Origin of the sequence: Streptomyces novaecaesareae, assembly GCF_000716875.1 — a bacterium.
Classification (GTDB): domain Bacteria; phylum Actinomycetota; class Actinomycetes; order Streptomycetales; family Streptomycetaceae; genus Kitasatospora; species Kitasatospora novaecaesareae.
Genome location: NZ_JNWQ01000028.1, coordinates 1 through 57,671 on the forward strand (window position 1 = coordinate 1; position 57,671 = coordinate 57,671).

The 57,671-nt window shown below is 72.8% G+C and carries 44 protein-coding genes and 1 other RNA gene (1 of these 45 running past the window's edge); 29 read left to right on the top strand and 16 right to left on the bottom strand.

Going from position 1 to position 57,671, the window contains the following annotated elements:
- Positions 1 to 220 precede the first annotated feature (220 nt).
- Together OP86_RS12935 and OP86_RS12940 are read left to right on the top strand one after the other, a co-directional pair.
- Positions 221 to 628: a YciI family protein gene (locus OP86_RS12935; RefSeq protein ID WP_030257338.1), complete on the top strand. Its 408-nt coding sequence runs from the start codon at positions 221 to 223 to the stop codon at positions 626 to 628.
- A 7-nt stretch (positions 629 to 635) separates the two neighbouring features.
- Positions 636 to 1,793 (top strand): RNA polymerase sigma factor, encoded by a 1,158-nt coding sequence (locus OP86_RS12940; RefSeq protein WP_030061799.1) that lies wholly within the window; start codon positions 636 to 638, stop codon positions 1,791 to 1,793.
- Between the two features lie 13 nt (positions 1,794 to 1,806).
- On the opposite strand, the gene OP86_RS12945 is transcribed toward OP86_RS12940, so the two are convergent.
- The 5 genes from OP86_RS12945 to OP86_RS12965 all read right to left on the bottom strand — a co-directional run bounded on the left by OP86_RS12945 (position 1,807) and on the right by OP86_RS12965 (position 7,397).
- A complete protein-coding gene (locus tag OP86_RS12945; RefSeq protein WP_030061800.1) occupies positions 1,807 to 3,117 on the bottom strand; it encodes a DUF58 domain-containing protein in 1,311 nt (436 codons plus the stop codon).
- Between the two features lie 122 nt (positions 3,118 to 3,239).
- Positions 3,240 to 4,253, bottom strand: coding sequence for an AAA family ATPase (locus OP86_RS12950; RefSeq protein ID WP_030061801.1), 1,014 nt, complete (start codon positions 4,251 to 4,253; stop codon positions 3,240 to 3,242).
- Positions 4,250 to 5,470, bottom strand: a complete 1,221-nt coding sequence (locus tag OP86_RS12955; RefSeq protein ID WP_051830031.1) for a DUF4350 domain-containing protein — start codon at positions 5,468 to 5,470, stop codon at positions 4,250 to 4,252. The genes OP86_RS12950 and OP86_RS12955 overlap by 4 nt, the downstream gene beginning before the upstream one ends.
- Positions 5,467 to 6,228, bottom strand: a complete 762-nt coding sequence (locus OP86_RS12960) for a DUF4129 domain-containing protein (RefSeq protein ID WP_063832366.1) — start codon at positions 6,226 to 6,228, stop codon at positions 5,467 to 5,469. The genes OP86_RS12955 and OP86_RS12960 overlap by 4 nt, the downstream gene beginning before the upstream one ends.
- A gap of 5 nt (positions 6,229 to 6,233) precedes the next feature.
- Positions 6,234 to 7,397: a DUF7847 domain-containing protein gene (locus OP86_RS12965; RefSeq protein WP_051830032.1), complete on the bottom strand. Its 1,164-nt coding sequence runs from the start codon at positions 7,395 to 7,397 to the stop codon at positions 6,234 to 6,236.
- Between the two features lie 288 nt (positions 7,398 to 7,685).
- Here OP86_RS12965 and mtrA point away from each other — a divergent pair, with 288 nt between their 5' ends.
- The 3 genes from mtrA to OP86_RS12980 all read left to right on the top strand — a co-directional run bounded on the left by mtrA (position 7,686) and on the right by OP86_RS12980 (position 12,340).
- Positions 7,686 to 8,363, top strand: a complete 678-nt coding sequence (mtrA, locus tag OP86_RS12970) for an MtrAB system response regulator MtrA (protein ID WP_030061806.1) — start codon at positions 7,686 to 7,688, stop codon at positions 8,361 to 8,363.
- 70 nt (positions 8,364 to 8,433) lie between these two features.
- Entirely contained in the window at positions 8,434 to 10,470 is a 2,037-nt protein-coding gene (mtrB, locus tag OP86_RS12975) for an MtrAB system histidine kinase MtrB (protein ID WP_078588724.1), read from the top strand.
- Positions 10,445 to 12,340, top strand: coding sequence for an LpqB family beta-propeller domain-containing protein (locus tag OP86_RS12980; protein ID WP_157849733.1), 1,896 nt, complete (start codon positions 10,445 to 10,447; stop codon positions 12,338 to 12,340). The genes mtrB and OP86_RS12980 overlap by 26 nt, the downstream gene beginning before the upstream one ends.
- An 82-nt stretch (positions 12,341 to 12,422) precedes the next feature.
- On the opposite strand, the gene OP86_RS12985 is transcribed toward OP86_RS12980, so the two are convergent.
- Positions 12,423 to 13,145: a ComF family protein gene (locus OP86_RS12985; RefSeq protein ID WP_234434927.1), complete on the bottom strand. Its 723-nt coding sequence runs from the start codon at positions 13,143 to 13,145 to the stop codon at positions 12,423 to 12,425.
- Between the two features lie 367 nt (positions 13,146 to 13,512).
- On the opposite strand from OP86_RS12985, the gene hpf reads away from it, so the two are divergent.
- Both hpf and OP86_RS12995 read left to right on the top strand, forming a co-directional pair.
- The gene (gene hpf / locus OP86_RS12990; protein WP_030061811.1) at positions 13,513 to 14,208 is read left to right on the top strand and encodes a ribosome hibernation-promoting factor, HPF/YfiA family; all 696 of its coding nucleotides are present in this window, start codon (positions 13,513 to 13,515) and stop codon (positions 14,206 to 14,208) included.
- A 204-nt stretch (positions 14,209 to 14,412) separates the two neighbouring features.
- Positions 14,413 to 15,168 (top strand): response regulator, encoded by a 756-nt coding sequence (locus OP86_RS12995; protein WP_030061812.1) that lies wholly within the window; start codon positions 14,413 to 14,415, stop codon positions 15,166 to 15,168.
- A gap of 12 nt (positions 15,169 to 15,180) precedes the next feature.
- Here the strand turns inward: OP86_RS12995 and OP86_RS13000 are convergent, their stop codons facing one another.
- Both OP86_RS13000 and OP86_RS13005 read right to left on the bottom strand, forming a co-directional pair.
- Entirely contained in the window at positions 15,181 to 16,392 is a 1,212-nt protein-coding gene (locus OP86_RS13000) for a winged helix-turn-helix domain-containing protein (RefSeq protein ID WP_030257354.1), read from the bottom strand.
- A gap of 111 nt (positions 16,393 to 16,503) precedes the next feature.
- On the bottom strand, positions 16,504 to 17,073 hold the full coding sequence (locus OP86_RS13005; RefSeq protein ID WP_030061815.1) for a GNAT family N-acetyltransferase: 570 nt from the start codon (positions 17,071 to 17,073) through the stop codon (positions 16,504 to 16,506).
- 242 nt (positions 17,074 to 17,315) lie between these two features.
- Between OP86_RS13005 and secA the strand changes: the two genes are divergently transcribed.
- On the top strand, positions 17,316 to 20,078 hold the full coding sequence (gene secA, locus OP86_RS13010; RefSeq protein WP_030061816.1) for a preprotein translocase subunit SecA: 2,763 nt from the start codon (positions 17,316 to 17,318) through the stop codon (positions 20,076 to 20,078).
- 89 nt (positions 20,079 to 20,167) lie between these two features.
- On the opposite strand, the gene OP86_RS13015 is transcribed toward secA, so the two are convergent.
- On the bottom strand, positions 20,168 to 20,620 hold the full coding sequence (locus OP86_RS13015; RefSeq protein WP_051830033.1) for an Rv3235 family protein: 453 nt from the start codon (positions 20,618 to 20,620) through the stop codon (positions 20,168 to 20,170).
- Positions 20,621 to 20,962: 342 nt separating this feature from the next.
- Between OP86_RS13015 and OP86_RS13020 the strand changes: the two genes are divergently transcribed.
- The 6 genes from OP86_RS13020 to OP86_RS13045 all read left to right on the top strand — a co-directional run bounded on the left by OP86_RS13020 (position 20,963) and on the right by OP86_RS13045 (position 31,512).
- Positions 20,963 to 22,147 carry a patatin-like phospholipase family protein gene (locus OP86_RS13020; RefSeq protein WP_078588705.1) on the top strand — a complete coding sequence of 395 codons (1,185 nt, stop codon included), beginning with the start codon at positions 20,963 to 20,965 and terminating at the stop codon, positions 22,145 to 22,147.
- A 133-nt stretch (positions 22,148 to 22,280) separates the two neighbouring features.
- Positions 22,281 to 22,790 carry a DUF6912 family protein gene (locus OP86_RS13025; protein ID WP_030061820.1) on the top strand — a complete coding sequence of 170 codons (510 nt, stop codon included), beginning with the start codon at positions 22,281 to 22,283 and terminating at the stop codon, positions 22,788 to 22,790.
- A gap of 77 nt (positions 22,791 to 22,867) precedes the next feature.
- Positions 22,868 to 23,524, top strand: a complete 657-nt coding sequence (locus OP86_RS13030) for an HAD family hydrolase (protein WP_267883109.1) — start codon at positions 22,868 to 22,870, stop codon at positions 23,522 to 23,524.
- Between the two features lie 154 nt (positions 23,525 to 23,678).
- A complete protein-coding gene (gene pruA / locus OP86_RS13035) occupies positions 23,679 to 25,304 on the top strand; it encodes an L-glutamate gamma-semialdehyde dehydrogenase (RefSeq protein ID WP_030257359.1) in 1,626 nt (541 codons plus the stop codon).
- A 286-nt stretch (positions 25,305 to 25,590) separates the two neighbouring features.
- A complete protein-coding gene (locus tag OP86_RS13040) occupies positions 25,591 to 30,537 on the top strand; it encodes an NAD-glutamate dehydrogenase (RefSeq protein ID WP_030059713.1) in 4,947 nt (1,648 codons plus the stop codon).
- Positions 30,538 to 30,666: 129 nt separating this feature from the next.
- Entirely contained in the window at positions 30,667 to 31,512 is an 846-nt protein-coding gene (locus OP86_RS13045) for a hypothetical protein (protein WP_106973402.1), read from the top strand.
- 4 nt (positions 31,513 to 31,516) lie between these two features.
- On the opposite strand, the gene OP86_RS13050 is transcribed toward OP86_RS13045, so the two are convergent.
- From OP86_RS13050 to OP86_RS13065, 4 genes are all read right to left on the bottom strand, one after another.
- Positions 31,517 to 32,371, bottom strand: a complete 855-nt coding sequence (locus OP86_RS13050) for a hypothetical protein (protein WP_030059715.1) — start codon at positions 32,369 to 32,371, stop codon at positions 31,517 to 31,519.
- Positions 32,372 to 32,576: 205 nt separating this feature from the next.
- A complete protein-coding gene (locus OP86_RS13055) occupies positions 32,577 to 33,128 on the bottom strand; it encodes a GNAT family N-acetyltransferase (protein ID WP_030257362.1) in 552 nt (183 codons plus the stop codon).
- Positions 33,067 to 33,762: a lasso peptide biosynthesis B2 protein gene (locus tag OP86_RS34735; RefSeq protein WP_078588708.1), complete on the bottom strand. Its 696-nt coding sequence runs from the start codon at positions 33,760 to 33,762 to the stop codon at positions 33,067 to 33,069. Before OP86_RS34735 ends, OP86_RS13055 begins: the two co-directional genes overlap by 62 nt.
- Positions 33,759 to 34,355, bottom strand: coding sequence for an asparagine synthase-related protein (locus tag OP86_RS13065; protein ID WP_078588711.1), 597 nt, complete (start codon positions 34,353 to 34,355; stop codon positions 33,759 to 33,761). Before OP86_RS13065 ends, OP86_RS34735 begins: the two co-directional genes overlap by 4 nt.
- 440 nt (positions 34,356 to 34,795) lie before the next feature.
- Here OP86_RS13065 and OP86_RS13070 point away from each other — a divergent pair, with 440 nt between their 5' ends.
- The 3 genes from OP86_RS13070 to OP86_RS13080 all read left to right on the top strand — a co-directional run bounded on the left by OP86_RS13070 (position 34,796) and on the right by OP86_RS13080 (position 37,080).
- Entirely contained in the window at positions 34,796 to 35,821 is a 1,026-nt protein-coding gene (locus tag OP86_RS13070; RefSeq protein ID WP_483414669.1) for an NsdA family TPR-like regulatory protein, read from the top strand.
- Entirely contained in the window at positions 35,818 to 36,120 is a 303-nt protein-coding gene (locus OP86_RS13075; RefSeq protein ID WP_030059719.1) for a hypothetical protein, read from the top strand. The genes OP86_RS13070 and OP86_RS13075 overlap by 4 nt, the downstream gene beginning before the upstream one ends.
- A gap of 141 nt (positions 36,121 to 36,261) precedes the next feature.
- A complete protein-coding gene (locus tag OP86_RS13080) occupies positions 36,262 to 37,080 on the top strand; it encodes a class I SAM-dependent methyltransferase (protein ID WP_030059720.1) in 819 nt (272 codons plus the stop codon).
- A 558-nt stretch (positions 37,081 to 37,638) separates the two neighbouring features.
- Here OP86_RS13080 and OP86_RS13085 read toward each other — a convergent pair.
- Positions 37,639 to 40,494, bottom strand: a complete 2,856-nt coding sequence (locus tag OP86_RS13085; protein ID WP_030257366.1) for an FtsK/SpoIIIE domain-containing protein — start codon at positions 40,492 to 40,494, stop codon at positions 37,639 to 37,641.
- Between the two features lie 416 nt (positions 40,495 to 40,910).
- Here OP86_RS13085 and OP86_RS13090 point away from each other — a divergent pair, with 416 nt between their 5' ends.
- The 4 genes from OP86_RS13090 (at position 40,911) to prfB (ending at position 46,673) form a co-directional block, all read left to right on the top strand.
- The gene (locus OP86_RS13090; RefSeq protein WP_030257367.1) at positions 40,911 to 42,797 is read left to right on the top strand and encodes a serine/threonine-protein kinase; all 1,887 of its coding nucleotides are present in this window, start codon (positions 40,911 to 40,913) and stop codon (positions 42,795 to 42,797) included.
- A gap of 25 nt (positions 42,798 to 42,822) precedes the next feature.
- A complete protein-coding gene (locus OP86_RS38000; protein ID WP_078588713.1) occupies positions 42,823 to 43,992 on the top strand; it encodes a GH12 family glycosyl hydrolase domain-containing protein in 1,170 nt (389 codons plus the stop codon).
- Between the two features lie 196 nt (positions 43,993 to 44,188).
- Positions 44,189 to 45,442: a serine/threonine-protein kinase gene (locus tag OP86_RS13100; protein WP_030257370.1), complete on the top strand. Its 1,254-nt coding sequence runs from the start codon at positions 44,189 to 44,191 to the stop codon at positions 45,440 to 45,442.
- A 118-nt stretch (positions 45,443 to 45,560) separates the two neighbouring features.
- Positions 45,561 to 46,673 carry a peptide chain release factor 2 gene (gene prfB, locus OP86_RS13105; RefSeq protein ID WP_030059728.1) on the top strand — a complete coding sequence of 371 codons (1,113 nt, stop codon included), beginning with the start codon at positions 45,561 to 45,563 and terminating at the stop codon, positions 46,671 to 46,673.
- A gap of 86 nt (positions 46,674 to 46,759) precedes the next feature.
- Here the strand turns inward: prfB and OP86_RS13110 are convergent, their stop codons facing one another.
- Positions 46,760 to 46,954, bottom strand: a complete 195-nt coding sequence (locus tag OP86_RS13110) for a hypothetical protein (RefSeq protein ID WP_030059729.1) — start codon at positions 46,952 to 46,954, stop codon at positions 46,760 to 46,762.
- A gap of 349 nt (positions 46,955 to 47,303) precedes the next feature.
- On the opposite strand from OP86_RS13110, the gene ftsE reads away from it, so the two are divergent.
- From ftsE to OP86_RS13145, 8 genes are all read left to right on the top strand, one after another.
- Complete coding sequence (gene ftsE, locus OP86_RS13115) at positions 47,304 to 47,993, top strand: cell division ATP-binding protein FtsE (protein ID WP_030059730.1); 690 nt, start codon at positions 47,304 to 47,306, stop codon at positions 47,991 to 47,993.
- Between the two features lie 78 nt (positions 47,994 to 48,071).
- Positions 48,072 to 48,983: a permease-like cell division protein FtsX gene (gene ftsX / locus OP86_RS13120; protein ID WP_030059731.1), complete on the top strand. Its 912-nt coding sequence runs from the start codon at positions 48,072 to 48,074 to the stop codon at positions 48,981 to 48,983.
- A 113-nt stretch (positions 48,984 to 49,096) separates the two neighbouring features.
- On the top strand, positions 49,097 to 50,236 hold the full coding sequence (locus tag OP86_RS13125) for a S41 family peptidase (protein ID WP_030257374.1): 1,140 nt from the start codon (positions 49,097 to 49,099) through the stop codon (positions 50,234 to 50,236).
- Between the two features lie 44 nt (positions 50,237 to 50,280).
- On the top strand, positions 50,281 to 50,757 hold the full coding sequence (smpB, locus tag OP86_RS13130) for an SsrA-binding protein SmpB (protein WP_030059734.1): 477 nt from the start codon (positions 50,281 to 50,283) through the stop codon (positions 50,755 to 50,757).
- Between the two features lie 86 nt (positions 50,758 to 50,843).
- Positions 50,844 to 51,225: a transfer-messenger RNA gene (gene ssrA, locus OP86_RS34295) on the top strand.
- A 151-nt stretch (positions 51,226 to 51,376) separates the two neighbouring features.
- Positions 51,377 to 53,680: a HelD family protein gene (locus OP86_RS13135; RefSeq protein ID WP_030059735.1), complete on the top strand. Its 2,304-nt coding sequence runs from the start codon at positions 51,377 to 51,379 to the stop codon at positions 53,678 to 53,680.
- A 350-nt stretch (positions 53,681 to 54,030) separates the two neighbouring features.
- Positions 54,031 to 55,503, top strand: coding sequence for an NAD-dependent malic enzyme (locus OP86_RS13140; RefSeq protein WP_030059736.1), 1,473 nt, complete (start codon positions 54,031 to 54,033; stop codon positions 55,501 to 55,503).
- A gap of 508 nt (positions 55,504 to 56,011) precedes the next feature.
- Positions 56,012 to 56,293 carry an HU family DNA-binding protein gene (locus tag OP86_RS13145; RefSeq protein ID WP_030059737.1) on the top strand — a complete coding sequence of 94 codons (282 nt, stop codon included), beginning with the start codon at positions 56,012 to 56,014 and terminating at the stop codon, positions 56,291 to 56,293.
- Between the two features lie 75 nt (positions 56,294 to 56,368).
- Here the strand turns inward: OP86_RS13145 and murA are convergent, their stop codons facing one another.
- Positions 56,369 to 57,671: the 3' portion of a UDP-N-acetylglucosamine 1-carboxyvinyltransferase gene (gene murA / locus OP86_RS13150; protein ID WP_030059738.1), read on the bottom strand. The gene runs 38 nt beyond the window's last position; only the last 1,303 of its 1,341 coding nucleotides appear in the window; its start codon lies beyond the right edge, outside the window — the gene reads right to left on this strand; the stop codon is at positions 56,369 to 56,371.

Below are 57,671 nucleotides of genomic sequence, written 5' to 3' on the forward strand. Positions count from 1 at the left end.
GCCGATGGTACTGCAGGGGGGACCCTGTGGGAGAGTAGGACGCCGCCGAACAATTCTTCTGAAGAACCCCCATCCGGATCCCGGATGGGGGTTCTTCGCGTTTCCGGCCGAGAAATCCTGCAAAAAATCTCGGCCGGCGGTGTCGAGAACCCGTGGCCGGCTTCGTCCCCGGGGTGAACGCGGCCACAATGGGTCGCACCAGCACCGAGGGAGAAGCACCATGGCCAAGTACCTGCTGCTCAAGCACTACCGAGGCGCCCCGGACGCGGTCAACTGCGTGCCGATGGACCAGTGGACGCCGGAGGAGATCTCCGCGCACATCCGGTACATGCAGGACTTCGCGGCCCGGCTGGAGCAGACCGGCGAGTTCGTCGACGCTCAGGCGCTCGCTCCGGAGGGGACGTGGGTGCGGTCCGACGGCGAGGGCCGCCCGCCGGTCACCGACGGTCCGTTCGCCGAGACCAAGGACCTGATCGCCGGCTGGATGGTGATCGACGTCGACAGTCACGAGCGGGCCGTCGAGCTGGCCGGGGAGCTGTCGGCGGCGCCCGGGGCCGGTGGGAAGCCGATCCACGAGTGGCTGGAGCTGCGGCCGTTCCTGGCCGCGCCGCCGACCATCACGGAGTGACCTCCCGATGAACGAGGCCCTGATCCGGAGCCTCACACCGGGCGTGCTCGGGATCCTCGTCCGCCGCGGAGCAGACTTCGCGGCGGCCGAGGACGCCGTGCAGGACGCCCTGGTGGAGGCGGTTCGGCTTTGGCCGGCCGACCCTCCGCGGGACCCGAAGGGCTGGCTGGTCACCGTGGCGTGGCGCAAGTTCCTCGACGCGGCCCGGTCGGACAGCGCCCGCCGTCGGCGTGAGGACCTCGTCGACCAGGAGCCGGAGGCGGGGCCCGCGGCCGGGGTGGACGACACGCTCCGGCTCTACTTCCTGTGCGCCCACCCGTCGTTGACGCCCTCGTCCGCGGTCGCGCTCACCCTGCGGGCGGTGGGCGGACTGACCACCCGCCAGATCGCCCAGGCGTACCTGGTGCCCGAGACGACCATGGCCCAGCGGATCAGCCGGGCCAAGCGGACCGTCTCCGGTGTGCGGTTCGACCAGCCGGGCGACATCGCGACCGTGCTGCGCGTCTTCTACCTGGTCTTCAACGAGGGGTACTCCGGGGACGTCGATCTCGCCGCCGAGGCCATCCGGCTCACCCGGCAGCTGGCGGCCGCCGTCGACCACCCCGAGGTGGCCGGGCTGCTCGCGCTCATGCTGTTGCACCACGCCCGACGGGCCGGCCGGACCGCTGCCGACGGCAGCCTGGTGCCGCTGGCCGAGCAGGACCGCAGCAGGTGGGACACCGGGCTGATCGCCGAGGGCGTCGGGATCCTGCAGGCGGCCCTCGCCCGGGACCGGCTCGGCGAGTTCCAGGCCCAGGCCGCCGTCGCGGCGCTGCACGCCGACGCGCCGACCGCCGAGGAGACGGACTGGGTGCAGATCGTCGAGTGGTACGACGAACTCGTCCGCCTGACCGGCAGCCCGGTCGTCCGGCTCAACCGTGCGGTGGCCGTCGGGGAGGCGGACGGGCCGCGCGCCGGGCTGGCGGCGCTCGCCGAGCTGGACGACTCGCTGCCGCGTCGTACCGCGGTGGCGGCGTACCTGCACGAGCGTGACGGCGACCCGGAGACGGCGGCGCGGCTGTACGCCGAGGCGGCACACCGCGCGCCCAACCTCGCCGAGCGTGACTACCTGACGCGTCAGGCGGCCAGGCTCAACGCCGAGTTGAAGGCCCGTCGGCGGTTCTGAGGGGGCGTGCCCGTCAGAGGCGGCCGGCCGCCTTCAGCGCGAGGTAGGTGTCGGCCAGGGCCGGCGCGATCTGCGCGGGCGGGGCGTCGAGGACGGTGACGCCGTGGCGGGTGAGGCGGTCGGCGGTGGCGCGGCGGTCGGCGCGGGTCTGTTCGGCGGCCGCGGCGCCGTAGACGGCCTCCAGGGTGCCGCGGCCGGCGGCGAGGGCGTCCAGCCGCGGGTCGGCGACGGAGGCGAGGACGACCTCGTGGCGCTTGGTGAGCAACGGCAGCAGCGGGCGCAGGCCGTCCTCGACGGGTGCCGCGTCGAGGCCGGTGAGCAGGACGATCAGCGAGCGGTGCGGCGCCATCTTGAGGGCCGTGGAGACCAGCGAGCGCATGTCGGTCTCGTGCAGCGCGGGCTCCAGGTCGGCCATCGCGTCGGTGAAGGCGGGCAGCACCTCGTGGGCCGAGCAGCCGGCCACGGCGGTGCGCTTGCGGGCGTCGTGGGCGAGCAGGTCGACGCGGTCGCCGGCCCGGGTGGCGAGGGCGGTCAGCAGCAGGGCGGCGTCGAGGGAGGCGTCCAGGCGGGGGGCGTCGCCGACGCGGCCGGCCGAGGTGCGGCCGGTGTCGAGGACGACGAGGATGTGCCGGTCGCGTTCGGGGCGCCAGGTGCGGACGGCGACGGTGGTGCGGCGGGCGCTGGCGCGCCAGTCGATGGAGCGGACGTCGTCGCCCGGCAGGTACTCGCGCAGCGAGTCGAACTCGGTGCCCTGGCCGCGGGTCAACACCGAGGTGCGGCCGTCGAGTTCGCGCAGCCGGGCGAGCCGGGAGGGCAGGTGCTTGCGGCTGGCGAACGGGGGCAGTGCGCGGACCGTCCACGGGACCAGGTGGGAGCCCTGGCGGGCGGCCAGGCCGAGCGGGCCGAGCGAGCGGACCGTCACCCGGTGGGACCGGTGGTCGCCGCGGCGGGTCGGGGTGAGCACGGTGACCGCTCGGCGTCGTTCGCCGCCGGGGACGGTCAGGGTGTGCCGGGAAGCGGCCTCGGCGGTGCCGGGGCGCCAGGCGGACGGGGCCCAGGCGTCGCGGACCAGGGCCCGGAGAGGGCGCCCGGAGGGGTTGGTGACGGTCAGTTCGACCGTCGCGGGCTCGCCGAGCCGGACGGTGGTGTCACCGCCCCGCCCGAACCGCAGGCTGCGGACGGGCGCGGCGAGCACCAGGTCGGCCACGACGGCGAGCAGGACCGCGCCGGTGACCAGCCAGATCCCGGCCGCCGACGGCAGCAGCAGGCCCACGACGAGCGCGCCGAGTGCGGCGAGCAGGGCGGTTCGCCCGGTGAGGGCCATGCGGTGCGCTCCTTCGGAGACTCGTCGACCGGAAGACGTGGGACGCCGACGGGCGGTGGATCAACTGGCAGTGGATCAGTGGATCAGTGGATCAGTGGATCAGTGGATCGGTGGGCGGTGGATCAGCGGGGTGCGGGCGTCTGGGCGAGGACGGCCTGGATGACGGAGTCGGCGGTGACGCCCTCCATCTCGGCCTCGGCGCGCAGCGCGACCCGGTGCCGCAGGGTGGGCAGGGCCAGCGCCTTGACGTCGTCCGGGGTGACGTAGTCGCGGCCGGCCAGCCAGGCCCAGGCGCGCGAGGCGACGAGCAGGGCGGTGGCACCGCGCGGGGAGACGCCGATGGACAGCGACGGGGACTGCCGGGTCGCCCGGCAGAGGTCGACGATGTAGGCGAGCACCTCGGGGGAGACGGTCAGCTTGGCGATCTGGGCGCGGGCGGCGGCGAGGTGCTCTGGCCCGGCGACCGGGCGGACGCCGGCCGCGGCGAGGTCTCGGGGGTCGAAGCCGGCGGCGTGCCGGGAGAGGACCTGGAACTCCTGGTCGCGGTCGGGCAGCGGCAGGATCAGCTTGAGCAGGAAGCGGTCCAGCTGGGCCTCGGGCAGCGGGTAGGTGCCCTCGTACTCGACCGGGTTCTGTGTTGCGGCGACCAGGAACGGCACGGGCAGCGCGCGCGGCTCGCCGTCCACCGTGACCTGGTGCTCCTCCATGGCCTCCAGGAGGGCGGCCTGGGTCTTCGGCGGGGTGCGGTTGATCTCGTCGGCGAGCAGCAGGTTGGTGAAGACCGGGCCGGGCTGGAAGGAGAACTCGGCGGTGCGGGCGTCGTAGACGAGCGAGCCGGTGACGTCGCCGGGCATCAGGTCGGGGGTGAACTGGATGCGCTTGGTCTCCAGGCTGAGCGCGGTGGACAGGGTGCGGATCAGCAGGGTCTTGGCGACGCCGGGGACGCCCTCCAGCAGGACGTGGCCGCCGCAGAGGAGCGCGACCACCAGGCCGGTGACGGCGGCGTCCTGGCCGACCACGGCCTTGCCGATCTCGGCGCGCAGTGCGGTCAGCGCCGCCCGCGGGTCGGCGGTGCCGGGGGTGGCGGCGGCCGTGCCGGGGACGGAGCGGAGCTGGGCGGTTGCCTGGTCGGTCACGGGTTCCGTACCTGCCTTTCGAGGGCGTCGAGGTCGTCGGCGAGCCGCAGCAGCGCGGCGTCGTCGGTCGGGGGCGGGCCGTACAGCAGGGCCCGGACGTCCCCTGCGGGCTGGTCGGGGAGGCGGTCGGCGGCGGCCGCGCACAGGGCGTCCGGGTCCGGCGCGCCGGACCGGAGCGGGACACCGAGGGCGGGGGCGAGCCGGTGGGCGGCGGCACGCCGCAGGGCCTCGGCGGCGCGGCCGCGGGCCTTGGCGCGCCGGTAGAGGCGGGCCCGTCCTTCGGTGGTCTCGGAGGCGCGGACCACCACCGGCAGGTCCTCGGCGACCACCGGGCCGAGCCGGCGGCCGCGCCAGAGGGCGGCGAGCACGGCGGCGACGGCGAGCTGGTAGCCGGCCCAGTGCCAGTCGCTCGGAATGAAGTCGGTGAAGGTCCTGGGGCGGGCGTTCTCGGCGAGCGGGGCGGAGTAGTCGGGCAGGTGCCAGGTGAGGCGGGGCTGCGAGCCGAGCAGGCCGAGCGCGAGCGAGGCGTCGCCGTCCTGGGTGAGCTGCTCGTTGCGGAGGAAGGTGCCACTGCCCAGCACGATGACGTCGCCGTCGCCGACGGGGATGCGGACCAGCGGGTAGCCGTGGCTGCGCGGGTAGCAGCCGTCGCCGCGGCTGCCGCTGGTGTAGAGCGTGCCGCCCAGGTGGGCGCTGCCGGCTCGGACGGCCTCGGGGAGCGAGCAGTCCGCGGGGGTGCTGCGGACGGAGGCGTACGGCAGGCCGCCGTCGTCCTCGGACAGCCGGATGCCGGGCGCCAGTGCCGTGAGGGCGGCCGGGCCGGGGGCGATCAGGACCAGCCGCCGGTGCCGGGCGGCGGCGACGGCGCGCAGCTGGGCGGGGCTGAGCAGGTCGGGCTCGGGCAGCACGAGGGTGTCGGGGGCGGCCGGGCTGCGGGTCGGGTCGGTGGTGAACTCGCTCTTGAGGCCCTGGCGTTCGAGCAGTGCGACGACGGCGTGGGCTCCGTCGCGGTCGTACGAGCGAGGGTCGAGCGGCGGGTAGCTGTGGTCCTGGCCGAGGGCGGCCACGGCAGTGGCGCCGATCAGGACGGCGGCGAGGAAGGCCAGGTACCAGCGGGCCCGGCGCCACAGGCCGCGGCCGGTGGGGGTGAGGCTGGTCGGGGCGGCGCCGGCGGGCGCCTCGGCCACGGGCGGTGGCACGGGGACGGTGCTCGTCATGCCGCTCCTCCCGAAGCCGAACCGGAAGCCGAACCGGAAGCAGGACCGGAAGTGGAACCAGGGACAGGGCCGGAAGCCGAGGCCGCGGCGGCGCCCACGCCCGCGGGCGGCGCGAGGACCGGGCGGGTCCGCTCCAGCGTCCGGTCGAGCTCGTGCAGCAGCCGGTACGAGGCCTCGTCGGCGGTGCGCTCGCCGAACGCGATGTCGTCGAAGGTGCGGGCGGCCGCGGACAGCGCGGCGGCGTGCTCGGGCAGCGCCCGGCCGGCCTCGGCGGCGGCCTCGTCGGCGGTGCGGCCGGGGCGGGCGTCGAGCAGGGTGCGCTCCTCCAGGCCCCGGACCAGGGCGCGCATCTGCTCGCGGACGGCCTCGGCCCAGCGCCCGGCGGCGGCGTGCTCGGCGGCGTCCGCCCGGTACCGCGCGGCGCTGCGCGCGCCCTCGGCCCCGTACACGTCGAGGGTGGTGCGGGCGGTGCGCCGGGGCGCGCCGAGGCGCCACCAGAGCGCGGCGGCGATCAGCACCGCGACGATCAGGAAGAGCACCAGGCCGGTGGTGCCGTCGGCGCCCTCGCCGGAGATGCTGCCGAGGGCGTCGGAGATGCGGTCGTAGAACCAGTCCGTGACCCGCTGCAGGATCGACGGGTCGTGCTTGTGGTACTCGGCGTTGAGCAGCTCGTCGCGGGCGGCGTCACGCGCCGGGTCACGCGGGACGGTGACCGGGGCGCCGCCCGCGGCGAGGAGCCTGTCCCCCCAGATAGGCATCCGGCTCAGCGCCTCGCCGGGGTCTGGTCGGTCTGTTCGCCCCAGCCGGCGTCGCCGTACTCGGGCAGGCCGGCGGCGCGGGCCAGCTCGATGTCCAGGGCCTCGCGGCGGATCCGCTGGTCGACGTAGACCAGCACGCCGACGGCGGCCATGAAGGGGGTGGTCAGGGTGCCGGCGATGATCCCGGCGATCGCCATGACGACCACCATTCCGGCGACCTGCTGGGTGGAGTCGGTCAGGCCGTGGCGGTCGAGGCTGTCGAAGCCCAGCAGCAGGCCGATGAAGCGGAACGGGACCGCGATGACCACCGCGACGACCAGCCCGAGCAGCTTGCTCAGCAGCGTGATGCCGAAGACCCGCCACCAGGAGCCGCGGACCAGGCGCCGCGAGCGGGACAGGGCCGTCGTCACGCCCTGCTTCTCCAGCATCAGGGCGGGGGCGGCCAGGCAGTAGCGGACCCACAGCCAGGCGGCGACCGGCAGGGTCAGCAGGCCGACGAGGAACAGCAGCGCCGCGGTCGCGGGCTCGTGGGAGCCGCTGATGCGGTAGCCGACGAGCGGGGCGAAGCCGAGCAGTGCCACCCCGGGGCCCATCAGGACGGTGAGCACGGTGAGCCCGAGCAGCTGCAGCAGTCGCGGCCGGGCGTCCCGCCAGGCCTCCCCGGCGCTCGCGGACCGGCCGAGGACGGCGCGGCTGACCACGATGGTGAGCAGCGCGGCGGCGAGCACGTCGAGCAGCAGTTGCAGCGGCAGGGCGGCCACCAGCCGCAGGGTCTGGGTGGCGGCGCCGGTCTTGCCCCTGACCAGGAGGTCCACCACGACGGCCCCGGCCTGGGCGACCACGGCGATGCCGAGCGAGAGTGCGAGCACCGTCCGCCAGTGCCGGCGGACGGTGGTGACGGCGCCGTCGAGCAGTTCGCCGATGCCGAGCGGGCGCAGCGGGATGACACCGGGCGTGGGGCTCTGCGGGGCGCCCCAGCCGTACGGGCGCTGGCCTCCGGGGGGCTGCTGCCCCCACTGCGGCCGGCCGTACTGGGCGTTCCAGCCGGGGGTGCTCTGCGGTGGTGCCGACGGCCCGGGCACGGCGGCGGGCGCGTCGGCCGGAGGCCGGACGCCGTCGCGGGGCGGCTCGGACGAGCCGGGCGAGGCCCAGCCCGGAGTGTCGGTCATCACTGCTCCTCGGAGGGGCGTCGTGGGCGCGGCTCCGGACGGATCTTCCGCCCGCGCGCAGCGCCCATCGTGCCATGGGGCAGGAGGAGGCCCCAGGGCGATGCGGTCGCTGATCGACAACGTGGGGTCACGGAGGGTGGGGCGGCGGGTTCCGGACGGTTCGGCGGCGCTTCGGCGGGGGTCATTCGCCCGGTATGGCCGGAATTCACCGGCGGCGGGAGTTGGCCGTTCTGGAGCATTGGCACTGCTGTGCGGCAGGTCACAATCCGGTAATGAGAGGATGGACGCATGAAGGGACGCGTCCTCGTCGTTGATGACGACTCCGCACTGGCCGAGATGCTCGGCATCGTGTTGCGTGGTGAGGGTTTTGAGCCGTTTTTCGTCGCGGATGGGGACAAGGCGCTAGCAGCCTTCCGGGAGACCAAGCCCGACCTGGTCCTGCTCGACCTGATGCTGCCCGGCCGGGACGGCATCGACGTCTGCCGGCAGATCCGGGCGGAGTCCGGGATCCCGATCGTCATGCTGACCGCGAAGACCGACACGGTCGACGTCGTGGTGGGCCTGGAGTCGGGGGCCGACGACTACGTCACCAAGCCGTTCAAGCCCAAGGAGCTGGTGGCCCGGGTGCGTGCCCGGCTGCGCCGCGCCGAGGAGCCGACGCCCGAGCAGCTGACCATCGGCGACCTGGTGATCGACGTGGCCGGCCACTCGGTGAAGCGGGACGGCCGGGGCATCCCGCTGACCCCGCTGGAGTTCGACCTGCTGGTCGCGCTGGCCCGCAAGCCCTGGCAGGTGTTCACCCGCGAGGTGCTGCTGGAGCAGGTCTGGGGCTACCGCCACGCGGCGGACACCCGTCTGGTCAACGTCCACGTGCAGCGCCTCCGCTCCAAGATCGAGAAGGACCCGGAGCGCCCCGAGATCGTGGTGACCGTCCGCGGCGTCGGCTACAAGGCCGGACCCAGCTGACGTGACGGAGCGGGCTGACGACACCCCGTCGGGTTCCTCGACCGACGGGGCCGGGGCCGTGCGCGGGGACGTGCTGAGTTCGACCACCCGCCGCCGGCGCGTCTCCTCCGGCGTGGCCGCGCTGGTGAAGCGTCAGCTGCGCCGGCCCACGCACCGGGTGGCCGCGCTGTACCGCCGGTCGATCCAGCTGCGCGTGGTCGCGGTGTCGCTGCTGGCGTCCGTCGCGGTGGTCCTGGTGCTGGGCGTGGTCGTGGTGGCGCAGGTGCGCACCGGCCTGCTCGACACCAAGATGGACGCCGCCCGGGCGCAGGCCAGGATCGGCTTCCAGGTCGAGCAGAAGAAGATCGACGAGGCCAGGGACCAGAAGCTGCGGGGCACGGCCGACCCGACCGTCGACGAGACCGGCACCTGGCTGCTGCGGCAGGTCAACGACCTGGCCGGGAGCGGGCAGACCGTCTATTCGGTGATCGCGATGGCCCCCGGCACCGGCGCCGTCGTCCCGGACACCGCCGGCTTCGCGCCGCGCTACTCGGGCGACATCCAGCCCAGCAGCATCCCGGACACCCTGCGGGCCAAGCTCATCGCCGAGCCGGGCCAGATGTTCGACCAGCCCACCCGGATCCACCGTTCGCCCGAGAGCGGCGGGAAGTCCGAGCCCGGGCTGGCCCTCGGCATGCAGTTCATCGGCCCGGCCGGGAACAGCTACCAGATGTTCTACGTGTTCTCCTTCGGCCAGGAGACCGACACCCTCAACCTGGTCACCGGCACCCTGGCGACCGCCGGCGTGTTCGTGGTGATCCTGATGGGCGGCATCGCCTGGGTCGTGGTGCGCCAGGTGGTCACCCCGGTCCGGATGGCCGCCGGGATCTCCGAGCGGCTCGCCGACGGGCACCTGGAGGAGCGGATGAAGGTGACCGGGACGGACGACATCGCCCGCCTCGGTGAGTCCTTCAACCGGATGGCCAACGCCCTGCAGGCGCAGATCCGCCAGCTGGAGGAGCTGTCCCGGGTGCAGCGGCGCTTCGTCTCCGACGTCTCGCACGAGCTGCGCACCCCGCTGACCACCGTCCGGATGGCCGCCGACCTCATCTACGACAGCCGCGAGGACCTGGACCCGATGGCGGCCCGCTCGGCGGAGCTGCTGCAGGGCCAGCTGGACCGCTTCGAGTCGCTGCTCGCCGACCTGCTGGAGATCAGCCGCTTCGACGCCGGCGCCGCGATCCTGGACGCCGAGCCGGTCGACCTGCGGGAGATCGTCGGCCGCGTGGTGGAGGCTGCCGAGCCGCTGGCCGAGGCCAAGGGCAGCGCGATCGTGATCCGCGGCGACGGCGAGCCGGTGCTGGCCGAGGTGGACTCCCGCCGGATCGAGCGGATCCTGCGCAACCTGGTGGTCAACGCACTGGAGCACGGCGAGGGCCGTGACGTGGTGGTCCGGCTGGGCTCGGCGGACGGCGCGGTCGCGGTCGGCGTGCGCGACTACGGCATCGGCCTCAAGCCGGGCGAGGCGTCCCGGGTGTTCCACCGCTTCTGGCGGGCCGACCCGTCCCGGGTGCGGACCACCGGCGGTACCGGCCTGGGCCTGTCCATCGCGGTCGAGGACGCCCACCTGCACGGCGGCTGGCTGCAGGCCTGGGGCGAGCCCGGCGGCGGCTCGCACTTCCGGCTCACGCTGCCGCGCACCCGCGGCGGCGAGATCTCCCGGGCGCCGTTCCGGCTGGAGCCGGAGGACTCCCGCAACAACCGGGGCCTGGGCACGTACGGCACGCCGTACCGGCGGGCGATCAGCCCGACCGGCTCGACGGCGCTGACCGCCGCCGAGGACCAGGCGGAGACGCCGGAGGCCGCGGGCAGCGGCCTCGGCAGCGGGCTCGGCGGGGTGCTGAACATCGGCCCCGGCCTGGGCCGCAGCCGACTGCCCGAGGGGCCGCGTTCGGACCCCTCGGACGTGCGGACGGCGGGGGCCGGATACGCGGTGACCGGCGCCCAGGTCATGGTGGACGCGACGTCCGGACGGCCGTCGGTGGCGCAGCGGACGGCGGAGCCGGACGTGACGGGTGGGACGGACCTGGAGGGATCGCAGCGTGCGAAGGACCAGCAACAGGACTGAGCCGCGGCTGCTCGCGGTGACCGGCACGCTGCTCGGTGCCCTGGTGGCGAGCGGCTGCGCGGCCATGCCCGACTCCGGCGGCATCACCAGGGTGGAGCTGTCCCAGGGCTCGGCGGACAAGAACCTGCAGGCCAGGGTCTACCCGGTGGCGCCCGGCAAGGGCGCCAAGCCGCGCGAGCTGCTGACCGGGTTCCTGGACGCGGTGACCGCCGACGAGGGGTACGAGACCGCGCGCAAGTACCTGACCGAGACCGCCGCCGCGGCCTGGAAGCCGGAGGCCGGGATCCGGGTGCTCTCGTCCACGACCATCCCGGTCGGCCCGGACGTCGCCGACACGGACACCACGGTCTCGACGACGGTGCGCGGGCAGCTGGTCGCCAGCGTCGACGAGCGGCACTCGTACCAGCTGGTGGCCGGGCAGGACAACAACGTCTCGTCCGACTTCACCTTCGTCCGGGAGAAGGACGGCGAGTGGCGGATCGACAAGCTGCCGCCCGGCGTGATCATGAACGAGACCAACTTCCGGAACAGCTTCCGGCAGGTCGAGCGGTTCTTCTACACCGCGCCCGACCCGTCCGGGGTGGTCTCCGGCAACGCCGGCCAGGAGGTGCTGGTCGCCGACCCGATCTACCTGCGACGCCGGATAGACCCGCTGACCTCGGCCGCCCGCGCGCTCGTCGACGGGCCCTCGACCTGGCTCTCGCCGGTGGTCCGGACGGCCTTCCCGAGCGGCGCCAAGGTCGACAAGGTGACCATCGACGACAGCCGGGTCGCCCACGTCCAGCTCGGGGTGGCGGACGTCAGCGAGCCGATGGCCTGCCGCCGGATGGCGACCCAGCTCTTCTACACCCTCGCCGACCAGGGCAAGGGCCAGGTCGAGCGGCTGGAGCTGAAGGGGCAGCGCGGCTCCTGCACGGCCAGCCGCACCGACGTGCCGGCCACCGGCCCCGGCGCCCTGGCCGGGCCGACCCCCGCGACGCAGTACTACCAGCGTGCCGACGGCTCGCTGGTGGCGACCGACGAGGGGCGCCCCGGCGACCCGGTCCGCGGCATCCTCGGCAAGCCGCAGTCGAACACCAAGCCGCCGCTCGGCGCCATCGCGGTCAGCCGGGACGGCTCCCAGGCCGCCGCGATCAGCGACGACGGCCACCAGGTCTACTCGGTGCCACTGTCGGGCGGCGCGGTGGCCCTGGGCGACCCGGTGCTCAGCTCCCCGGCGAAGCCCGGCGACAAGGAGGACGGCTTCGCCTCGCCCAGCTGGGACGGCCACGGCGACCTCTGGGTGGTGGACCGCAACCAGCAGGGCCAGCGGGTGGTCATGGTGCGCGGCAACAAGTCGTACACCGCGCCGGTCGAGGGGCTGACCGGGCAGACCGTGCAGGCGCTGAAGATCTCCTCGGACGGCGTCCGGGTCGCCCTGGTGGTCAAGACCCCGGGCCTGGCCATCCGCTCGCTGATGTTCGGCCTGGTGGTGCACGGCGGCACGCCGCAGGCGCCGACCGTCAAGATCACCGGGCTGCGCCGGGCGGCTCCCACGCTGACCGACGTCGCCTCGGTGTCCTGGGCGGAGACCGACCAGCTGCTGGTGCTCGGCAAGGAGGCCGACCGGACCCAGCAGCTCTACTTCATCAGCACCGACGGCTCGCAGAGCACGGACACCCAGCTGCAGAGCGCCGAGAGCATGACGACCGTCGCGGCCTCGGAGTCCCGGGGGGACAGCCTGACCCAGGCGCCGCCGGTGCTGGCGATGGCGGAGGTCAAGCAGCCGGACGGCAAGCCCAGCGAGCTCAAGGCCTACCGCCTGGTCAACAACCAGTGGCGGGAGGCCCCGTTGATCGACAAGCCGCGCCTGTTCTTCTACGCGGGCTGACGGGCTGTTGGGGCTGACGGGCTGTTCGCGGTGACGGCCCGTCTGGGGTGACGCCGTGTCCGGGCGCTCCGGTGGCGGGCGGTCAGTCGGCCGGCTGCACCGCGGTGGCCGCGACCGTGGCGCCGGCCCGGGCCGGCAGGCCGGCGTCGGCCAGCGCCCGGGCGGCCTCGGCGAGGCTGGCCCCGGTCGTCACCAGGTCGTCCACCAGGACGGGTTGGCGACCCGCCAGGCCGGCCCTGGCGCGCGGCAGTACGGTGAGCGCGCCGTGCAGGTTGCGGCGCCGCTCCGCCGCGTTCAGCCCGGTCTGATCGGCGACCGGACGGGCGTGCCGCAGCAGCGGCGCGGCCCGGGCGTCCAGACCGGCCCGGCGCAGCGAGCGGGCGGCGGCCCCGGCCAGCCGCAGCGTCGGGTCGTGCCCGCGGGCGCGCACGGCCGAGCGGGCCGAGGGCATCGGCACCAGGAGCAGCGGCGCGGCGTCGGCCCGCGCCCCCAGGGCGGAGCGCACGGCCCGGCCCAGGGCCTCGCCGAGTGGCCCCGCGAGGCGCAGCGCGCCGCGTTCCTTGTGCGCGAGCAGCAACTGCCGCACCGGGTCGGTGTACGGGGCGGCGGCGTGTGCCCAGGGCAGCAGGGTGGAGCCGGGCCGCGCGGTGGCCAGGACGTGCCGGCAGGCCGGGCAGAGCTGGCTGCGTTCGGTGCCGCAGCCCGCGCAGTTCGCGGGGAGCAGGACGTCCAGCAGCCCGGCCAGTGCGTGGCCGAACGGTCCGCGCGCGGACGGTGGACGGGTGGGGGAGGGGCTCAGCGACACGGCTGCTCCTGGCGGCGGCAGGCACGGGGAGTGAGCAAAGGATGCGCCGTATGGGGGGCGTTGTCCAGGTATTTACCCTTACTTCACTCGCGAGAGGGTAGACAGGGTGCACCAGCTTGACCGCCCGCTCGCAGTATCGGGTCATACCCGCCCTCTCGCCCGGGGAGGCGAAAAGCCCGCGTGAGGTGTTCGATAAGGCTCCAGGGGGTTTCAACCGTCCCTGGTGGGGAGGAAGTGAGGTGAGGGCCAGTCGTTTCCCGCCGGCGGCGGGGGCGGGGGGCCGGCAGTGGATGGGCTGGTCCAGCTGGGTCTCAGCCCGATCCGGTAGCACCCGGATCGGCGTCAGCACGAGGGATCGGAGTTCTGCGTGGACATCGTCGTCAAGGGCCGCAAGACCGAGGTGCCCAAGAGGTTCCGCGAGCACGTGGCCGAGAAGCTGGAGAAGGTCCAGAAGTTCGACGGCAAGGTGATCAGCCTCGACGTCGAGGTGTCCAAGGAGCACAACCCGCGGCAGGCCGACCGGTCCGAGCGGGTGGAGATCACTCTCCGTACCCGCGGGCCGGTGATCCGGGCCGAAGCCGCCGCCGCCGACCCGTACGCGGCGCTCGACCTGGCTTCGGCGAAGCTCGACGCGCAACTGCGCAAGTCCGCAGACCGGCGCCGGGTGCACAAGGGCGGCGCGAACGGCCGCACCCCCATCAGCGTCGCCGAGGCGACCGCGGCCCTGGCCGCGCTGCCGGACACGACGGCGCGGGAGGGCGGGACGAACGGCGCCGTCCGCAAGACCATGATGGGATCCCTGGAAGTGGAGGGCGAAGGCCCGCTGGTGGTCCGGGAGAAGACGCACCCAGCCGCCCCCATGGCGCTGGACCAGGCGCTCTACGAGATGGAGCTGGTCGGCCACGACTTCTACCTCTTCGTGGAGAAGGACAGCGGCCTGCCCAGCGTCGTCTACCGCCGACACGGCTACAACTACGGTGTCATCCACCTGCAGACCGACCAGTCGGCCGGGGCCGGCAGCGGTGCGGGCGGGGCGATCGGCGGGGCCGACGACGAGGACTGACCGTCCGAGCAGCGATGGAGGGGTGACCCCGGCGGCCGTGGCCGCCGGGGTCACCGGCGTTCCGGGGCAGGGCGGTTCGAGCGGCGGGCCGGTCCCGGGGGGAGGGGTCACCCGATGCGGGGGAATCGGCGTCGGAGGGTGACCGCGGCGGCTGCGGGGCGTGGAATGATTGGCGTACGACGACCCGCGAAGGGGGAGGAGCGGATGGGGGATCACTTCGGGCTGGGGCCCGCGGCTGGGCCCGGGCTGCCGTTGGGGGGCCCGGAGGAGGAGCCCGCGTACGCACCGCACCGGGGTGAGCCGATCCGTGTGCTGGTGGTGGACGACCACGCACTGTTCCGCCGGGGGCTGGAGATCGTCCTCGCGGAGGAGCCGGACATCAAGGTCGTCGGCGAGGCGGGGGACGGCGCCGAGGCCGTGCTGAAGGCGGCCGACCTGCTGCCCGACATCATCCTCATGGACGTCCGGATGCCGCGGCGCAGCGGGATCGAGGCCTGCACGGCGATCAAGGACGTGGCGCCCAGCACCAAGATCATCATGTTGACGATAAGCGACGAGGAGGCCGACCTCTACGAGGCGATCAAGGCGGGGGCCACCGGCTACCTGCTCAAGGAGATCTCCACCGACGAGGTCGCCACCGCGATCCGCGCGGTCGCCGACGGGCAGTCGCAGATCAGCCCCTCGATGGCCTCCAAGCTGCTCACCGAGTTCAAGTCGATGATCCAGCGCCGCTCCGACGACCGGGACCTGGTGCCCGCACCCCGGCTCACCGACCGGGAATTGGAGGTGCTCAAGCTGGTGGCGACCGGGATGAACAACCGGGAGATCGCCAAGGAGCTGTTCATCAGCGAGAACACCGTGAAGAACCACGTGCGCAACATCCTGGAGAAGCTCCAACTGCACTCCAGGATGGAGGCCGTGGTGTACGCGATGCGGGAGAAGATCCTCGAAATAGGGTGAGCCGGGCCGGACTCAGCCGTCCGCCAGCAGCTTCTCCAGGGCGGGGCGCAGCCGTTCGTCGTGCAGCGCCCCGACCCGTACCTCGTCGCAGCCGACCCAGGCTGCCGCCTCGCGCAGGGCCGTCGCCAGTGCCGCGAGGTGCCGGGCCCCCTGCCCCCGGTCGTCGGTCAGCGAGACCTGCCGGGCGACCAGGGTGCGGCCCTCGCGGGCCGGGTCGACCCGGCCGACCAGCCGGCCGCCGGCCAGCAGCGGCATCGCGAAGTAGCCGTGCACCCGCTTGTGCTTGGGGGTGTAGGCCTCCAGCCGGTGCGTCATGCCGAAGATCCGCTCGGTGCGCGGGCGGTCCCAGACCAGCGAGTCGAACGGCGAGAGCAGCGTGGTGCGGTGGCGTCCGCGCGGGGTGGTGGCGAGGGCGGCCGGATCGGCCCAGGCGGGGGCGGCGGCGCCGTCCGGGCCCCAGCCCTCCACCTCGACCGGGACGAGCCCGCAGTCGGCGAGCACTGGGGCCAACTCCTCGGCGCGCAGCCGGTGGTAGTCCAGCAGGTCGGCCCGGGTGGCGACGCCGAGCGCGGCGCCGGCCTGGGCGACCAGGGTGCGCACGCACTCCTCGTCCGACCGGTCCTGCCCGAACAGGGCGTCCGGGATGGCCTGTTCGGCCAGGGCGTAGACGCGCTTCCAGCCGCGGCGCTCGGTGCAGACCACGTCGCCGAAGGCCAGCGCCCGCTCGACCGCGACCTTGGTGTCGGACCAGTCCCACCACTCGGCCGTCTTCTTGGCGCCGCCCAGCTCCGTGGAGGTCAGCGGACCCTCGGCGCGCAGCTTGTCCAGCACCAGCCGGTAGGTCTCGGGCGCGACCTGGTGGCCCCAGAGGTGGCCGCGGTCGCGGTAGCGGCGGCGCCGGAAGGCGAACAGCGGCCACTCCTCGACCGGCAGGATGCAGGCCGCGTGTGACCAGTACTCGAAGCTCGTGCCCCCGCCCCAGTACGCCGCCTCGACGGCCGGGCGGCCGACCGCGCCGAGGCGGGCGTACGGCACCAGCTCGTGGGAGCGGGCGAGCACCGAGATGGTGTCCAGCTGGACGGCGCCCAGGTGCCGCAGCACCCCCCGCACCCCGGCCCGGCGGTCGGGCGCGCCCAGCAGGCCCTGGGCGCGCAGGGCGATCCGGCGGGCGTCGTCGGCGCTCAGGACGGTGACGGGGACGCTGCGGGCGGCTTCGGCGGTCATGCCGGCGAGCGTAGCCCGGGGCACTGACAGCGACCGGGCCGGCTGAGCCTGCCCGGCTGCAGGGCGTGCAGGGCGTGCAGGGCCTACCGGGTCTGCACGGCCTGCCGGGTGTCAGTCCAGGTCGGAGGCCAGCAGCGAGGCCAGCCAGGCGTCGTGGAAGACGCCGCGCTGCTCGGCGTAGGAGCGCAGCGTGCCCTCGAAGCGGTAGCCGGCCTTCTCGGCGACGGCGCGGGAGCCCTCGTTGCCGACGTAGGCCTGCCACTCCAGGCGGCGCAGCCCCAGCTCGCGCAGCCCGTACAGGGACACGGCGCGGGCGGCCTCGACCGTGTAGCCGCGGCCGCGGAACTCCTTCACGGCCCACCAACCGACCTCGGCGCAGCGCGGGTCGTGGTCGCGCAGGACGAGCCCCTGGCTGCCGACCAGGGCGCCGGACCCGCGCTCGAACACGCACCAGATCCGGTTCGTACCGGTGCGCCAGCCCTCGACGGCGAGATCGCGCACGAAGAACTCCGCGTCCTCGCGCCGGTACGGGGAGGGAACCACCGTCCAGCGCTGGATCTCGGCGTCCTGGCAGGCGCTGTACACCGCGTCGATGTCGCTTTCCTGCGGGGCACGCAGGACGAGGCGCTCGGTGGTGAGGGTGACGGGTTCGGTGGGGAGTTCGGTGGGGAGTTCGTCCATGTACGGATTATTCCGTGGCATGAGGAATCGGGGCATCCGATTATCTGGCCAACTCCTCGACCAGTCGACCGTTTTGTCCCGGTGGACGGTGCTATCTGGTTATGTGCTCGCGCGGGTGACACGGGAATACCGTGCTGACGCACCTCCCGGGGCATTGGACTCCTCGCATACGATGGCCCGTGCGGTGGGGTGGACCCCCCGTGCAGTCGTCCAGTGCCAATACAGGCAAGGAGCCCGCTCAAGTGTCCGTCTTCGACAAGATCCTGCGCGCAGGCGAGGGCAAGATCCTTCGCAAGCTGCAGCGGATTGCTGCCCAGGTCAACTCCATCGAAGAGGACTTCGTCAACCTCACCGACGCCGAGCTGCGCGCACTGACCGACGAGTACAAGCAGCGGCTCGTCGACGGCGAGACCCTGGACGACATCCTCCCCGAGGCCTTCGCCACCGTCCGCGAGGCCGCCAAGCGCGTGCTCGGCCAGCGGCACTACGACGTCCAGCTCATGGGTGGTGCGGCCCTGCACCACGGGTACGTCGCGGAGATGCGCACCGGTGAGGGCAAGACCCTCGTCGGCACCCTGCCCGCCTACCTGAACGCGCTGACCGGCAAGGGCGTCCACCTGATCACCGTCAACGACTACCTCGCCGAGCGCGACTCGGAGTGGATGGGCCGGGTACACCGCTTCCTGGGCCTCGAAGTCGGCGTGATCCTCGCCAACATGACGCCCGCCGAGCGCAAGCAGCAGTACGCGATGGACATCACGTACGGCACGAACAACGAGTTCGGCTTCGACTACCTGCGCGACAACATGGCCTGGTCCAAGGACGAACTCGTCCAGCGCGGCCACAACTTCGCGGTCGTCGACGAGGTCGACTCGATCCTCATCGACGAGGCCCGCACCCCGCTGATCATCTCCGGCCCGGCCGACCAGGCGACCAAGTGGTACGCCGACTTCGCCAAGCTGGTTCAGCGCCTGAAGATCGACCGCGACTACGAGGTCGACGAGAAGAAGCGCACCGTCGGTGTCCTGGAGGAGGGCGTCACCCGGGTCGAGGACTACCTCGGCATCGACAACCTCTACGAGTCGGTGAACACCCCGCTGGTCGGCTTCCTGAACAACGCCATCAAGGCGAAGGAGCTGTACAAGGCGGACAAGGACTACGTCGTGATGAACGGCGAGGTCATGATCGTCGACGAGCACACCGGCCGCATCCTGGCCGGCCGTCGCTACAACGAGGGCATGCACCAGGCGATCGAGGCGAAGGAGGGGGTGGAGGTCCAGAACGAGAACCAGACGCTGGCCACCATCACCCTGCAGAACTTCTTCCGCCTGTACGACAAGCTCGCGGGCATGACCGGTACCGGCACCACCGAGGCCGCCGAGTTCCACCAGATCTACAAGCTCGGCGTCGTCCCGATCCCGACCAACAAGACCCCGCTGCGCATCGACCAGCCCGACCTGATCTACAAGTCGGAGCCGGCCAAGTTCGCCGCCGTCGTCGAGGACATCGCCGAGAAGCACGAGAAGGGCCAGCCGGTGCTGGTCGGCACCGTGTCGGTCGAGAAGTCCGAGTACCTCTCCCAGGAGCTGCGCAAGCGCGGCATCCCGCACGAGGTGCTGAACGCCAAGCACCACGAGCGCGAGGCGCAGATCGTCGCGCAGGCCGGCCGCAAGGGCGCCGTCACCGTCGCCACCAACATGGCCGGCCGCGGCACCGACATCATGCTCGGCGGCAACGCCGACCACCTGGCCGCCGCCGAGCTGGCGCAGCGCGGGCTGACCCCGACGGACACCCCGGAGGAGTACGAGGCCGCCTTCCCGGCCGCGCTGGAGAAGGCCAAGGCCTCGGTCAAGGCCGAGCAGGACGAGGTCAAGGAGGCCGGCGGCCTGTACGTCCTCGGCACCGAGCGCCACGAGTCCCGCCGGATCGACAACCAGCTGCGCGGCCGCTCCGGCCGTCAGGGCGACCCGGGCGAGTCCCGCTTCTACCTGTCGCTGGGCGACGACCTGATGCGCCTGTTCAAGGCCGGCATGGTCGAGCGCGTGCTCTCGATGGCCAACGTGCCCGAGGACGTGCCGATCGAGTCCAAGATGGTCACCCGGGCGATCGCCTCCGCGCAGACCCAGGTCGAGCAGCAGAACTTCGAGATCCGCAAGAACGTCCTCAAGTACGACGAGGTGCTCAACCGCCAGCGCGAGGTCATCTACGGCGAGCGCCGCCGCGTGCTGGAGGGCGAGGACCTGCAGGAGCAGGTCGGCCACTTCATGGACGACACCGTCGAGGCCTACGTCAAGGCGGCCACCGGCGAGGGCTTCGAGGACGACTGGGACCTGGAGAAGCTCTGGGCCGCGCTCAAGCAGCTCTACCCGCTCTCCCTGGACCTCGCGGACCTGGAGGAGGAGGCGGGCGGCTCCGGCGGCCTGACCTCCGAGCTCCTCACCAAGGTCATCCAGGAGGACATCCAGGGGCAGTACGGCGCCCGTGAGGACCAGCTCGGCGAGGAGATCATGCGCGAGCTGGAGCGCCGGGTCGTGCTGTCGGTGCTGGACCGCCGCTGGCGCGAGCACCTCTACGAGATGGACTACCTCCAGGAGGGCATCGGCCTGCGGGCCATGGCGCAGCGCGACCCGCTGATCGAGTACCAGCGCGAGGGCTACGACATGTTCACCGCGATGATGGAGGGCATCAAGGAGGAGTCCGTCGGCTACCTGTTCAACCTGGAGGTCCAGGTCGAGCAGCAGGTCGAGGAGGTCCCGGTCGAGGACGCCCAGGTGGTGCTCGACAAGCTGGAGAAGGACGCCGCCCGCCCGGAGATCAAGGCCAAGGGCCTGGAGGCCCCGAAGCCGCAGCGGCTGCACTACACGGCCCCCTCGGACGAGGTCGGCGGCGGTGTCATCGAGGGCGACTTCGAGGACCTCGCGCCGGAGGACGAGGGCGACGGGATGACCCGCGCCGAGCGCCGCAAGGCCGCCAAGTCCGCCAAGGGCCGCCGCCGCAAGGCCTGAGTCGGCCGCAGGACGCCGCGCAGGGCGCCGTACCCGTACCGGGGCGGCGCCCTGCGCCGTTCCCCGCGCCCCCGCGTGGCGCCGCGTGTTCACCGGGCCTCCACGGCGGTGCACTGCCACTGCCCGGCCGGGCCGCGCTGCTCCAGCCGGAAGGCCACCATGTGGTGCCGCCGGCCGAGGTCGACCCGCACGCAGGCCTCGACCGCGTCGGGCGAGGGCGAGCGGTCGTGCACCGGGCCGAGCCGGGGCCGGTCGGCGGCGCCGCCGCGGCGCAGTGCGCCGGCCCGGACCAGCGAGGCGAGCTGGCCGTAGCCGTCCAGGCTGGTGTGCCGCATCAGCTGGCCGGAGGGCCGGGCGCCGGTGAGCACCTCGACCAGCTGGTGGGCGAAGCGGGAGGCCAGCGCCCGGGCGTCGTGGCCGGGGGCGCCGGTGCAGGCGGCGCGCGGGTGGCGCGGCCGGCGCCCGGCCGGGTCGCAGGCGCCGGCGGTGTGCGGGCGGGGGTGCGGGTGGCGGTGCGGGCGGGCGGTGAGGTGGGCGGTCACGGTGGCTCCTCGGCCGGGTGGTGCGGGTACGGACGGGTCCAGGCTGGTGGCGGCCGGGGCTGGGCGGCAATGCCTTTTCGGCGCGGGCCGGGCCGGGTTCCGAGTTCACCTATCCGGGTGAGTCGGCCAGTGTGGCGGCGGATCGGCGCAGCGTTCGCGCAACGCCCGGTTGACGTGCGGGGGCGGGCCGTACGGTCCGAAAGGGGACGCTCCGGCTGGGCGGACCGGGTGGTTCGCGCCGGGCCGCCGCGTTGCGCGGTACCGCTCCCGGCGCGCACCATCGGAGCCTGACCGGGAACCGCGGGGCGCGGGCAGCCGCCCCCACGACGACGGGCGGCCGCCATGACCACACGGGTAGCAGCGACGGTGCCGGCCCCGGCGGCCGAGGGCACCGCCCCGCCCGCCGGGGGCGCACCCCGGCGCGGCCTGGTGCTGGGCGGCGGCGGGATGCTCGGCGCGGCCTGGACGGTCGGCGCGCTGTGCGCCGTCGAGGAGGCCACCGGGCGCCAGCCGGGCGGGGCCGACGTCCTGCTCGGCACCTCGGCGGGCGCGATCCTCGCGGCGATGCTGGCCGGTGGGGTCCGGCCCGAGCAGCTGCGCGACCACCAGCGCGGCCTGCCGATCACCGAGGGGCCGCTGGCCGGGGTCGCCTTCGACTACGAGACCGCCGTCGGTGGCGCGCTGCCGCCCCGCCCCCGGGCCGGCATCGGCTCACCGGGCCTGCTGCGCGACGCCGTCCGGCACCCGCGCGAGTACCCGCTGCTGACCATGGTCTCGGCGATGGCGCCGCACGGCCGCGGCTCGCTGGCGCCGGTCGGCGAGCTGGTGCGCGGGCTGCTCGGCCCGGGCGGCTGGCCGGACGCGGCCCCGGACGCGGCCCCGGACGCGGGCGCCGAGGGCGCGGAACCGGCGGACGGGACGGCGGCGGGGGCAGCGGGGGCGGCGCGCTCGCCGCTGCGGGTGGCCGCCGTGGACTACCGCAGCGGCCGCCGGGTGGTCTTCGGCGATCCGGACGCCCCGGCGGTCGCGGTCGCCGACGCCGTGATGGCCTCCTGCGCGATCCCCGGCTGGTTCGCGCCCGTGCGCCTGGACGGCTCGGCGTACGTGGACGGCGGCTGCTGGTCGGCCACCAACGCCGACCTGATGCTCGGGCGCGGCCTGGACGAGGTGTACGTGCTCGCCCCGATGGCCCTGCGGCTGGACCGGGGCGGCGACGGGACCGGCCGGGACGACCGCTCCGGCCCGGCCGGGCGCGCCACCCTGGCCGCCCTGCGTGAGTGGCGCGCCCGGGACCGCCCGCGCGGCGTGCTGGCGCAGCTGGTCAGCCGCTACCGCCGGGCCGTCACCCGCCAGCTGCTGCGCGAGGCCGCGCTGCTGCGGGCCGAGGGCGTCCGGGTGCGGCTGCTCGCGCCGACCCTGGCGGACCTCGCCGTGATGGGCCCGAACCTGATGGACCCGGCCCGCCGCGGCGCCGTCCTGGAGAGCGCCCTGCGGACCAGCCGGGAGGCGCTGCGGGCCGCCCGGTGAACGGCCGGGCAAGCCGCACCGCAGGTGATCACGGGGGCCCGGCGGCGCTTATTCTTGGGGCGCCGGGGAATCCGTTCCGCTGGACGGACCCGGCTGGACGGACCCCGCTGGACCGAACCGGAGAGTGTCACCGATGCGCGTGTACGTGCCCACCACCCTGACCGGCCTGGCGGCGGCACACGAGGGCGGCGCCCTGGAGCAGTCCGCGGCGTACGCCGTGACGCCCGCGCTGCGCGAGTGGTACGTCAGCGACGACCTCGAGGAGCTGGAGTACGCGGCGCTGAACCGGGCCGCGCAGTCCTCGCTGCGGCTGCTGGCCGCCGACCCGGACGCCCCGCGCCGCCGGGTCGTGGTGGCGCTGGACGTGGCCGACGCGTCCGTGCGGCCCTTCCCCGGCGACGAGTACCAGGACCAGGCCTCGCTCGGCCGGGTGGTGCTGGCCGGCCCGGTGCGGCTGGCCAAGGCGGCCGCGGTGCACGCGGACGTGTCCGACGACGAGGTGGTCACGGACGTGGCGGCGGCGGTGGCGGCGGTGGTCGCGGCCGACGCGGGCGACCAGGACGCCCAGTTCACCGTGGACGGCGCCGAGGACCACGACCTGCTCTGGTTCGCGACCCAGGAGATCCCCGCGCTGCTGGCGTGAGCGGGCGAGCCGTCCGGGACGGGTGCGTGAGCTGAGCCCTACCGGCGTGTCGGTGCCCGGCGTTACCGTTGTCCTCCGTGCGCACTCACATCGTTTGGGACTGGAACGGCACGCTCTTCCACGACATGGAGGCGGTGCTCGGGGCGAGCAACGCCGCGTTCGCGACCATCGGCGTCGGGCCGATGAGCCTGCAGGAGTACCGGGAGCAGTACGAGATCCCGATCCCGCGGTTCTACCAGCGGCTGCTCGGCCGGGAGCCCTCCCGGGAGGAGTGGCTGAAGCTGGACGACGCCTTCCACGAGCGCTACCGCGAGCTCAGCTCGTCCTGCGGGCTGACCGAGGGCGCCCGTGAGCTGGTGGCCGACTGGCAGACGGCCGGGCACAGCCAGTCGCTGCTGTCGCTGTACGTGCACGAGAACCTCGTCCCGCTGGTCGACACCTTCGGCCTGACCGGCCACTTCCTGCGGGTGGACGGCCGCAGCGGCCCGGCGGGCGGGCAGAAGGCGGAGCACCTCGTCCGGCACCTGGCCGCGCTCGGCGAGGAGGTCGACCCGGCCCGTACGGTGCTGATCGGGGACGCGGCGGACGACGCCCTGGCGGCGCTGAGCGTGGGTGCGCACGCGGTGCTGTACACCGGCGGTTCGCACACGCGGGAGAAGCTGGAGCCGGTCGGCGTCCCGGTGGTGGACACCCTGGCCGAGGCGGTGGAGCTGGCGGGCCGGATCGCCGGCTGAGCGGCCCTCTCCCCGGGTGGGCGGGAGTCGGGCGGCCCGGTCGCAGTGGCGGGCGCCACGTCCGCCGTCCGCGTGTCTGAGCGGGCGGATCGGGCCGCCGCTGGTCAGGCTGGACTGACAGCCGAGCAGTCAGCAGGACGGAGCCGCCATGCCCATCGACGCAGTCACCGAGGTGCCGACCCCGGTCAACGAGCCGGTGCACGCGTACCGGCCCGGCAGCCCGGAGCGGGAGCGGCTGGTCCGGCGGCTGGACGAACTGGCGGCCGAGCAGGTCCCGCTGCCGATGGTCATCGGCGGTGAGCGGCGTTTCGGCGGCGGCGAGCGGATCGAGGTCGTCCAGCCGCACCACCACGCGGCCAAGCTGGGCGTGCTCGGCAACGCCACCCGGGAGGACGCCCGCGCGGCGGTGGACGCGGCGCTGGCCGCCGGGCGGCAGTGGCGCTCGCTGTCCTTCGACGACCGTGCGGCGGTCTTCCTGCGGGCCGCCGACCTGCTCGCCGGGCCCTGGCGGGAGACGCTCAACGCGGCCACCATGCTCGGCCAGTCCAAGACCGTGCAGCAGGCCGAGATCGACTCGGCCTGCGAGCTGATCGACTTCTGGCGGTTCAACGTCCACTTCGCCCGGCAGATCCTGGCCGACCAGCCGATCTCCTCGCCCGGGGTGTGGAACCGCACCGACCACCGCCCGCTGGAGGGCTTCGTCTACGCGATCACCCCGTTCAACTTCACCGCGATCGCCGGCAACCTGCCCACCGCCCCCGCGCTGATGGGCAACACCGTGGTCTGGAAGCCCGCGCCGACCCAGATGCTGGCCGCCCACCACCTGATGCGGCTGCTGGAGGCGGCCGGCCTGCCGCCCGGCGTGATCAACCTGGTGACCGGTGACGGCCTGCAGGTCTCGCCGGTCGCGCTGGCCGATCCGGCGCTCGCCGGGCTGCACTTCACCGGCTCCACCGCCACCTTCCGGTCCCTGTGGCAGACCATCGGCGCCAACATCGGCGGCTACCGCACCTACCCGCGGATCGTCGGCGAGACCGGCGGCAAGGACTTCCTGCTGGCCCACCGCTCCGCCGACCCGGAGATCCTCAGGACCGCGCTGATCCGCGGCGCCTTCGAGTACCAGGGGCAGAAGTGCTCGGCGCTCTCCCGCGCCTACCTGCCGCGCAGCCTCTGGCAGCGGATCAAGGACGACTTCCTGGCCGAGGTGGACGCGCTCGCGGTGGGTGACGTGACCGACCTGTCCAACTTCATGGGCGCCCTGATCGACCGGCGCGCCTTCGAGAAGAACCGGGACGCCATCGATCGCGCCAAGGCCGACCCGACGATCGAACTGGCGGCCGGCGGCCAGTACGACGACGCGATCGGCTGGTTCGTCCGGCCGACCGTCCTGGTCTCCTCCGACCACCGGGGCGAGATCTTCCGCACCGAGTACTTCGGCCCGATCCTGGCCGTCCACGTGTACGAGGACTCCCGCTGGGACGACGTGCTCCGGCGGGTCGACGGCGGCGCCCCGTACGGCCTGACCGGCTCGGTGATCGCGCAGGATCGTTACGCCATCGCCCAGGCCGTCGAGGAGCTGCGCTTCACCGCCGGGAACTTCTACATCAACGACAAGCCGACCGGTGCCGTCGTCGGCCAGCAGCCCTTCGGCGGCGGCCGGGCCTCCGGGACCAACGACAAGGCCGGTGCCGCCCAGAACCTCCTGCGCTGGACCTCGGCCCGCTCGATCAAGGAGTCCTTCGTCCCGCCGACACACCACGGATACCCGCACATGGGCTGAGAGTGAACATCAGGCTCCGGTTTGGACATGCTGTCCAGGACGGACCCGACATCCTGCAGGTTTGCGCCTCCCTGTCCCTGTCCACCTTCGATTGATCCGGTTAGGCTGGCTGGCGTCGTCGGGTGGCTTGCAGGACGAACGTGTCGTCCTACCCACTGGGAGGACGTTTCATGCGTGCCATGAGCCCCTTTCAGTCGGATGGTGCGGCAGGATTGCGGCTGACCCGTCGGTGTACATCCACACACCACCGAGTCACGCAACGGCGCGCGACAGGAGCCAAGAAGTCATGCAGACCAAGCTGGACGCAGCCAAGGCCGAACTGCTCAAGAAGGCAGCCGCAGCAGCTGAGAACAGCCAGGTGGGGGGAGCGGCGCCGGGAGAGGGTCTGAGCAACGGCGCTCTGACCGCGTACCTGCACCACTACTACCTCCACACCGCGCCCGAGGACCTGGTCGACCGCGACCCGGTCGACGTCTACGGTGCGGCCGCCTCCCACTACCGCCTGGGCCTCAAGCGCCCCCAGGGCACCGCCGAGGTGCGGGTCCACACCCCCTCGGTCGAGGAGAACGGCTGGTCCTGCGGCCACACGGTGGTCGAGGTGGTCACCGACGACATGCCGTTCCTGGTCGACTCCGTCACCAACGAGCTGTCCCGCCAGGACCGCGCGATCCACATCGTGATCCACCCCCAGCTGCTCGTCCGCCGTGACATCACCGGCAAGCTGCTGGAGATCCTGGACGTCGACGCCTGCTCCCGCAGCCAGGCCGCCGGCACCGAGTGGCCGGCCGACGCGACCGTCGAGTCGTGGATGCACATCGAGGTCGACCGCGAGACCGACCGCGACGACCTGCGCGCCATCGAGACCAACCTGCGCCGCGTGCTCGGCGACGTCCGCGAGGTCGTCGAGGACTGGGGCAAGATGCGCGAGAGCTCGCTGCGCCTGGCCGACGAGCTCGCCGAGCAGCCCCCGGCCGGCCTGCCCGAGCAGGAGGTCGGCGAGGCCTGGGAGCTGATGCGCTGGCTCGCCGACGACCACTTCACCTTCCTCGGCTACCGCGAGTACGACCTCGTCGAGCACGAGGGCGAGGAGGTCCTCAAGGCCGTCGCCGGGACCGGCCTCGGCATCCTGCGCGCCGACCCGCACAGCCACGACGACCGCCACCACTCGGTCAGCGAGGCCTTCGGCCGGCTCTCCGCGCCGGTGCGCGCCAAGGCCCACGAGAAGAAGCTGCTCGTCCTGACCAAGGCCAACAGCCGCTCCACCGTGCACCGCCCGGCCTACCTGGACTACGTCGGCGTCAAGAAGTTCAACGCCGCCGGCGAGCCGATCGGCGAGCGCCGCTTCCTCGGCCTGTTCTCCTCGGCCGCCTACACCGAGTCGGTCACCCGCATCCCGGTCGTGCGCCGCAAGGTCCAGGCGGTGCTGGAGGAGTCCGGCTTCTCCAGCGAGAGCCACGACGGCCGCGACCTGCTGCAGATCATGGAGACCTTCCCGCGGGACGAGATCTTCCAGACCCCGGCCTCCGAGCTGCTCTCCATCGCCACCAGCGTGCTCTACCTGCAGGAGCGCCGTAAGCTGCGCCTCTTCCTGCGCCAGGACGAGTACGGGCGCTACTTCTCCGCGTTCATCTACCTGCCGCGCGACCGCTACACCACCCGGATCCGGCTGCTGCTCACCGACATCCTCAAGGAGGAGCTGAACGGCGCCACCATCGACTACACGGTGTACGCCACCGAGTCGGTGCTGACCCGCCTGCACTTCGTGGTCCGGGTCGCCCCGGGCACCGAGCTGCCGCACCTCACCGACAGCGACATCGAGCGGATCGAGAACCGCCTGGCCGAGGCCGCCCGGTTCTGGATGGACGGCTTCCACGACCAGCTGCACCTCGAACTGGGCGAGGAGAAGGCCGCCGAGCTCGGCCACAAGTACGCCAACGCCTTCCCGGACGGCTACCGCGCCGACTTCCCGCCGCGCACCGCCGTCGCCGACATCAAGCAGATCGAGTCGCTGCACGGCGAGGGCGACTTCCGCCTCAACCTGTACCAGCCGGTCGGCGCCGGCGACGACGAGCGCCGCTTCAAGATCTACCGGGTCGGCGGCCCGATCTCGCTCACCGAGGTCCTGCCGGTGCTCCAGCGCCTGGGCGTCGAGGTGCTGGACGAGCACCCGTACGCGCTGCGCCGCTCCGACGGCACCACCGCGTGGGTGTACGACTTCGGCCTGAGACTGCGCGAGGCCACCGGGCTCACCGACGAGGCCCGCGAGCGCTTCCAGGAGACCTTCGCCGCCACCTGGATGGGCAAGGCCGAGAACGACGGCTTCAACGAGCTGGTGCTGACCGCCGGGCTGACCTGGCGCCAGGCGATGATGCTGCGCGCGTACGCCAAGTACCTGCGCCAGGCGGGCTCCACGTTCTCCCAGGACTACATGGAGGACGCGCTCCGCAACAACACCCACACCACCCGCCTGCTGGTCAACCTGTTCGAGGCCCGGCTCAGCCCGAGCCACCGCTCGGGCGCCCTTGAGCTGACCGAGGGCATCCTGGAGGAGCTGGCCGGCGCCCTCGACGAGGTCGTCTCGCTGGACGAGGACCGCATCCTGCGCTCCTTCCTGAACCTCATCAAGGCCACCCTGCGGACCAACTTCTTCCAGCACGCCGCCGACGGCGAGTGGCACTCCTACGTGTCGATGAAGTTCGACCCGAAGGCCGTCCCGGACCTGCCGGCCCCGCGCCCGGCGTTCGAGATCTGGGTCTACTCGCCGCAGGTCGAGGGCGTGCACCTGCGCTTCGGCAAGGTCGCCCGCGGCGGTCTGCGCTGGTCCGACCGGCGCGAGGACTTCCGCACCGAGATCCTGGGCCTGGTCAAGGCGCAGATGGTCAAGAACACCGTCATCGTGCCGGTCGGCGCCAAGGGCGGCTTCGTCGCCAAGCAGCTGCCGGACCCGTCGGTGGACCGCGACGCCTGGCTGGCCGAGGGCATCTCCTCGTACAAGACGTTCATCTCGGCGCTGCTGGACATCACCGACAACCTGGTCGGCGGCGAGGTCGTGCACCCGGCCGACGTGGTCCGCCACGACGAGGACGACACCTACCTGGTCGTCGCCGCCGACAAGGGCACCGCGACCTTCTCCGACATCGCCAACGGCGTCGCGGAGTCGTACGGCTTCTGGCTCGGCGACGCGTTCGCCTCCGGTGGCTCGGCCGGCTACGACCACAAGGGCATGGGCATCACCGCCCGCGGCGCCTGGGAGTCGGTCAAGCGCAACTTCCGCGAACTCGGCGTCGACACCCAGACCGAGGACTTCACCGTCATCGGCATCGGCGACATGTCCGGCGACGTCTTCGGCAACGGCATGCTGCTCAGCGAGCACATCCGCCTGGTCGCCGCCTTCGACCACCGCCACATCTTCCTCGACCCGAACCCGGACGCGGCCTCCTCGTACGCCGAGCGCTGCCGGCTCTTCGACCTGCCGCGCAGCTCCTGGGACGACTACGACAAGTCGCTGATCTCGGCCGGCGGCGGGGTCCACCCCCGGTCGGCGAAGTCGATCCAGCTGACCCCGCAGGTCCGGGCCGCGCTCGGCATCCAGGAGAGCCGCCTCACCCCGGCCGAGCTGATGAAGGCGATCCTGCAGGCGCCGGTCGACCTGTTCTGGAACGGCGGCATCGGCACCTACATCAAGGCCTCCGCCGAGACCAACGCCGAGGTCGGCGACAAGTCCAACGACGCCATCCGCGTCAACGGCGAGCAGGTCCGGGCCCGGGTCATCGGCGAGGGCGGCAACCTCGGCTGCACCCAGCTCGGCCGCATCGAGTACGCGGCCACCGGCGGCCCGGAGGGCACCGGCGGCTGGATCAACACCGACGCGATCGACAACTCCGCCGGTGTGGACACCTCGGACCACGAGGTCAACATCAAGATCCTGCTCAACCAGGTCGTCGCCGAGGGCGACATGACGGTCAAGCAGCGCAACGCCCTGCTGGCCGAGATGACCGACGAGGTCGGCCGCCTGGTGCTGCGCAACAACTACGCGCAGAACGTGGTGCTGGCCAACGCCGTCGCCCAGGCGCACAGCATGGTCAACGTCCACGCGCGGATGATCAACCGCTTCGAGGCGGCCGGCCGGCTCGACCGGGGGCTGGAGTTCCTGCCCGCCGAGCGCCAGATCCGCGACCGCCAGCAGAACGGCCGCGGGCTCTCCCAGCCCGAGATGTCCGTGCTGCTCGCCTACACCAAGATCATCCTGGCCGACGAGCTGCTCGCCACCGACCTGCCCGACGACCCGTACTTCCGCACCGCGCTGCACGACTACTTCCCGAGCGCGCTGCGGACCCGGTTCGCCGACGCGATCGACAGCCACCCGCTGCGCCGCGAGATCATCACCACGCTGATCGTCAACGACACGATCAACCGCGGTGGCTGCACCTTCGCCTTCCGCCTGAAGGAGGAGACCGGCGCGACCTACGAGGAGATCGCCCGGACGCACGCCGCCGCGCGGGCCGTCTTCGGCCTGGAGGAGATCTGGGGCGAGATCGAGGGCCTGGACAACCAGGTCCCGGCCCGGGTGCAGACCAAGATGCGCCTGCACTCGCGCCGCCTGGTCGAGCGCGCCACCCGGTGGATGCTCAACAACCGCCGCCAGCCGCTCGACATCGCCGGCACCATCGAGTTCTTCCACGACCGGGTCAAGCAGGTCTGGGGCTCGCTGCCCAAGCCGCTGCGCGGCGAGGACCTGACCTGGTTCGACTCGGTGTACGGCGAACTCGCCGCCGCCGGTGTGCCGGAGGAGCTCGCCACCCGGATCGCCGGCCTCTCCTCGGTCTTCCCGACCCTGGACATCACCGAGGTCGCGGACCGCTCCGGCAAGGACGTCGCCGACGTCGCCGAGCTCTACTACGACCTGGGCGACCGGCTGCAGATCTCGCACCTGCTCGACCGCATCATCGACCTGCCCCGCACCGACCGCTGGTCGTCGATGGCCCGGGCCGCGATCCGCGAGGACCTCTTCGCGGCGCACGCGGCACTGACCGCCGACATCCTGGTCTGCGGCCCCGAGGGCGCCACCCCGGAGGAGCGCTACACCGCCTGGGCGGACCTCAACGCGACCCTGCTGAACCGGGCCAAGAGCACCCTCGACGACATAAGGGGTTCGGACAACTACGAGCTGTCCAGCCTCTCGGTCGCGATGCGCGTCATCCGCACCCTCCTGCGCACCGGCTCGATGCGCTGACGGACAGCCGCACGGAAGGGGCCCGCGTCTTCGGACGCGGGCCCCTTCCGCTTGCCGTACGGAAACCGATTGCGGATCGTGAGCGCACCTTCGCTACGGTGATCCCGAACGATCAAGGGGGATCACGACATGGGGAAGAACCGAGCCTCGGTCCGCGCGGTGGGCGTGGGCATCTCGGTGGTGCTGCTGGTCGCCGGAGCGGCGGCCTGCTCGTCCGACGACAAGAAGGACACCGCGAAGGCCGGCGCCGCGGCGACGGCCCAGGCGGGCGCGCCCTCGGCGGCGCCCACGACGAAGGGCCCGGAGGCCTTCACGGCGGCCGGCTACCGCGGCCTCAAGCCGGGCATGGCCAAGGACGCGGGCCTGGCCACCGGAGCGCTGGAGACCGCGCCGGTCTCGCTGCTCGACGGCTGCACGGACTTCGTCTACAAGGGCGGCCCGGCGCCGGACCAGGCCCGGATGGCCGCCGAGGCCGCCACCGAGGCCCGCTACAAGGACCTCAACGCCAAGGCGGACGCGGCCACCGGCAAGGCGCCCGCCCCGGCCGGCACCCTGCCGCCGAACGCCTCCGCCAAGGGCGCGGCCGACGCCGCCGCCGGCTCGGCCGCCGCGGCCCAGGACTCGGCCGCCACCGCCAAGCTGATCGCGGACGCGACGCAGTCCATGGTCGACCAGATGGTGGCCCGGGAGACCAAGGAGAAGGCGTACCTGGCCACCGGCCGGGTCTCCTTCGCCGCCACCGGCCTGCGCGAGCTGGTCGCCCCGGCGGAGGCCAGGACGGCCGAGGGCATCGGCGCCGGTTCCACCCTGGAGGCCCTGCAGCAGGCGTACGGCGCCAAGGGCCTGCAACTGGCCAAGAGCGGCAAGTACGAGATGCCGGTCGACGGCCAGCAGGTCTGGAAGTGGGAGTTCACCGTGGACGGCGGCAAGGTCGTCGGGATGGCCGTTGCCGACCGCGACAGCAAGTGCGTCTGACCGGCTAACAACTGGGCGCTACGGCAGGGAGCCCGCGCCCGCGCAGCGCTGCGCGGGCACGGGCGACACCGCTCCTCGTGGCGGTGTCGCCGGTGCCGACCGCGACGGTTCTGGTGCTGAGGCCCGCGCACGGGCGGCAGATCCCGGGGCGGGGCACCGGATCGTGGCACTTGGCGCACTCGGCGTAGGACGGGGACGGAGGCGCCGCCTGCGCGGGCGGCATCTTGCGTTGGAGGCGGTCGCGCAGGATCGCGGCCGGCGAGTGCACGGGCGAGGGCAGGCTGGGGACCAGGGCTTGGGCCAACTCGGCTGCGGTGCTGCCGCGTTCCAGCCACTGCGCGACGAGCGGTGCCAGTTGCAGGGCCTCGGCCTCGCCGACGCGCAGCCGGGGTTCGAGCCGGATCGCGCGGAAGAGTGCTGCCACCGCCGCGCGCGTCTGCTCGTCCGGTTGCGTCAACTGGGAGGGGAGGGTGGGTACTTCTCCCGGGTCCTTTACGGGAGGGGTGACAGCTCGGCCGGTGTCTCGCTCACCGGCGGCCGGACGGGGGACAACCGGTGCAGTTGCAAGCTGCGGGGTGTCGAAGACATGGGCTTCGGAACGAATGGTGCCGTTGGGCAGCCGAACGCGGTGGACCTTGTAGTACCCGGCGTCCGTCAGCTCCTTGAGCGCACGGCGGACGGCGCCGCGTCCCTGCGGGCTGGTGTCGGCCATGTGCCGCCCGTCCTCGCGCCAGCCGTCGGGGCGGGAGAGCAGGTCCGCGAGGAGGCCCCGGGCGGTGTAGCTGAGGCGGCGGTCCTGGAGGAGGCCGTTCGGAAGAACGGTGAAACAGCGCGCGTGAGCGCTACGATGAATCTGCATTGGGAGTGTCAGCTCCTGTGCCGGACCCCGGGGTGTTCCACCACCGCCGGGGTCTTCTCTGTTCTGTTGATGATGCGCAACGTAGCACAATCATCACGCTGAGTGCGAAGCGTTTGCGAGATCGGTTAACAGGCGGGTAGTTGAGGGCGGGGCCATGGGGATGGCCACGGCCCCGAGCGCGTAGTTGTCCGGCCGCGCCTGTCGCTCAGGCGGGCTCGGTTGTGAGAAGGAAGTCGTCGGCGATGGCATCCATGAGCAGCTCGTCGCAGGGGCGGCCGAGCCAATGGCCGGACTGCCGCAGGCGGCCAGCTGGCTGGAATCCGGCCTTCTGGTAGGCCGCGATCCCTGCCGCGTTCGGCTCCAAAACCTTGAGCCACACCATCCGCAGGGCCGTGTACTCGAAGGCCCAACGAAGCGTCAGCTCTGTCGCCTCGGCAGCCAAGCCCTTCCCACGCGCCTCGGGGGCGAGGAGGACGACGTACTCGGCGGTCCTCACAGCAGGGTCGATCTGGAGAGTCGTGATGCCGACGGGGGTGTGGTCGTCGGTGGTGACCACTTCGAACTGGGGGTAGTCGCGGTTACGACCCTGGGCCTCCCAGCCACCGGCGCGGACCTCCCAGGACTGGGCGACCTGCGTACCGAAGCCCAGGATCGTGCCGGGGTCGTTCTCCCAGCGGTGGTAGTCGGCCAGGTGGTCATGATTGGTCATGGCCAGGCTGACGCGCTTGCCGGGCAGCAGGATGTGCGGGACGGACATCGGAGCCTCGTTCCAGGTCGGTCGGTGTGTTGATCGGCGTGTAGTCGCCAGTGTGCTCGGGTTCTTCGACCGGCAGGCCGTGAATGTCGCAGATCCAGGCGTGCAGTCGAATCGGGTCGGTGGCCACCCCATGCCGCCATGCACCCCCACGTCCGCCGAGCGCCAACAGGAGCGAAGCCGCGGTGGACTCCTCCAGGCAGGCGACGCGAGCGGGGAACCATCGGGCCGTCCAGCGGACCGACCGCACCACCAGACGGGCGTGGCTCGCTGCCGGGGCCGGAAGGTGGTGGCCGACTTCGGCGATGCGGCGCAGGCGCCCGAACCTCGTTCCCGGCCGGCCGACCGTGCGCACGGCAAGGGTCATCGCCAGGATGGCCGCCGCAGTCAAGCGCCAGGCCCACGGTGGTGGGGTGACCGCCTGTAGGCGAGCGGGGGCTTCGCGCGTGCCCCACGACACCTGCGAGTCGCGGACGATCACCGGGGCCGGCGCCGAGCTGTGTTCCAGGGCACCGAGCCAGCGGGTGAGCGCGTCGCCCGTGAGGACGATCGTCTCGCCGGTCAGGTAGTTGACAACGACGCCCGCACGGCCGGTCAGGGCGGTGCGGGTGTGCCGCGAGGGTACTGGCCTTGTCATGATGCCTCCTCCCATCGAACCGCCTGTCCGACAGCAGTTGAGGCCCGGAGCCAGAGTTCTGTGCCGAGGACGGGTTCGATCAGCCCCCAGGGGATGTCGATGCCGAGCGCAGCGTTGCCCAGCAGCGAGCGCACAGCGGCCGGGCGGATGAGGCCGAGGTCGGCGAGGTGTCCGTCCGCGAGGTTCAGGGCGCGGATCTTGTTCGCGCGCAGTCCGTGATGGTGGTCCGCCGCGAACACGCCCTTGGCGCCGCGCTGGACGACGTCCGGGGGCAGGAGGACCGTCACGGCGTCGGCCAGCAGTGGCTTGTACCGGCGGGCGGACCATCGCTGCGGCGCGGGTGTGGCGAGGACGGTTTCCACGATGCGGGCGTCCGTGAAGGGGTTGTGCATCTCGATGCCGTGTACGGCGGCGAGCTGGTTCTCCGTCGCGGCGGTACGGCCTACATGGCGGGCCTCTCTCAGCAGGTAGCGGTCCGCGTGTCCTAGGTTGAGTGCGTCGTCGTACGGGGCGGTGGCGGAGTCGGCACTTGCGGGCCAGACTCGCCGATTGGGGAATGCAAGGGAGCTCCAGCTCGCACCCGAGGCTGTCAGGCAGTACTACCGGAATCTCGATGCGCGCGTCGACCGAGCGGCCGGCGGACGCTGCGCTGACGCTGAGGGACACGCGGCCTCCAGTCTGTGAGCGGGGCAGGTACCGATGGCGCCGCCCGGGGGCCTTCCCGACAGGACCGGCGTAACCGGCCCATCACCCTGGGCGACTGAGAACCATCAAACGCCTGCGGGCCGAGCAGAGACAGGGCGATCCTGTAGGCAGACGCTAGGCAGTTCAGTAGGCTGTCTGGCCCTCACCGGCGGCACCGCAGAGACGGGCCTCAGATGACCAACGACGCGCTACGAAGGCTTCGTCTCGGGCGAGAGTGGACCCAGGGCGAGGTCGCGAGCCGGGCGAACGCCCGGATCAAGGCTGCGACAGGCCGTGAGTCGGCGATTGACGCCAATGTGATCAGCCGATTAGAACGTGGCGTGATCCGCTGGCCGACGCGGATGTCCGTGATGCTTTGCGCGGCATCTTCGGCGTGGCCACGAACGCAGAGCTGGGACTGTTCCCGAAGCGGACCCGGCGGGACCGTGAGGAGGTGAGTGAGTCGAAGCGCCGTGACTTCTTGGCCGTGTCCCTGGCCTCGATCTTGCCCGACGTGATTCCGTCCCCATCTTCCTTGGGGATGAAGGACGTTGACGACATCGCCGAGCGAACCTTCGCTCTGGAGGAGTGGGACCGGCGAAGCGGAGGTCTCGCCACTCGCCATCTGGCCTTCGGTGAACTGCGAAGCGTCGTCGACCTCACCAAGTCATCGATGGGACCGCGCGTCCGCGACCGGCTGTGCGGCCAGATCGCCAATCTCGCGGACCTGGCGGCGTGGTCGGCGTTCGACGCTGGCCAGAGCGCGCCCGCACGAAGCACGTTCGGGCTTGGCATCAAGGCGGCCCAGGAGGCCGGCGATGAGGGGTTGCTGTGCCACGTCGCAACCGGCCTCGCCCGCCAGGAGATCGCCGAGCGCAAGCCGAGGGACGTCGTCGCCCTGGCCGACATGGCGATGGGCAATGTGCCGCTGTCGGCACTCGCGATGATTGCAGCGGTGAAGGCCCAGGCGTACGCCATCCAGGGCGACGAACCCGAGGTCATGCGACAGATCGCCCTCGCGGAGTCGATCTACAGCCGCGTAAGCGATCTCCGTAGCGAGCCACGCTGGATGTGGTACTTCACCGAGCACAAGCTGCACGGCGAGACCGGTCACGCCCTCTACCTGCTCGCGACGGTCAAGGGGAGACCCGTGTCCGACCTGGTGTCCCGACTCCGCCGAGCCGTGGACTCTCAGACCTCCAACCGCGCCCGCTCGAAGGCGATCGATACCGCCCAACTGGCAACGGTGCTCTACCGTCAGGGCGCCCGGGAAGAAGCCGAGCACTACGCCCACACAGCCACTGACCTTTCCACCGTGGTCCGCTCCGCACGACTGCACGCCGCACTGGCCGAGATGAGGAGAGCCCAAGCATGACCGTCGAAGACGTGATCAAGGAAGCCGCAGCTCGGGGTGTCGCGGGGCTCCCGGAGCCTTCCCACCTCACCCACATCCGGGTGTGGCCGGGCGCGTCACAGTGGGTCGGCGAGGTCGGCGAGCCGCCCCACAACGAAACGGTGGGGGATGGCATGTTCGACACCAAGGGTGAGGCCCGGGAAGCCGCCTTGAAGGCCGTCGCCGACGGCAGGGCCTCTCTGGTTGCCCTGCTTCCGGCGGATCTCGCAGCAACGGCCGCAGAGTGGCCGGAGCCGACCGTGGCCTTCTGGGACGTCTGATGGCTGCAGGGCGACCGGTCTGAGAAGCGCTCAGACCGGTCGCATGTGGTCGGCGCAGGAGATCCTCGGGTCCTTCTGCCCTGCCGGACACCTCCGGCAGGGCAGAAGGGCTAAGACGTCAATCACTCCGGAGCTGCCCCCATGACGAGCAACACCGCACAGCAGGACGCCGCAGTCGCCGACAAGGTGATCCTCGCGAACAGTGCCTACGCCGACGGACGCCACCTGGCCGCCCGCCAGTCGATTTACCGGTGGCAGAGGCCGCAGTACGACCTGCCCGGGATCGTCGTTGAAGAGCTGGTCGGTACAAGGGGGATCGTCCTCGATGTCGGCTGTGGCAACGGCAAGTTCGTCAGCCGTCTACACAAGGACCGCCCGGACCTTCGGGCCGTCGGGATGGACATCTCGGCGGGCATCCTCGCCGACGTTGCGAAGCCGGTTCTGGTGGCCGACGCTCAGGCCTTGCCCTTCGCCGACGGCAGCGCCGACGCCGTGCTGGCCCTGCACATGCTCTACCACGTCGGCGACATCGAGGCCGCGATCAAGGAACTGGCCCGCGCCCTCCGACCTGGCGGCGTGCTCATTGCCTCCACCAACAGCGACACCGACAAGCACGAACTGGACGAGCTCTGGGCCAAAGCTGCAGGAGACGTCCTCGGGATTCCCGAGGGGCCGGCGCGGGTCTCCCTCAGCTCTCGCTTCTCTCTGGAGAAGGCCCCCGGCTACCTGCGGACGGCGTTCAATGACATCCGGGTCCGGGAACTGCCCGGGACCATCGAGATCACCGACCCCGCGCCAATCGTCGCCCACCTTGCCTCCTACGAGGCGTGGGCCGACCAATGCGGCGTCCCGTTCCGCGAAACCGTCGGGCGAGCAGCCCAGATCGCTGCTGCCACGATCGAGGCCGAGGGATCATTCAAAATCGCATGCCTTGGCGGCATCCTGATCTGCCGTCCCTGACATCTGATTCGGCGGTTCTTGTTCCTCGTCGGTCGAATCGTTCCGTCATCTCGTGTGCTGGCCTTCGAGATCATCTCGAAGGCCAGCATCATGTTTCAGCGCTCGAATTCTTCGCAGCGATGCAGAAATTGGATCAATCCCGACAGTGTCCAACATCGCCGCCGTCCTCCCTTTGTTCTGCGTAGGAAGTCGGTCTGGCCGACTTCCTACGCAGAAGAGCTTGGACAGTACCGTCGCCGCTTCGGTGCACCCGAAGCGGCGACGGCGGGTGGCGGGGGCAAGAACTGGGCGGGCCCATCTGCTCGCGCATGGGCCCGCCCATTTGTGTTGATCACTCACCGGATCTGTTATCGATCTTCCCGGCGGCACCTGTTTCGGGCGGCCCGGCCGACTCGGCCGGGCCGCGTGAGTTGTTGTGTTCGTGGCCGGGTGGGTGGGCGGGTGCCTGTTCTTGCCCACTGCACGGGAAGTCGGTTCGGCCGACTTCCTGCGCAGGAGGCGTCGCCGCTTCGGTGGTGCCGAAGCGGCGACGGGGCGATCAAGGGGAAGGCGCAGGGCCTACCGGGCCGCGGCGCGTTGGAGGGCGCTGGCGAGGAGGGCGAGGTCGGTGGGGCCGTTGCCGAGTTCGCGGACCGGGCGGCGGGCGGGCGGGGCGCCGACCTGGAGGGGGTCTATCGCGACCACGGTCGGGCGCAGGGTGGCGGTGCGCGGGATCCGGCCGCTGATCCGGGCGGCCTGGAAGGCGGTGACGCCGCCGTCCGGGAGGCGGAGGTAGCCGCGGCCGGGGGTGTCCTCGGGGAGGGCGGCCGCGTCGCCGAGGTGGATCAGCAGGTCGGAGTCGGCCGGGTCGTCGGTGCGCAGGGCGATCCGGAGCAGGGCGGCCTCGTCCACCTCGGTGCCGGCGCTCTCCTCCGGGCGGCGGGTGGCGACGGCGAGGTGGACGCCGAGCGGGCCGCCGCGGCGGGCGACGGCGGCCAGGGCGCGGGCGAGCGGGCGGCCGGCCGGGGAGGTGGGGGAGAGCAGGGCGTCGTAGTCGTCGACGACGACGACCAGCCGGGCCGGGACGGGCGCCGCGGGGGTGGCGGCGGGGCGGGGGCCTTCGGCGCTGCGCGGCGGGATGATGCGGGCGGCCAGGGTGGCCGGGGCGCCCACGGTGGCGGGCACCGGGACCTGCGGGTGGTCGGCGGTCACGCCGGTCCGGGCGTCCAGGCTGTGCCCGTCCAGGCCGTGTCCGTCCAGGATCCGCGCGGCGTGCCAGGAGGCGAAGTCCAGGCCGTCGAACAGCCGCTCCCGCAGGGCGAGTTCGTCCTCCAGCGCCTCGGCCGCGAGCAGTGCGGCGCGGGGGTCGGTGGCGGCGTTGACCAGGCCGGTGACGTGCGGCAGCTCGGTACAGCCGTCGAGGCCGTCCTCGGTGGCCCGGCCCTCGATGAGCGTGACGGCGAGCCGCTCGGGGCGTTCGGAGACGGCGAGCGAGGCGACCAGGGTGCGCAGCAGTTCGGTCTTGCCGGAGCCGCGGGCGCCGCCGATCAGCAGGTGCGGGCCGCCCGGGTCGGGGGAGGGGAGGGAGAGCTCGGGGTCGGCCAGGTCGAGGGTGCACAGCTCGTCCCGGGTGGTGCCGAGCAGCGCGGTGGCGGCGCCGATGCCGCCCGCGTGGGCGGCCCAGCGGGCGGACAGCTTGGCAGGGGTGACGGTGTCGAGCTGCAGCAGGTCGAGCAGGCGCAGCGCGTCGGGCAGCGGGCCGCGGGCGGCCGGGACGGCCTCGCGCAGGGGGGCGAGGACGCGGGCGAGCCGTTCGGCCCAGGCGTCGGAGACGGCGTCCAGGGAGACCTCGTGCAAGGTCTCGCGGCCGCGGGCGACCGGGCGGTCGAGCGAGAGCTGGGTGCCGACCTCGCCGGTGATCAGGGCGGTGGCGCCGAGGCCGCGGGGGAGCAGTTCGGGCTGCTCGGCGAGGCAGACCGGGAAGATGCCGACCGCCGGGCCCTGGCGCAGCAGCAGGTCGAGCGCCTGGCGGGCGGCCTCGGTGGCCGGGCGGCCGTCCACCACGACCACGGTGGCGGGGTGGCCGCCGAGGCCGCTCGGGCCGCTGAGCCGGGCGGTGAGCTCGGTCAGCCGGGCGGTGGCCTGTTCGTCGTCGAGGCCGACCAGCAGGCGGCAGTCCTGGCCGTCGACCGGGCGCAGGTGGGGCAGCCACAGGGCCCAGGCCCAGGTGTCGACGCGTTCTTCCGGGGTGCGGGTCGGGTCGGCGTCGACCAGGACCAGGCTCAGGCCGGTCGGCGGGTGCAGCGCGGCGAGCTGGGCGACGACGGCGCGGGTGAGGGAGTCCAGGCGTTCGCGCGGGCCGCTGAGGCCGAGGCTGCCGGCGGTCTGCAGGTCGAGGGTGACGGGGACGGCGGGCAGCAGTGTGCCTGGTGTGGTGCCGGGGCCGGCGGGGCGGTCGGCGGTGCCCAGGCGCAGGGTGAGCGCGTCGGGGTGGCCGGGGCCGCGCTCCCACAGCCGGGGGCCGGGGCCGACGGCGTTGAGCAGCAGGGTGGCGAGGTCGGGCCAGCGTTCGCGCTGGGCGGCGGTCTGGCGCTGTCGGACGGCCGCGTGGTGGCGCTCGGCGCTCTCCTGGCCGGGCGGTTCGGCGGCGCGGCCGGGCAGCAGGGAGAACAGGCCGCGGCCCCGGCCGGGTGCGGGTTCGGGGGCGGCGGGCGGCTCGACCGCCGGCGGTGCGGGCCGGGCGGCCGGGCCGGGGGCGGCGAGCTGGAGGTGGCCGTGGCCGTCGGGCAGGGCGGCGCGGGCGGCCGCGGCGGTGTCGGCCGGGGCCGGGGCGGCCACCTGGAGGGTGGACTCGCCGATCCGCAGCAGGGCGCCGGGCTCCAGCGGGACGGCGGCCTCGGGCGGGCCGGGCGGGACGAGCCGGCCGTCGAGGGCGGTGCCGTTGGTGGAGCCGAGGTCGCGGACGGAGACCCGGCCGTCCTCGGCGAGGTGCAGGGCGAGGTGCAGTCGGGAGACGTCCGGGTCGTCGAGCGGGACGTCGGCCTCGCCGGAGCGGCCGATCCGGATCTCCCGGCCGTGCAGCCGGTGCACGCCGCCGGCGTCCGGGCCGCCGACCACGCGCAGTTCGGCGGCGGCGGGGGTGTCGTCGGGGTCGTCGGCGGTGGGGTCGGGTTCGTTGAGGCTGAGGACGGCTCCGTCGAGCAGCGGGGGGTGGCCGAGCAGGGTGTGCTCGTCCACCCGGTGCGCCCCGGCGTAGAGGTGCACGTGGGTGGCGGCCCGCGGCCCGCGCACGCCGACGGCGCCCGCGAGGGCGCCCGCGATGGCACCGAGCGCGGTGCCGACGGGCGCGGTGACCAGCACGTCCACGTAGGGGATGGCGGAGCCGGCGGCGGTCGGGCCGCTGCGCGGTCGGAGGACGGTCAGCCGGATCTGCATCTCGCCCGCGGGTCCCTTCTGCTGATGTGAAGCCTGGTACCGCTGCCCGGCGCCGTCGTGGACGCACCGGGCGGCCGCGGCGGCCCCATTGGGCCACACGAGTGGCGAGTGTCCATCCTGCCATCCGGCACGGACGGTCCGCGCACGGTACCGGATTTGACGATCTTGCGATCATCGCCATGGTGGAGGCGACGGTGAGTCAGGTCAACCGGTGCCCCGCCGGGCCTGTGAACAGCCCGGCGAGCGGCTCCGGGGACTCCCCTAGGGGATGTCCCCCAACCCTGCTCCGATGCCCTGCCGGTCACCCCGAAAACCCGAACGGACACCGTTAGAGTGGCCGCAGACACGGGCCCGGCAGGCTCACCGCACCGGCGGAGGAGCGCCCCGCGCGGGCGGCACGGCGAGGAGTGCGACAGGTGCGGCCAGTCGGCAGCAAGTATCTGCTGGATGAGACCCTCGGGCGGGGTGCGACCGGCACCGTCTGGCGCGCAGTGGTGCGCGAGGACGTCCAGGTGCCGGGCAGCGAGCCCGGGCAGCGGGTGGCGATCAAGGTGCTGCGCGAGGAACTGGCGGCCGACCCGGACGTCGTGATGCGCTTCCTGCGCGAGCGCTCGCTGCTGCTGCGGCTGACCCACCCCAACATCGTCCGGGTCCGCGACCTGGTCGTCGAGGGCGAGCTGCTGGCCCTGGTGATGGACCTGGTCGAGGGCCCCGACCTGGCCCGCTACCTGCGCGCCAACGGTCCGTTCAGCCCGATCGCGGGCGCCCTGCTGATGGCCCAGGTCGCGGACGCGCTGGCGGCCAGCCACGCCGACGGGATCGTCCACCGCGACCTCAAGCCGGCCAACGTGCTGCTCGCCTCCACGGTCGTGGACGGCATCGAGCAGATGCACCCGCTGCTGACCGACTTCGGCATCGCCCGCCTCGCCGACTCCCCGGGCGTCACCCGCACCCACGAGTTCGTCGGCACCCCCGCGTACGTCGCGCCGGAGTCCGCCGAGGGCCGCCCGCAGACCTCCGCGGTGGACGTGTACGGCGCCGGGATCATGCTGTACGAGCTGGTCACCGGCCGCCAGCCGTTCCAGGGCGACAGCGCCCTCGCCGTCCTCCAGGCCCACCTGGCGCAGGAGCCGCAGCGGCCCAGCACCATGCCCGAGCCGCTCTGGACGGTGATCGAGCGCTGCCTGCGCAAGGACCCGGCCCAGCGGCCCGGCGCCACCTCGCTGGCCCGCGCCCTGCGGGTGGTCGCGGCCGGCGTCGGCGTGCACGCCTCCCCGGCGGCGGTGGACGAGGCGCTGGCGGTCGCCGCCCTGCTGCAGCCGGACCCGCGGCCCACCGCCGTCCCCGGTACCGTCCCGGCCGTCCCCGGGGTGCTGCCGGGCACCGAGGACCGCACCCAGGTGCTGCCCCCGACCGGCCCGGGCGCCCCGGCGTACGACCCGGCCGCGGCGACCAGGGTGATGGGCACCCAGCCGCCGCCCGCGCCGCCGTACGGCAGCCAGGACCGCACCCAGGTGATGCCGCCCGCCGCCGTCCCGCCGCCCCCGCCCGCCGCGCCCGGCGCGCCCGGTGCTCCGAAGGAGGAGGCGCCGCACCCGTGGCAGACCCAGCTGCGCGCGGCGCGGGACCGCAACCAGCAGACCCAGGTCGGCTACTTCGGCCCGGAGGACTACGAGGAGTACGGCGAGCCGCAGGTCGCCCCGCCGCCCTACCAGGCCGGCCAGGGCGCCCCGCCGCCCTACCGCGGCGCCCCGGCCGGGCCGCCCGGCCACCAGCAGCAGCCGCCGGCCGGCTACCGCCAGGCCCCGCCGCCGCCCGGTTACGCGCAGCGCCCGCCGGTGGCCCCGCCGCCCTACCGGGCGGGCCAGGGGGGCCAGCCGGGCCAGGGCGGCCAGGGCGGCCAGCCCGGTGGCCGTCCGCAGCCGCCGGGCGGCTACCGGCAGGCCCCGGACGGGTACGGCCGGCCGCAGGGCGGCTACCCGCCGCCGCCCCCGCCCGCCCCGGTGCCGCGCCGGGCCGAGCCGCCCGCACCGCAGTACCGGGAGGCCCCGCCGCGCCGTGAGGAGCCGCGCGAGTCGGCTCGCCGCGAGCCCGCGCCGGCCCGTGAGCCGCGCCCGCGCAGCCGCAACCGGATGTACATCCCGGGGCTCGGCTGCCTCAAGGGCTGCCTGATGGTGCTGCTGGTGCTGACGCTGGCCTCGGTGGCGCTGTGGAACTTCACGCCGCTGCCGCACTACTGGGACAACGTGGTGGGCTGGTACGACTCCGTGCGCGACTGGGTCAGCAGCGTCTTCGGGAAATAGGACAGGACTGAGGGGGAGCACGGGGATGGGAACGCGGGGGAGCCGGGCGGGTGCGGTGCTGATGGGCGCCGTGCTCGCGGTGGCCGGGCTGCTGCTGCCGGCCGGTCCGGCAGCGGCGGCGGAGGTGTCGCACTGCGGCCAGTACGAGACCGTCCCGGTCGCGGGCGGCCGGTACGTGGTGGACAACAACAACTACGGCGGGGCCCGCCAGTGCCTCGGGACGGACGGCCGGGCCGGGTTCACCGTGCAGTCCTCCGAGGCGGCCGGGAGCCCGCCGGCCGGGCCGGTCGCCTACCCGGAGATCTTCGACGGCTGCCACTGGGGCACCTGCAGCACGGGCAGCGCGCTGCCGGTGCGGGTCTCGGAGCTGGGGCGGGCCACCAGCAGCTGGTCCACCACGCTGCCCGCCCGGGGCGACTTCAACGCGGCGTACGACCTGTGGTTCAACACCGGCGCGACGACCCCGGCCGCCAACGGCCAGCCGGACGGCGCCGAGCTGATGATCTGGCTGGACCGCCGCCCGGCCTCGGCCTCCCCCGCCGGGAGCACCGCGAGCATCGGCGGCGCCGGCTACACCAGCTGGCAGCTCACCATCGCCGCCAACGGCCGGCAGTGGCCGATGGTCGCCTACCAGGCGCAGACCCCGGTCGACTCGGTCACCGACCTCGACCTGCGGGCCTTCGTCCGGGACGCGGTGGCCCGCGGGGTGGTCAAGCCGGAGTGGTACCTGATCTCGGTGGAGGCCGGCTTCGAGGTCTGGCGCGACGGCGCCGGCCTGCGGACGGAGTCCTTCTCCACCGACGTACGGCCCGGGCGCCCGGTGGGCCCGATCGGCGCCCCCGGCGGCCGCTGCCTGGCCGACCTGCCCGGCGGCACCCCGGACGGCCCCGAGCCGGTCGCGCTGCTGGACTGCGACGGCTCGCCCGCCCAGCAGTGGAGCGTGGAGATCGACGGCACGATCCGCCAGGGCGGCAAGTGTCTGGGCACCGACGGCAACCGGGCCTCGCTCAACCCCTGCAACGGCTCGCCGTACCACGTCTGGCTGGTGGGCATGGCCGGCGCGCTGTGGAACCAGGGTGCCCAGGGCTGCCTGCGCGACCCGGCGGACGGCACCGCACCGGGCGGCGGCGCCGACCTGGCCGGCTGCGACGGCTCCCCGGGGCAGCGCTGGAGTCTGCCGGACTCGGTGGGCTGATCCGGGCTCCCGACCGCGCCCGACAGCAGGATTGACGCTTTGTCGACAATCCACGAGAATTCTCGCCCGAGAGTCCCGCTCCGGGCCCCTCAGGCGGCCCCCGCGGGCCTCCGGGCGCGTAGGTTGGTCGCTGTTGTCCCGCCCCACCGAGCGCACCGGACCCCCGGAGCGCTCCCGCGCCGCCCACGGAGCAGCATTGGCACGCAAGATCGGCAGCCGGTACACCGTCCACCAGGTGATCGGCCGGGGTTCGGCCGGGACGGTCTGGCTCGGTGAGGGGCCCGACGGCCCGGTGGCGGTCAAGCTGCTGCGCGAGGACCTCGCCGCCGACCAGGTGCTGGTCGGCCGCTTCGTCCAGGAGCGCACCGCGCTGACCAGCCTCGACCACCCCCGGGTGGTCGGCGTGCGCGACATGGTCGTGGACGGCAGCGACCTCGCCCTGGTGATGGAACTGGTCCAGGGCACCGACCTGCGCTCCCGGCTGGAGCGGGACGGCGCACTGCCGCCGCAGACCGCCGCCTCGATCATCGCCGACGTCGCCGACGGCCTGGCCGCCGCGCACGCGGCCGGGATCGTCCACCGCGACGTCAAGCCGGAGAACGTCCTGCTCGACCTCGCCGCCGCCCCCGGCCCCGGCGGCGCCCCGCGCGCCAAGCTCACCGACTTCGGCGTGGCCCGCCTGGTCGACGCCCCGCGCCGCACCCGGGCCACCCGGATCATCGGCACCCCCGACTACCTCGCCCCCGAGATCATCGAGGGCCTGGAGCCGCGCGCCGCCGTCGACATCTACGCCCTCGCCACCGTCCTGTACGAGCTGCTGGCCGGCTCCACCCCGTTCGGCGGCGGCCACACCGGCGCGGTGCTGCGCCGGCACGTCACCGAGCAGGTGCCGCCGATCCCCGGCCTGCCGGACGGGCTGTGGCGGATCATCTCCGAGTGCCTGGCCAAGGCCCCCGCCTCCCGGCTGCGCGCCGCCGAGCTGGCCGCCCGGCTGCGCGAGCAGCTGCCCTCGCTGGCCGGCCTGCCGGTGCTGGCCGTGCCCACCCAGGGCCGCGCCCCGGCCGAGGAGCAGCTGACCCCCGGCGAGGCCGTCTACGCCGAGATCGACGCAGGGCCCGGCACCCACAAGCGCCGCCGCGGCCCCGCCGTCCCGCTGGTGCCCGGCGCCGCCCCGGACTCCACCCGGGACACCCACACCAGCCTGCGCCGCCCGTCCGCCGAGGAGCTGGCCGCGTACGCCGCCGAGTCCCGCGCCCAGCGCACGGCCCCGGGCCACCGCCGGGACCGCCAGGCGCTGCTGCGCCGCCGCCGGATGCTGGCCGTCCTGCTGGCCACCGTCCTGCTGCTGGCGGGCGCCGCGGCGGCCTGGACGGCCTTCGCGGCCACCGCCCCGGACCACGGCCGGCCGGCCCGTCCGGCCGTGCACAGCACCGCTCCGCGGGCGCCCTAGGGGCCTGTCTTCGAACTCCCGCCTGCGGGGCGACGCCGGGGGTTCGAAGACAGGCCCCAGGGTCCGCGGGAACGGGGGTGTCGTCATGACCACCCCCGGAACCATTACCCTGGGGGGCGTGGCAGCCGTCGATCCTTCCGAAGAGCTCAAGAACCTCGATACGACCATGGGGTCGATCGAGGCCGTCCTCGACCTGGACAAGATCCGGGCCGACATCGCGGTCCTGGAGGAGGAGGCAGCCGCCCCCAACCTGTGGGACGACGTCGCGAACGCGCAGAAGGTGACCAGTCGGCTCTCCTTCCTCCAGGGTGAACTGCGCCGGGTCGAGGGCCTGCGCAGCCGCATCGACGACCTGGGCGTGCTGTTCGAGCTGGCCGAGGCCGAGGACGACGCGGACACCCGCGCCGAGGCCGAGACCGAGCTCGTCGCCCTGCAGAAGGCCGTCGAGGAGCTGGAGGTCCGCACCCTCCTGTCCGGCGAGTACGACTCCCGCGAGGCGCTGATCAACATCCGCGCCGAGGCCGGTGGCGTGGACGCCGCCGACTTCGCCGAGCAGCTGATGCGCATGTACCTGCGCTGGGCCGAGCGGCACGGGTACCCCACCGAGGTGTACGACACCTCGTACGCCGAAGAGGCCGGCATCAAGTCCGCGACCTTCACCGTGAAGGCGCCGTACGCCTACGGCACCCTCTCGGTCGAGCAGGGCACCCACCGCCTCGTCCGCATCTCGCCCTTCGACAACCAGGGCCGCCGGCAGACCTCCTTTGCCGGTGTCGAGGTGCTCCCGGTCGTCGAGCAGTCCGACCACGTCGACATCGACGAGGGCGAGCTGCGGGTGGACGTCTACCGCGCCTCCGGCCCCGGCGGCCAGGGCGTCAACACCACCGACTCGGCGGTGCGCATCACCCACCTCCCGACCGGCATCGTGGTCTCCTGCCAGAACGAGCGCTCGCAGATCCAGAACAAGGCGTCCGCGATGAACGTCCTCCAGGCCAAGCTGCTGGAGCGGCGCCGCCAGGAGGAGAAGGCGGCGATGGACGCGCTCAAGGACAGCGGCAGCTCCTGGGGCAACCAGATGCGCTCCTACGTGCTGCACCCGTACCAGATGGTCAAGGACGTCCGCACCGCGTACGAGGCCGGCAACCCGCAGGCCGTGCTGGACGGCGACATCGACGGCTTCATCGAGGCCGGCATCCGCTGGCGCAAGCAGCGCGAGACCAGCGCCGAGTAAGCACAGACAGGTGCCAGTGGGCACCGAACACGACGAAGGCCCCCGACCGCAGCGGTCGGGGGCCTTCGTCGTACGTCTCGTGGCCGTCAGGCCAGCGCCTGCCGGGCGATCAGCGCCACCGCGAGCAGCCCGGCCAGCAGGGCGAGCAGCATCGCGGGGGAGAGCGCGGCGAACGGCCCCTGCTGCTCCTGCAGTCGGGCCCGGTTGGCGCGGCACACCGGGCAACGCCCGTCGCTGACGCGGCCGTTGCAGTTGGCGCACACCAGATGGTCGCAGGTCATGCGATCTCCTCCTCGCTGCTACAGCCAACGCGCCGGACGGGGCTTTGGTTCCCGTTCTTGCCCTGTACGGGGGAGCGGCCGGACACGGTCGCTCCCTCCACTCTGCCAGGTTCCGGCGGTTCCGGCTCCCGGGCTGTGAGATGCCTCGCAATATTCCGGGCATAACCCGACATTCTCCCCCAGGTTTCGACTGCTGTCCCGGGCGGGCCCTGCAGGCCGGTTGCGGATTCGCGTATGGTCCCAGACCGGGAGCGGCCCTCTGCGCTCCTTTCGCCCGCCCCAGGACCGGGCCTCCGGGGCGGACCGACCGAGGACTGGCGCCGCCTAGGATGGCCTCCGTGATGCAGCCGTGATCAGATTCGACAACGTCTCCAAGACCTATCCCAAGCAGAACCGTCCCGCCCTGGACAACGTCTCGCTGGAGATCGAGAAGGGTGAGTTCGTCTTCCTGGTCGGCTCGTCCGGCTCGGGGAAGTCCACCTTCCTGCGCCTGTGCCTGCGCGAGGAGCGTCCCAGCACGGGCGCGGTGCACGTACTGGGCAAGGACCTCGGCAAGCTGTCCAACTGGAAGGTGCCGCACATGCGCCGCCAGCTGGGCACCGTGTTCCAGGACTTCCGTCTGTTGCCCAACAAGACGGTCGCCCAGAACGTCGCCTTCGCCCTGGAGGTGATCGGCAAGCCCAAGAGCGCCATCAACAAGGTGGTGCCCGAGGTGCTGGAGCTGGTCGGCCTCGGCGGCAAGGAGGACCGCATGCCGGGCGAGCTCTCCGGTGGTGAGCAGCAGCGCGTGGCGATCGCCCGGGCGTTCGTGAACCGTCCGATGCTGCTCATCGCGGACGAGCCCACCGGCAACCTCGACCCGCAGAACTCGGTCGGCATCATGAAGCTGCTCGACCGCATCAACCGCACCGGCACCACGGTGTTGATGGCCACCCACGACCAGGCCATCGTCGACCAGATGCGCAAGCGCGTCATCGAGCTCGACAAGGGGCTGCTCGTCCGCGACCAGGCCCGCGGCGTCTACGGGTACCAGCACTGACCGACCAGCGCTGACCCGCTAGGGCCGCCGGCCCGATCCGCCCGACCGAGCAGTACCGACCCTGGAGTTGTTTCCCGCATGCGTGCCCAGTTCGTCCTGTCGGAGATCGGTGTGGGTCTCCGACGCAACCTGACGATGACCATCGCGGTCGTCGTCAGTGTCGCGCTCTCCCTCGCCCTCGCCGGTTCCTCGCTCCTGGTCCGCGACCAGGTGAACTCCATGAAGGGGTACTGGTACGACAAGGTCGAGGTGAGCATCTACTTCTGCACCAAGGCGGATGCCCGCAACTCGCCCCAGTGCGACAAGGGCGCGGCCACCGACCAGCAGGTCCAGGACATCAAGGACCAGCTGGACAAGATGAGCTCGGTGGTCCAGTCGTCCACCTACGAGAGCTCCCCCGAGGCGTACAAGCACTGGAAGGAGATGAACCCGGACAACCCGCTCATCTCCGTCCTGGGCCCGGACGCCATGCCGCAGTCCTGGCGGGTCAAGCTCAACGACCCGACCAAGTACGACGTGATCCAGAGCGCCTTCGCCGGGAAGCCCGGCGTGAAGTCGGTCGAGGACCAGCGGAAGATCCTGGAGAACCTGTTCGGCCTGCTCAACGGCCTGCAGACGGCGGCGTTCGTGATCATGGTGCTGATGCTCTTCGTCGCCCTGCTGCTGATCGTCAACACCGTCCGGGTGTCGGCGTTCAGCAGGCGGCGCGAGACCGGCATCATGCGCTTGGTCGGTGCCTCGAACTTCTACGTCCAGATGCCCTTCATCGCCGAGGCCGCGTTCGCCGCGCTGCTCGGCGCGGCGATGGCCTCCGGACTGCTGGTCGCCGGGCACTTCTTCGTCCAGAACTGGCTGGCCGACCGGGTGCAGTTCATCCACTTCATCGGCCTCGGCTCGGTGCTCGCGGTGATACCGCTGCTGGTCGTGGTGGGTATGGGCATGGCCGGCATCGCGGCGTTCTTCACGCTGCGCAAGTACCTCAAGGTCTGACCCCCGGACGCCTCGGCGGCCCCGGACGGCACTGCGCCGTCCGGGGCCGCCGGCGTTTCGCGGTCCGCCGTTCCGGCCCGCCGGGCGCGGGGCGGTGTCTACACTCCGTTGCCATGCTGCAAACTCCGCGCGGGGCACGTCAGGTGGCCGCCCTCAGCCTGGTGTTCGGCGCCGTGCTGCTGGCCGGCGCGGCCACCGGCGCCTGGGGTGACCCGGGCGTCCCTCCGCCGCGCCCCTCCGCGGACGCCGCCCGGGCGGCGGGCGGCGCGCTCCCGGCGGACCCGGCCGGCACCGCGCTGTCCGAGCAGCAGGCCGAGCACCTGCTCGGCGCCAACGGCGACCGCTGGGGCGCGTACTACAGCGCGCAGGAGTACGCCGAGTTCAGCCAGGGCCTGGACGGCCGCTACCTCGGCGTCGGCCTCTCGGTCGGCCGCGGCGAGGACGGTGTCACCGAGGTCTCCCAGGTCTCGCCCGACGGCCCGGCCGCCGCGGCCGGGATCGCCGCCGGCGACCGGCTGCTGCGGGTCGGCCGGGACCAGGCCGACCACCTGCCGGTCACCGAGGTGGTCGCGCGGCTGCGCGGCCGGGGCGACGAGCGCAGGGCCGGCACCGAAGTCACCCTGGAGGTCCGGCGCGGCGAGGGCGAGGTGCGCGTACTGCGGCTGCGGCGCGCCCTGCTGGACAGCCAGCAGGTGGTCGCGGAGCGCCTGGACGGGGGCGTGCTGAGGGTCACCGTGCGGGCCTTCACCAGCGGCGTGGCCGACCGGGTGCGCGCCGTGCTGCGCGCCCCGCACACCGGCGTGGTGCTCGATCTGCGCGGCAACTCCGGGGGGTTGGTCGACGAGGCGGCCGGCACCGCCGGGATCTTCCTGGACGGCGGCCCGGTCGGCTCGTACCAGGAGCGCGGCGGGACGAGGGAGTTGACGGCCCCGCGCGGCGGCGACCAGCGCACCCCGCTGGTGGTGCTGGTGGACGGCGGCACGATGAGCGCCGCCGAACTCCTCGCCGGCGCCTTACAGGACCGCAGCCGCGCCGTCGTGGTGGGCGCCCGGACCTTCGGCAAGGGCACCGTCCAGCAGCCCAGCCGGCTCGCCGACGGCGCGGTGCTGGAGATGACCGTCGGCCGCTACTACACCCCGGCCGGCCGTTCCCCGGAGGGCACCGGCCTGGCCCCCGACGTCCCGGCGGCCACTGGTGAGGACGCCGACGCGCTCGCCCTGCGGGTGCTGGCCGGGCTCGGCACCCGCGCCTAAAGGAGCTGCCCCTCCGGGCCCGGAAGTGCGAGAATGACCGGGCTATGGCAAAGGAAACCGGACAGAAGCTGATCGCGCAGAACAAGAAGGCGCGACACGAGTACATGATCCTCGACACCTACGAGTGCGGCCTCGTCCTCACCGGCACCGAGGTCAAGTCGCTGCGCGAGGGGCGGGCCAACCTGGTCGACGGCTACGCCTACATCCAGAACCACGAGGCGTGGATCGACAACGTCTTCATCCCCGAGTACACCCAGGGGACGTGGACCAACCACGCGGCCCGGCGCAAGCGCAAGCTGCTGCTGCACAAGCTGGAGATCCGCAAGATCGAGACCAAGGTCCGCGACGCGGGCCACACCCTGATCCCGCTCTCGCTGTACTTCAAGGACGGCCGGGTGAAGCTGGAACTCGCGCTCGCCGTCGGCAAGAAGCTGTACGACAAGCGCCAGACGCTGCGCGAGAAGCAGGACACCCGCGAGACGGCACGCGCCGTGGCGGCCGCCCGACGGCGCCAGGGTTAATCCGCTGGACCCTCGCCCGTCGCCTCGCGTACTATGGCGCAAGCAACACGGACGGTCATCGTCCGAGCTGTTTCTCAAAAAAACATGGGGATGATCGGTTTCGACAGGGGATGTTGAAACAGGGGAAGCGAGCCGAGGAACGCGGCAATGATCTCGTAAACCATCTGTCGCAAAAAAATAATCGCCAACTCTAAGCGCGATTCCCAGCAGTTCGCTCTCGCTGCCTAATAAGCACCGATAGCGCTTGGGTGTCAGACCGGGGGGTTCCCGACCCGGACCCTGGCATAATCTAGGGAACTCAACCGTCCGCCCGGGCTGCGGGGGTGGATGGGAAATCAAACAGCAGCTGGGCCTGTTGGCGGCTTGTCCGTGTGACCGCCAGGGCCGAGAAAATCACAGCGGACTGCGCTCGGAGAAGCCCTGAATTAACTCCACTGGACCCGGGTTCGATTCCCGGCATCTCCACCACCCCATGTTCACACCGAAGGCCGTCCACCGCTCCGCGGAGGGCGGCCTTCGGATTTTGTACGTTCCGGTGCAGCGCCGTCCGGGGGTCGCGGCGTAGGATCATCCGTCCGCTCGTTTTCCGGAGCCGGATTCCGTCGCAACCACCGAGGCCATGCAGAGCAACACGGACACCACCCCCGCCACCGACCACGAGACCGTCCGCGAGCGCGAGATCGCCGGTGAGCAGCAGCACCTCGACACCGTCTACCACCGGCTGGAGGAGAAGCTCGCCGAGGCCGAGTACATCCTGGAGGACGCCGCCAAGCGGGTCCAGGTCGGCACCCCCGGCGCCCTCGCCGAGCGTGACGCCCAGGTCTACCGGGCCGGCGCCCACCTCCAGCGGCTCAACAACGAGTTCGAGGACTTCCTCTTCGGCCGGATCGACCTCCAGCGGGCGGACGCCCCGGAGGAGCACGGCATCCCCTCGAACACCCCACTCGACCCGGCCGACCCGGCCGTCGCCGAGACCCTCCACATCGGCCGCCTGGGCGTGCTGGACGCCGAGTACGGCCCGCTGGTGATCGACTGGCGCGCGCCCGCCGCCGCGCCGTTCTACCGCGCCACCCCGGTCGAGCCCGGCCGGGTCATCCGCCGCCGGGTGATCCGTTCCAAGGGCCGCAGGGTGATCGGCGTCGAGGACGACCTGCTGCGCCCCGACCTCACCCCGACCCTGGACGGCGAGGAGCTGGCCGTGGTCGGCGACGGCGCGCTGATGGCCTCGCTGGGCCGCGCCCGCAGCCACTCGATGCGTGACATCGTCTCCTCGATCCAGAAGGAGCAGGACGAGGTGATCCGCGCCGCCGCCGCGGGCGCCACCCTGGTCACCGGCGGCCCGGGCACCGGCAAGACCGCCGTCGCCCTGCACCGCGCCGCCTACCTGCTCTACCAGGACCGCCGGCGCTACGCCGGGGGCATCCTGGTGGTCTCGCCGACCCCGCTGCTGGTCTCCTACACCGAGGGCGTGCTGCCGGCGCTCGGGGAGGAGGGCCAGGTCGCCATCCGGGCCGTCGGCTCGCTGGTGGACGGCATGGAGGCGGGCACCTACGACACCCCCGAGGCGGCCCGGGTCAAGGGTTCGGCCCGGATGACGCAGCTGCTGCGCCGGGCCGCCCGCGCGGCCCTGGAGCTGGGCGCGCCGCAGGAGCTGAAGGTGGTCGCCCGCGGCGAGGTGCTGAAGCTCGACGCGGGCCGGCTGAAGGCCGTCCGCGGCAACGTGGTGGGCTCCGGCGGCACCCCGCTGAACCTGCTGCGCCCGCGCGCCCGCCGACTGCTGCTGGACGCCCTGTGGCAGGAGATCGTCAAGACCCTGCCGAAGCCGACCGACCACTACGCCCGCGAGCAGCGCCAGGAGGAGAAGGAGTCCTTCGACGAGTACGTCTCGGACGAGGCGTCGTTCCTGGACTTCCTGGACGCCTGGTGGCCGGCCCTGACCCCGCGCCGGGTGCTCGGCACGCTCAAGCAGCACCGCCACACCAACCGGATCGCGCGGCGGGCCGTCACCCCGGACGAGGCGAGGCTGCTGGCCGCCTCCTGGCGCCACCTGTCCCCGGCGGGCGAGGGCGCGCTGTCCGCGCACGACGTCGCGCTGGTGGACGAGCTGCAGGTGCTGCTCGGCGAGCCGGCCCGTCCGAAGGTCCGCGAGGTGGACGCGATGGACCTGCTGACCGGCCTGGACGAGGTCACCACCTTCGCCGACCGCAGCGCCCGTCAACGCGACCGCCAGCCGGTGGAGCGCAAGGAGTACGCCCACGTGATCGTGGACGAGGCGCAGGACCTCACCCCGATGCAGTGGCGGATGATCGGCCGCCGGGCCCGGATGGCCACCTGGACGATCGTCGGCGACCCCGCGCAGTCCTCCTGGCCGTTCCCGCAGGAGGCCCAGTCCGCGATGGACGAGGTGCTGTCCGGCAAGCCGCGCCGGCGCTTCACGCTGACCGTGAACTACCGCAACCCGGCCGAGATCGCCGAGGTCGCGGCCAAGGTGCTGGCGCTGGCCGCGCCGGGCACGCCCTCGCCGAGCGCGGTGCGCCACGTCGGTGTGGAGCCGCGCTTCGCGGCCGTCGCCGACCCCTCGCCGGAGGCCTTCGGCGGGGCCGCCCGGGCCGAGCTGGACCGGCTGCTGGGCGAGGTGGACGGCACGGTGGCGATCGTGGTGCCGATGGACCGCCGGGCCGAGGCGGCCGGCTGGGCCGAGGGCCTGGGCGAGCGCGTGGTGGTGCTGGGCAGCCTGGAGGCCAAGGGCCTGGAGTACGACGCGACCGTGGTGGCCGATCCGACCGGCATCGCCGGCGAGTCCGAGGCGGGCCTGCGGGTGCTGTACGTCGCGTTGACCCGGGCGACCCAGCGGCTGACGGTGCTGTCCGGCCCGGACGACCTGCCGGACTCGGCCGGCGTGCCCGCGCTGCTGCACGGCTGACGGACCGTACGGAAGAAGGCCCCCCACCGCTCGGTGAGGGGCCTTCAGACGTTGATGACACCGACCCGCCATGCTCGCCTCGCGGCAAGTGGTCCCTCGAAGGGACGAAGGTTGGGCCCGGGGGCTTGGATCGAGCCGGTGTCCCGTCCAATGTAACGCATCGGCCCGGAGAGGCAAGGAGTGCGCGGCGGGAGCTCGGTCGGGTCGGCCGGGATTGTCGGATCCGCACACTCTATGAACGTTATTTCTGGCTATCCCTTGGAAGGTGCGACGATCGAGGTCTAGCATGCGCAGGCGATGCCTTCAACAAAATGTTGAGCCTGCGGGACAGACGGAAGAAGGAAGCGTCGATGGCGACGGTGCCCAGTGTCTCCAACTCGATCACGGTACGGCTGGAGGTCCCGGCCCGGGGCAACGCCGTCAGCGCGATCACCACGGCCGTGGAGTCCTCCGGCGGATCGGTGACCGGTCTCGACGTCACCGCCTCCGGCCTGGAGGCGCTGCGGATCGACGTCACGGTGGCGGCCTCCTCGGTCGCGCACGGCGAGGAGATCGTCGAGAAGCTGCGCGCGATCGACGGCGTGTCGATCGGCAAGGTCTCGGACCGCACCTTCCTGATGCACCTCGGCGGCAAGATCGAGATGTCGTCCAAGCTGCCGATCCGCAACCGTGACGACCTCAGCATGATCTACACCCCGGGTGTCGCCCGGGTCTGCCTGGCGATCGCGGAGAACCCCGAGGACGCCCGCCGGCTGACCATCAAGCGCAACAGCGTCGCCGTGGTCACCGACGGCTCGGCGGTGCTGGGGCTGGGCAACATCGGCCCGGCGGCCGCGCTGCCGGTCATGGAGGGCAAGGCGGCCCTCTTCAAGCGCTTCGCGGGCATCGACGCCTGGCCGATCTGCCTGGACACCCAGGACACCGACGAGATCGTGGCCATCGTCAAGGCGATCGCCCCGGGCTTCGCCGGGATCAACCTGGAGGACATCTCCGCGCCGCGCTGCTTCGAGATCGAGGCCCGGCTGCGCGAGGCCCTGGACATCCCGGTCTTCCACGACGACCAGCACGGCACCGCGATCGTGGTGCTGGCCGCCCTCACCAACGCGCTGAAGGTGGTCGGCAAGGAGATCGGCGACATCCGCGTGGTGATGTCGGGCGCCGGCGCGGCCGGCACCGCGATCCTCAAGCTGCTGCTGGCCGCCGGCGTCCAGCACGCCACCGTGGCGGACGTGCGCGGCGTGGTCCACCAGGGCCGCGAGGACCTCAACGACAGCCTGCGCTGGATCGCCGAGCACACCAACCGCTCGGGCCGCACCGGCAGCCTCAAGGAGGCCGTGGCGGGCGCGGACGTCTTCATCGGCGTCTCGGCCCCGAACGTCCTGGATGGCGACGACCTGGCCACCATGGCCGCGGACGCGATCGTCTTCGCGCTGGCCAACCCGGACCCGGAGGTCGACCCGGCCATCGCCCGGCAGACCGCCGCCGTGGTCGCCACCGGCCGCAGCGACTTCCCGAACCAGATCAACAACGTGCTGGTCTTCCCGGGCGTCTTCCGCGGCCTGCTGGACGCCCAGAGCCGTACGGTCAACACCGAGATGATGATCGCCGCCGCCCGCGCGCTGGCCACCACCGTCGCCGACGACGAGCTGAACGCGAACTACATCATCCCGAGCGTCTTCCACAAGGACGTCGCCAAGACCGTCGCCGCCGCGGTGCGCGAGGCGGCCCTGGCCGGCGGCCAGGAGGCCCCCGCGCCGGCCCGCCCGACCCCGGGCATCGTCGGCACCCTCGACACCTCCGCCTTCCCCGTCGTCAAGCTCTGACGATCGGCCCGGTGGACGTGTCGTCCGTCGCTCAAATGTGCGAATAGCGGTCATACCCGCCCAGCCCGCCCCGAACCCTTGCGACACAAGGGCGAGGGGCGTGTTTGGGCTTGTCAGTCCTAGGGCGTACGGTAGCCCTGCACGGGGCAGGCGTGTCCGACAAGTACGGAACGTCCCCCTGGTCTTCCGGCGAGTCGTCCCGACCGCCGTCCGCGCCCGGTCCGCCGGAGCCGACGGAGCGTCACACCTCCAACGGGCGGGCGATTTTCGGGTGGCCCGGCCGGGGCCCGATTGGCTTTCTCGGGGCCGGTCGGGGCAGGATTCGTATCCAGGCGGGCGGGCGGGCCTTCGAAGGCTCCGGCGCGCGGCATCGGGTACGGACCCGGCCTGCGACCACGCATTGCCTGCATGAGCACAGTGTGCGGACCTGCGGCCCATCCGGGTGCCCCCCGGTGGGAGAACCGATGGGCCCCCGCACACCGCAAGCGAACAGACCACAGGAGTACACATGAACCGCAGTGAGCTGGTGGCCGCGCTGTCCGAGCGCGCCGAGGTGACCCGCAAGGACGCCGACGCCGTTCTGGCCGCCTTCGCCGAGATCGTCGGCGAGGTCGTCGCCAAGGGCGACGAGAAGGTCACCATCCCCGGTTTCCTGACCTTCGAGCGCACCCACCGCGCTGCCCGCACCGCGCGCAACCCGCAGACCGGCGAGCCGATCCAGATCGCGGCCGGCTACAGCGCCAAGGTGAGCGCCGGCTCCAAGCTGAAGGAAGCCGCCAAGGGCGCCTGAACCACCCCTTGAACGCCCGAGAGGCCGGGCTCCCCGCGGGGAGCCCGGCCTCTCGTCGTGTCAGGTGCCGACCGGTCAGGCGTCGACCAGCTGCTCGCTGGGCAGCTCGACGTGGGCGCCCAGGTCGCGCAGCTTCTCCATGAAGTTCTCGTAGCCGCGGTTGATCAGGTCGATGCCGTGCACGGTCGAGGTGCCCTCGGCCGCCAGCGCCGCGATCAGGTACGAGAAGCCGCCGCGCAGGTCCGGGATGACCAGCTCGGCGCCGATCAGCTTGGACGGGCCGGAGACGACCGCGGAGTGCAGGAAGTTGCGGGCGCCGAAGCGGCACGGGGTGCCGCCCAGGCACTCGCGGTACAGCTGGATGTGCGCGCCCATCTGGTTCAGCGCGCCGGTGAAGCCGAGGCGCGACTCGTACACCGTCTCGTGGACGATGGACAAGCCGGTGGCCTGGGTCAGCGCGACCACCAGCGGCTGCTGCCAGTCGGTCTGGAAGCCCGGGTGCACGTCGGTCTCCAGGGCGATCGCCTTGAGCTCGCCGCCGGGGTGCCAGAAGCGGATGCCCTCGTCGTCCACCTCGAAGGCGCCGCCGACCTTCCGGAAGGTGTTGAGGAAGGTCATCATCTCCAGCTGGCGGGCGCCACGGACGTAGATGTCGCCCCTGGTGGCGAGCGCCGCGCAGGCCCAGGAGGCGGCCTCCAGCCGGTCCGGCAGCGCGCGGTGGGTGTAGCCGCCGAGCTCGTCCACACCGGTGATCAGGATGGTCCGGTCGGTGCCCAGCGTGATGATCGCGCCCATCTTCTGCAGGACGCAGATCAGGTCGACGATCTCCGGCTCGATGGCCGCGTTGCGCAGCTCGGTGACGCCCTCGGCGAGCACCGCGGTGAGCAGCACCTGCTCGGTCGCGCCGACCGAGGGGTAGGGCAGCTCGATCTTGGTGCCGCGCAGGCGCTGCTGGGCGACCAGGTAGGTGCCCTGCGGGTGCTTCTCGATGGTGGCGCCGAACTGGCGCAGCACCTCGAAGTGGAAGTCGACCGGGCGGCCGCCGATGTCGCAGCCGCCCAGGCCCGGGATGAAGGCGTGGCCGAGGCGGTGCAGCAGCGGGCCGCAGAACAGGATCGGGATCCGCGAGGAGCCGGCGTGCGCGTCGATGTCCGCCACGTTGGCGCTCTCGACGTGCGAGGGGTCGAGGATCAGCTCGCCGTCCTCGTCACCGGTGCGCACGGTCACGCCGTGCAGCTGAAGCAGCCCGCGGACCACCTTGACGTCGCGGATGTCCGGGACGTTGCGCAGTCTGCTGGGGCCCTGGCCGAGGAGGGCGGCGACCATGGCCTTGGGGACCAGGTTCTTCGCACCGCGGACGCGGATCTCGCCTTCGAGC

Coding starts and splice junctions, on each gene's coding strand:
- OP86_RS12960 (WP_063832366.1), bottom strand. CDS start 6,228: ATGCCTATCTGGGGGGACAGGCTCCTCGCCGCGGGCGGCGCCCCGGTC.
- OP86_RS13000 (WP_030257354.1), bottom strand. CDS start 16,392: ATGACCGCCGAAGCCGCCCGCAGCGTCCCCGTCACCGTCCTGAGCGCC.
- OP86_RS13140 (WP_030059736.1), top strand. CDS start 54,031: ATGGCGACGGTGCCCAGTGTCTCCAACTCGATCACGGTACGGCTGGAG.
- OP86_RS13085 (WP_030257366.1), bottom strand. CDS start 40,494: ATGCAGATCCGGCTGACCGTCCTCCGACCGCGCAGCGGCCCGACCGCC.
- OP86_RS34735 (WP_078588708.1), bottom strand. CDS start 33,762: ATGACAAGGCCAGTACCCTCGCGGCACACCCGCACCGCCCTGACCGGC.
- ftsX (WP_030059731.1), top strand. CDS start 48,072: ATGCGTGCCCAGTTCGTCCTGTCGGAGATCGGTGTGGGTCTCCGACGC.
- OP86_RS13055 (WP_030257362.1), bottom strand. CDS start 33,128: ATGTCCGTCCCGCACATCCTGCTGCCCGGCAAGCGCGTCAGCCTGGCC.
- OP86_RS12965 (WP_051830032.1), bottom strand. CDS start 7,397: ATGACCGACACTCCGGGCTGGGCCTCGCCCGGCTCGTCCGAGCCGCCC.
- OP86_RS13005 (WP_030061815.1), bottom strand. CDS start 17,073: ATGGACGAACTCCCCACCGAACTCCCCACCGAACCCGTCACCCTCACC.
- OP86_RS13110 (WP_030059729.1), bottom strand. CDS start 46,954: ATGACCTGCGACCATCTGGTGTGCGCCAACTGCAACGGCCGCGTCAGC.
- OP86_RS13020 (WP_078588705.1), top strand. CDS start 20,963: ATGACCACACGGGTAGCAGCGACGGTGCCGGCCCCGGCGGCCGAGGGC.
- OP86_RS12945 (WP_030061800.1), bottom strand. CDS start 3,117: ATGGCCCTCACCGGGCGAACCGCCCTGCTCGCCGCACTCGGCGCGCTC.
- OP86_RS38000 (WP_078588713.1), top strand. CDS start 42,823: ATGGGAACGCGGGGGAGCCGGGCGGGTGCGGTGCTGATGGGCGCCGTG.
- OP86_RS13135 (WP_030059735.1), top strand. CDS start 51,377: ATGCAGAGCAACACGGACACCACCCCCGCCACCGACCACGAGACCGTC.
- OP86_RS13075 (WP_030059719.1), top strand. CDS start 35,818: ATGACCGTCGAAGACGTGATCAAGGAAGCCGCAGCTCGGGGTGTCGCG.
- OP86_RS13045 (WP_106973402.1), top strand. CDS start 30,667: ATGGGGAAGAACCGAGCCTCGGTCCGCGCGGTGGGCGTGGGCATCTCG.
- mtrA (WP_030061806.1), top strand. CDS start 7,686: ATGAAGGGACGCGTCCTCGTCGTTGATGACGACTCCGCACTGGCCGAG.
- OP86_RS12955 (WP_051830031.1), bottom strand. CDS start 5,470: ATGACGAGCACCGTCCCCGTGCCACCGCCCGTGGCCGAGGCGCCCGCC.
- OP86_RS13080 (WP_030059720.1), top strand. CDS start 36,262: ATGACGAGCAACACCGCACAGCAGGACGCCGCAGTCGCCGACAAGGTG.
- OP86_RS12940 (WP_030061799.1), top strand. CDS start 636: ATGAACGAGGCCCTGATCCGGAGCCTCACACCGGGCGTGCTCGGGATC.
- OP86_RS13050 (WP_030059715.1), bottom strand. CDS start 32,371: ATGCAGATTCATCGTAGCGCTCACGCGCGCTGTTTCACCGTTCTTCCG.
- OP86_RS13040 (WP_030059713.1), top strand. CDS start 25,591: ATGCAGACCAAGCTGGACGCAGCCAAGGCCGAACTGCTCAAGAAGGCA.
- OP86_RS12995 (WP_030061812.1), top strand. CDS start 14,413: ATGGGGGATCACTTCGGGCTGGGGCCCGCGGCTGGGCCCGGGCTGCCG.
- OP86_RS13125 (WP_030257374.1), top strand. CDS start 49,097: ATGCTGCAAACTCCGCGCGGGGCACGTCAGGTGGCCGCCCTCAGCCTG.
- smpB (WP_030059734.1), top strand. CDS start 50,281: ATGGCAAAGGAAACCGGACAGAAGCTGATCGCGCAGAACAAGAAGGCG.
- OP86_RS12935 (WP_030257338.1), top strand. CDS start 221: ATGGCCAAGTACCTGCTGCTCAAGCACTACCGAGGCGCCCCGGACGCG.
- OP86_RS13145 (WP_030059737.1), top strand. CDS start 56,012: ATGAACCGCAGTGAGCTGGTGGCCGCGCTGTCCGAGCGCGCCGAGGTG.
- OP86_RS13025 (WP_030061820.1), top strand. CDS start 22,281: ATGCGCGTGTACGTGCCCACCACCCTGACCGGCCTGGCGGCGGCACAC.